Below are 49,139 nucleotides of genomic sequence, written 5' to 3'. Positions count from 1 at the left end.
CCATTTTCCTCGAAAAGACGGGCATTCTCGGTTTAAACCGCCGCCCGCGTCTCGATCATCATCGGTGGATCAAGGCTAAGACAGCACGCGTGCTTGGGAGCATCCCTGGATGGTTGCTCCCAAGCACGGGCCTGGCCATGGCCGCCATAGCCGTCTTCGGTTACTCAGCGGTGGACTTGTCCTGGATTCGGGACGCCAGGGACATGGGCGGAAGTCCCCTCTACAGCAATGATTTCCTCCAGATCCTTGGGCGAAACGTCGGCGCCGCCCTGGTGCTCTATTCGGGGGTCGCGACCCTTGGGCTCACTACGCTCGTCGGAGCCGGAGTCCTGGCGCTATATGTCGGAGCGACAGTATCCCTCGGGGTGCATTCCGTCGGCGGTGCCGGCCTGGTTGCCGACGTGATTTGGTATGTCCCGTTCGAGTTCTTCGGCCTGGTGATGGCGGCGACCGCCGGATTCCAGCCCACGGCGGGCCTGGCTCGCAGGCTGTTGATGAAGAACGAGCCCGCAACGGTGAGGTCGTTCATCGACGACATGGCCCGTTCCCTCGGCACTTTGCTCATTGCCCTCACCCTGATAATCCTCGGTGCTGCCATTGAGGCAATCGTGATTCAGCTAAAGACCTGAGGAGGAATTCATGACCAGCACGGAAGACGGCCGAGAGTCCGAAACCGTCATCAGCGTCGCGACGGTCGGAAAGTTGCGGCCCGAGCCATCCGCAGCCAGGGAATGGGTCTCCACGTCCCGCGCTCTGTGGATCGCAGCCTACATTCTGCTCATGGCTTTGGTAGCCCTGCGGCTTCCCCTGACCAGAAAGTATCTCAGCGCGAACGTTCCGGCGGACGTGCGGTCAGAAATCGGAGACGATCGCCTGCTGAACCTCTCCATGACGGTCGGCACGGTTTTGTTCTTCCTTGTCTACGCGGTGATCATCGCTTTGTACTTCTCCCTTGCCGCGTTCTTGGACAAACGGGTGATCCCGGGAAAATCGGTACTCGCCGGCCGCTTCAATATCGGGGCCTTCTTTGTGATCGCCATTCTCGCCACGATCCCCGTGAATCTATTCAGCGTGGTGTTCAGCGTCATCCAACCACGGGATGTCCCTGGATACTGGGCCTATTTCCCCTCGATGGCCGTTCTCGCCCTGGCGATCTTCTACCGACATTGGCGCGGGTTTTCCACAGGCAGGAAGATCCTCATTGCGCTTTCAGCCGTAGGCCTGTCAACAATAGTTGCCATCGGCTGACCTCCCCCAACCACCACCCACGAACAGAAAATCTCAATGACTACTCAGCTCTACAGCCTTCTTCTACGAATCGTGGGCCTCATGGTCGCTGCATTCTCCGGCATTTCCCTCGGCCTCATTTGGGCCTCTCCTTCGCCGGTAGGCCTCAACAATATTGATCCGCACGCCCTGAAGACCACGACGGTCACCCTCCTTCTCGTCCTCGGCGTGGCCGCACCCCTGATTGCGGCCTTCAGCCCGGCCCGGAAATGGCTACCGCTCAAAGCAGCCGTCTTCGCCGTCGCCGGTTTTGCCAACGCGGCGGCCCTCAGTCCGGTAATAGTTGTCCCGTTCCAGGGAACGACGTCGGTTGTCGCCGTCGTCTGTGCGCTCGGACTCGCGGTCCTCACCATTGTTGCCTTCATGGACTCGGTCCAGAAGAAGAGTCCGCAGAGCAAGTTCTAGCCGCTGATGAACACCAAAGCCTCTCCTCCCGACGTCGAAGGACGGGTTTCGAACGCCAGGGTTACGGCCGCGTCGGTCCGGCGGTCCGATTACAGAGTCCTGAGGGACTTCCGGGCGTTCGAAATCGTCAATGCGATGCGTTTGCCGCTCACGCTGGATGGTTTCAGGGCCCTCGCGATCTTCGGATCCGTAGCCTTGATTGTGCTCGGAACATTGGTGTTCGCGTCCACGATGTCTGTTCTCCGCGACGGCCCGCTCCGCCATGACACGGCCGCTGTGCTCAATTGGGGATTCCTCGGGATCCTCTACACCGCTGTCGCGACGGTGCTCAGCGAGGTAGTTTCAAGCCGACGGCTGGCAGTCTCAGGCACCCCGCATTTGGAGCTCTTCCGGGCGATGGAACTTCCCCTCCGGCAGGTCGTCGTGAGATACGGCCTGGTCCCGACGATCCGCCGCACAGGCATGCTTTGGTATTCGGCTGCGATATTCCTCATGGTCTTTTTCGAGGAAACGTCGAGCTACCTCAACGTCGTGGTGGCTTCGGTCTCCGTCCTGACTTTCGCCTCCTGTGCGTGCGTCTATTCCGTTCTCTATTTCGCTTCAACGCCTGCTCGACGGATAGGCCTCCATTGGCTGTACTGCCTCTTGGCCCTCATCCTCGGTTTGTTGCTCGGGGCTACCACTGGAATTCTCCTGCCTCAGCTCTCCCGGCTCGACAGCCTCGCCGAGGACCCCTCGCGCTTCCTTCCGGCGTTGTGCTTGCTAGCGGCCGCCGCGTCCGGGATATTGATCCTCCTCAGCATCCGCGCGTGGCACCGCCTCAGCTACCGGAAGATTTCCTTCAGCACCCAGCGCGGCGGCGGTCAACGGCCAGTGACGAACTTTGGTCTTTTCGTTGTCACCGATCTGTTGAGCAGCAAACAGGGCTCAGTGATCACCACCATCGTCCTCGCCTGGATCGCCGTCGTTGGCATCCTCCTGGGAGCCGGAGGCATCCTCCCCCTGCACTCGGCACTCGGCGCCCAGGAACTCCACAAATCCTTGGTTGGTATTGCCGTGCTCCTGAGCTTGGGGGTCACGGAACCGATGCTCCATCGGATCGGGCCCACCGCGAAGCTGTACCACTACCGCTTTGCGTGGGAGAACGGCTTTTCCGCCACTGCGATTGTTGTCCGGCTCGTCGGGATCGACGTTCTGACAGGGGCGACGATCGGTGGATTTGTTTTCCTTGGTGCGCTCCTCGCCTTTGACATTCCGGCCCCTGGCGCTGTCCTTGCAGGGGTGATCGTCGCAGCGTCCGGGGTCGTCGCAGAATCGCTCTCCCGGCCGCCAACCACCACTGACGGCACCAAATCCAATGATGTGATGGACGCCCTTTTCACACTCCTCCTGATCTCTCCTTGCTCGCTCATCCTTGTCGTCAGCCCTGAGTTCAGCACCGTGCTGTTGTTGGGCTATTCCATCCTTTTGACCCTGGGAGCCGCCCTATGCCTGCACCAACGTCTTTTGAGACTTCGATCGAAATTGATTCTGTAACCGCCGGCTACCGGCAAGGTTCGCCAGTCCTGAACGGACTCAGTCTCAGCATGAACGAGCCCGGCCTCTACCGGGTGGCTGGCAGCAATGGCAGCGGGAAGTCGACCCTCCTGGAGCTCATCAGCGGCTTCCTCCAACCTTGGGCCGGAAGCGTGCGACTTTGCGGTATCGACGCCGGCTCGCCCGACGCTCGCCACGTACGGAGCGTCTGCCGTACGACGCCGGCGCTCTACCCTTCCATGACCGTTCACGATCATCTGGCTCTTGCGGCCCGTAGCCGTCAGGTCAGCCCGGAGGCCGGGCTCGCCCGGCTGGCTAGATATGGATTGGAGGACTGGGCGGAGCAGCCCGTCTCCATGCTGTCGACGGGCAATATCCGGAAGCTCTGGCTGCTGATGTGCACGGTCGCCAATACCCCTGTGGTCGCCATCGATGAGCCTTTCAACGGCATGGACGTTCAGGGCATCGAGGCCCTCACCGGCGAGCTGGGCGAGTGGTCACAGCACAAAGTAGTTGTCCTCATCTCCCACACAGTTCCGGACCAACTGGCCGTTAGCCATTCCTTCGTCTTCAAGCAGGAGAGAGCGACGTTGTAGACCGAAGCCCCCGACGCCGGCTCACTCGGAGAGCCGCTTCTCGCGGAACGGAGACGAATCCCGGACAAGGTCGAAGAGGGCGGTGCGGGAAGGGCTTCCCGTCTTGCGCAGTGCGTTTGAGATGTGGCTTTCCACGGTCCTGATACTGATTCGCAGGTGCTCGGCGATCTCGGGGTTGGAGCGGTGACCGGCAAGGGCTGCTATCTCAATTTCCCGGACCGTCAGGGGCGAATAGCTGCCGGAACTAAACGCGATGGGCTCATCCGCCGAGGGAAATCGTGTCGCGAATATGGAGTACGCCCGGTCCATCGCGGCCGCACCGACGGTGTTGTCCACGAATGCATACCGCTTGAAGGCACCGCGGAGCAGCATCCGTACCTGGTAGAAATCGGCGTCGGGCTCGTAATGCTCGAGCAGCACGCCCAGCATTTGGTGGTCGTCCTCCACCACCGCAGCAGCTATTGCCACAAGCTGATCATGTGAAGTGGAGGCATATTCGTTCAAGGTCTGCCGAAGGAGTTCGAGAACCTTACGGCCAGGGAGCAGGCAAGTGAAGAACAGGGCGGAGTAGATCGCCTCCAGAACATAGCCACGTTCGAGCTGCCGTTGAATGAGTTTCGCGGCTTTCCCGTCGAATACAGCCGGGATGAGGGGCCGCGCGGCGACGAGCTCGTAGACTCCTCTCGCAATCCCTGGGAGTGGGCCTATGTCTTCAGCTTCGCGCCGCGCCTGGGTGGCAAGGGTCGTTGCGGGCAGGATCGCGGATGTCGCCGTCCTCAGTCCAGCGAGCCTGAGCATGGCGTCGTGGAGGGAATCCACCAGGAAGCCAGGCCGTCCCATGGCAAAGATGCTGCCCATGAGGTATTCGGCATCATCGAAATAGCCGCGGTAGATAAGGCCTTGGGCAGCCACATAGGTGTTGGAAACCATCCCGAATTGGTCCAGGTTGCGGCGGGCTTCTGTACGTTGCTCAAGCGCAAAGACAATTGACTCCTCAATCCGCCCCGAGCTGAACAAAGCCATTCCGCGGATGAACGGTTCGATTCGTGGAAGGCCCCTCAATCCGCCTGAGGTGTCGACGGCGTTGAGCGCGGCGGAAGGGTTGAATCGGTAAAGTTCCAGAATGCCTCGGACGCTGGATATGACGCCGCTTTCCGGGTGACGATCGTGTAGCCGCGCGAAGATTTCGTCGAGATTTTCCGGCATTCGGTCGTAGGACGCCACGAGGAAAAGTTCCGCCGCTTCGGCTTCGGCGGACCATTCAGGATGTTCCTTCCCGAAGCTCCTGAGGGCGCCGCCTGCACAATCCAGTCCTGTGCCTTTGTAGATCGCCCAAAGTACTTTGGTAAATGCCAGGAACAGGAGTTCGCCCGGTTCTCCCTCCGAGGTCAAGGTCTGGGCAAGCACGCGTTCAATTCTCGAAGCGTCAATAGGCGAACCCCAATAGACGCTCAGAAGTGCCACCGCATTCGATACCGATCTTTCGGCATCCCACAGCTCATAGCGCTGACGCTCCAGGACGGAGATTTGCTCATGAAAATGGCGCGCCGTGGCTGCGTCGTCGGAACTCTGTTCAAGGCGCAGCGCGGCCAGAACCCTCATCAGCGAATCAGCCGAGTTGATGTCAACGTCGGATTCCTGTGGCAAACCGCTGAGGGCTCGTATGATTCTATTCTTCAGGACCCGCCTGCTTGTGAGCACCCTTTGACCACGGAAATAGTCAGCTAGGACCGGTGGAGTGATCGAAGCGCAGACGTCGTTGTGGTGGTCCTCCATGACGGAAATGAGGCCGCGCTGTTCAAGCCTGTCCAGAACGTCGGAACGGACTACCTGTTGCAGCACATCGATAGGCGCCGTCCCGGCTATGGCCATGGCCTGAAGTCCCGTGAGTTCGTCGGATTCAAGTCCTTCGAGGAGGGTTTCCACCGTGCCATGGAGGTGCTCATTCCACAGGGTGTCGCCTGTCATGTGCCATTGACCCTGGCGGAGGACAATCAAGTCGCTGAGGGAAGCAGTTTCCGCGATGCGAACCACAAGCCGGGGGTTCCCTGCCGATTTCGTCAGGATGCGGGCAGTGGTGTCAGCGTCCGCAGGAGCTCCCAGAGTGTCGGCGATGAGCTCATTCACCTGCTCGTAGCGAAGCGGATCCAGATGAACCCTGGCTTCGGGGCCGGGGCTGAGGACTGCGGGCTGCGCCATCGAGTAGAGGGAAGACTCGCTCATGGTGACGATCATGGGCCGTTTGGTACGACGCCGGACCGAATCCAGAACCGCTACGGTCTCCGTGTCGACGAACTCGAGATCATCGACGACAAGCACGCGCTCCCCTGGCCTGGAGAGTCGGCCTGCCAGGGTGTCAGCCACACCCAGGACTCCCAATTGGCCTATTCGAATATCCAGGCTCAGGCTATGTATTCCACCAAATGGTATTCCGCGATGTGAGCGGAGTCCCGAAATGGAGTAAACCGTGGCTCCGGTCTTTTCCAGATCGGCGATGGCCTTTTGTGCGACACTCGTGCGGCCGCTGCCAGGCGCACCCACAATTCGAACCATCATCCCGCGAGCAACGTAGTCCAGCGTTCGCCGAACTTCTTGATCGAACACTCGCGATCCAACTTTCTCTGATGCGCTGATCCAGCACTCTCCGGCCCTAGGTGGTGCAAGGTCCAGACGATTCAACTGTTTCCTGCCCAAGCCGGGCGTTGGCAGGCGGACTTCCCAAGCACTCCCACGGAATCCCCCTAGGTGCGCTGACGAACCTCGTTCCAAGGGCAACCGTAGAGTCCGAAACTGGCATCTCAGTGGTGTTTTGGCGAAACTCAGTGTGCGCGGGAAGGCGTCTACGTGTGCCGACGTGGGGTTTTGCTTCGCATCTACGTGTGCGCCAGTGAAAACTCAGTGTTCCCACGGCGTCCAAGGAGGTGGGGTTTGGCAGTGGTTGATTCTCCATGGCTCTCCTGGTGATGGTCTCTGGTTTTGACGCTACGGGGGTTTCGTGGCCGCCTCTAGATTGAACTTGGCACATGTGGATATTTATTCGAATCTTCCTTTTCCAGATCGAACACGGTTTCGAACAAGAGCTAGGCGACCTACTTTTGGGGCCCTGTCAAGAGGCCTTCTCACCCATGTGGACAACTTCTTCTTTTCTCGCATTTCGGATGCTAGAATCTGCTCACATTTGAATCAAAATTAAATTCATGGGGGAATAAATGAATATTCGAACGCCGAAAAACAGTCGAGCCATAAAGCCCGCATTGTACGAATTTCCGACGCATCGGAAAACAACCTTCCGGCTCTTCGCAGTCATCACATCAGCGGCCGCCGCGCTCTCACTCTCAGCTTGCGGCGGGGCTAGCCCAACAGCCTCCCAAACGGGCGCCACGCAATCAGCCTCAGCGTCAGCATCCGTCTCGGCGACGCCGACGCCCACTCCAACTCCCACGCCAACACCGACCGCGCCGAAATCTGCGTCCTGCGTGACCGAAAGCGCTACGGAGAGCTACCCACCCAAGGAATTCATTTGCACCAAGTCCGACGCGGGAGTCCTGCTCTGGATGGAAAGCTCGGAGTCCAAGCGAGTGACGGATGCGCGTGCGGCAGCAGTCGCTGCAGCGGCGAAGGCGGCGGCAGACAAGGCGGCGGCAGACAAGGCTGCAGCTGACCAGGCTGCGGCCCAGGCGAAGGCAGACGCCGATGCTGCCGCAGCGAAGGCACAACAAGACCAGGCCCAAGCCCGGCAGGTACCGCAAGCGCCGCCGTCGTCCGTTTACTACGCGAACTGTACGGCCGCCCGGGCCGCCGGCGCTGCACCTATTTATCGAGGCCAGCCAGGTTACCGGCCCGCGCTGGACAGGGATAACGACGGCATCGCCTGCGAGAAATAGGCGCCGTCTGGCACTGCAAAGAGTTGAGCGACACGGAAAATCCGTGTCGACGCCGGTATTCAGGTGTCGACAGGGATTTAGCGCATCCCCGGGTAATTTGCGCGTCGCGAGGCAGTCGCGCAACCCGCGAATAGGCGTAAAAAAGCAGGGCCGGTCAATGACCGGCCCTGCTTTTTGAAATCCGAAGCTTAGAGAGCCTGGATGTTTACTGCCTGGGGACCCTTGGGGCCCTGCTCGACGTCGAAGGAAACCTTCTGGTTCTCTTCGAGGGAGCGGTAGCCACCCGAGTTAATTGCGGAGTAGTGAGCGAAAACGTCCTGGCTGCCATCTTCCGGGGAGATGAAGCCGAAGCCCTTTTCGGAGTTGAACCACTTGACGATACCTGTAGCCATTTTTTCAGTTTCCTTACTGAAGGTGGAGGTTGTCCCGACTGTCGGGCCTCCGGTGTGGGGTGTTCTCCACCGTTACTTCAGAAGGTCGCGGTTGATGGACCGCGGGAACTGCCTGAACTACCAAATGCCAAACACAACAACAGCAACTAGCATACAGGGGTTTGCGCGGATGGCTAGTATTTGTCAAAAACCTTCATGGGCGCCGTCCAAGGATCGCATCGGCCACACCCGGACCGACCCCAATAATGTCCGGGACCTCGCTTAGCCTAGAGTCACGGAATGTAGCCGCTGAAGTGCACCCTTGCATGAACGCGGCTGGCCTGGCTGAACCCAGAGGATCATATGGATTACTACGCAATAAATTCACTGCGTGAAAACCATGCAGGATGGGCCTTGCTTCGCGCCCAGAACGCTCCGCTGGCTGTGCACTTCTTCATGGCCGCGTTTACCGGTCCCAACCAACGAAACATTGGCCGGCAGCAACTCATCGACGTCCTGGAGGATGTGCTGTTCGGCGTCCGCGAGTCCTTCGGTGAGGGCAAATTTCCCCGTCCGGCATCGGAATACCTGGACGATTGGGCCGATCCGGAGCGGGCCTGGCTGCGAAAGTACTATGTTCCCGGCGAGGACGAACCCCACTACGATCTCACCGCGGCCGCGGAAGACGTGGTGCGGTGGGTCGAGAACCTGCGCGGGAGGGATTTCGTTGCCACTCAGTCGCGCCTGACCAGCATTTTCGCCGTACTCAAGACGCTCGTCCAGCAATCCGAGACAGACCCGGAAGTGCGCCTAGCCGAGCTCCAGCGCCAGCGCGACGGGATCGACGCCGAAATGCAGCGCCTGCGCGAGGGCAACATCAAGGTCATGAGCGCTCCGGAAGCACTGGACCACTTCCAACAGTTGACCACTTTGGCCAAGGACTTGCTCTCCGATTTCCGTGAAGTCGAACAAAACTTCCGGCGGCTGGACCGCCAGGTGCGCGAGCAGATCGCCACGTGGGACGGCAGCCAAGGCGAGCTCCTCGACTCCATTTTTGCCAACCAGCAGGATATCGGCAGCTCCCTGCAGGGGCGCACCTTCCAGGGGTTCTGGGACTACCTCATGTCGCCACAACTCCGGACGGAGCTACGGGACCTTCTGCAGCGCGCCACGCAGATCGAAGCACTGTCGCGCATGGACAACCTCCATGCCGTAGCAAACCTCCACCAGGACTGGCTGCCCGCCGTCGAGCAGACACAGGCCACTGTCCGCCAACTGTCCCAGCAAATGCGCAGGCTCCTGGACGACAAGGTCTTCCTGGAGAACAAGCGGATCATGCAATTGATCCGAAGCGTAGAGTTGAGCGCCCTCACCACCCGCGCCCAACCGCCGTCGGGCATTTTCATGGAGATCGACGCGCCGTCGGTGGATGTCGCGCTGCCGTTTGAGCGTCCCCTCTACGAGCCGGGCAGCAGGGTCCTGGTGATGGACGACGTCGTCACCGCCGACGACGCCGATGTTGACGCCGGCGCCCTGTTCAGTCAGTTCTATGTGGACAAGGAGCACCTCAAGTCCCACATCGATGCGGTGCTGGAGGACGCGGACCAGGCCACGTTGGCTGACATCACCGCCGCCTATCCCCTGTCGCAGGGCCTGGCGGAGCTGGTTGCCTATTACCAATTGGCTGCCGAGTCGGAATGGGCGAACATCAACCCCGAGGCGAGCCAGCAACTATCCTGGTCCCTGCCGGACGGCAGCACCCGCGAAGCGACAATCGATCAGATCATCTTTGTGAGGCCTGCGTGAACACCATCATGGAACCGGACACCCGCACCCCGGAGGAACTGCCCGGCGTCGTCACCAGGCTCTTCAAAGGCGTGGTGTATTCCGAAACCGACGAGAAGATCTGGCAATCGCTGATAGGGCTCGCGTCCCAGATCCGCGACTATGTTTCGGTCCTCGGACTGGACCTGATCCTGGACGAATCCGAAGGCTACGCTTTTCTCAAGTCGCGGGAGGACCCGGATGTCACGCTCCCCCGGCTTATCCCCCGACGCCAGCTAACCTTCGATGTCAGCCTCCTCCTGGCCCTCCTGCGTGCCCGGATGCTCGAGTTCGACACGAACAGCAGCGAGACCCGCCTCATCATGACTGAGCAGGAAATCGCCGACATGGTTTCGGTGTTCCTGCCCGAATCCAGCAATGAAGCCCGGATCCTCGACAAGCTGGGCGCCAACATCAAGAAGGTCGTGGAGCTCGGATTCCTGCGGAAGCTGCGCGGAGAAACCGGCACATACGAGGTGGCGCGCATCCTCAAGGCGTACGTGGATGCCCAGTGGCTGGAAGAGTTCGACGCGCGGCTGGCGGACTACCGCCGCTCACTCACCGGGCAAAAACCCGCATCTTCAACGGAAACGGAAGACGCATGACCACCGAGCTGCAGGACGGCCTTTTCAGCTTGGATGAGCTCCCGGCGGGGCAAAAGGACGACGACGGCGCCCTCCCCGGCTTCCGGCTGCACCGCCTGGAACTGCTCAACTGGGGAACATTCCACGGCGGGGTCCGCACGTTCCGTTTGGATGGCGCCAATAGCCTCCTGACCGGGGACATCGGTTCGGGGAAGTCCACGGTGGTTGATGCCATCACCACGCTCCTGCTCCCAGCCAACCGGATCGACTACAACAAAGCCGCGGGCGCCCAGAAGCGCGAACGCACCCTCATGTCCTACGTGCGCGGCTTCCATAAGAGCACGCGCAGCACCGGCGGCGAGTACTCCAAACCCGTGGCACTCCGGGCGCCGGGAGCCCTGACGGTAGTCCTCGGGGTCTTCCACAATGCCGTCCTCAATAAGTCCGTCACGCTGGCCATCACGCTCTGGACCATGCAAGAAGCAGGCCAGCCCAGCCGCTTCTACTCATTGGCCGAAACTGAGCAGTCCATCGCGGAGGACTTCGCCAACTTCGGACAAGATCCGGCCAAGCTGAAAAAGAAGCTCCGTGCCGCGGGCGCGGCCGTCCATGACACCTTCGACCCCTACGCCGCGGCCTTCAAACGCCATTTCGGCATCAGCGGCAACCAAGCCATGGATCTGTTCCACCGCACGGTCTCCATGAAACAGGTGGAGAACATCACCCACTTCGTGCGGACCAACATGCTCGAGGACGATGACGTGAAGTCGCGCATCGACAACCTCATCCACCACTTCGACGACCTCAAGAAGGCCCACGAGGCCGTGCTGAAGGCGAAGGACCAGATCGGCTTGCTGAAACCGATCCGGGATGGTGCCGCCGTTCATGAGCAGCTGAGTGGTGAAGACGCCCTGGCCCGAAAGCAGCGCGATCAGTTGCATCCGTGGTTCACGGATCAGCAGCTGACGCTGAGCCTGGAGCACCAGCGGGAGCTGGAAAACGCCGGCGTCAAATTACTGGAGGACAGCACCCAGCTCACCGCGGACATTTCGCGGCTGCGTCATGAACTCTCAGTGGTCCAGGAAGACATCCGCACCAACGGCGGAGGTCGGCTCGCCGCGATCGACGCCGACATCGCACGGCTTGAGGAAGAGTCCCGTTCCCAACGCAAGCGCTTCGAGCAATACTCCGCCGCCGCCGTCGAACTGGGTTTGAGAATGCCGGAAGACCGCGTGCTCTTCGACGCGAACCGGGCGCGTTTGGGCGAGGTTGAACTGGAGCTTGTTGCTGAGTCCAGTGCGCTGCAGGAACGTCGCACCGGATTGACTTTGGAGAGGTCCGAACTCAGCAGCCGCAAGACGGACATCGACGCCGAACTGGCCAGCCTGCAATCCCGCCAGACCCTCCTGCCGCTCGCCCAACTGGAGCTCCGCCGTCGTCTGTGTGAGGGAATCGGCGTCGCGGAAGCCGCGCTGCCCTATGCTGGCGAACTGCTGCGGGTGCGCGACGGCGAGTCGGAATGGGAGGGCGCAGCGGAAAGAACACTGCGTGGTTTCGCTTTGTCCTTGCTGGTCTCGGCCGAGCACTACCCGGCGGTGAGCAGTTGGGTGGATTCCAATAACCTCCGGGCCAGGTTGGTCTACCTGAGGGTCGGAGATTCGAACGCGGCCCGGCCTGCCGAAGCAGGGACACTGGCGGCGAAAATCGCCATCAAGCAAGGCACTCCCTTCCGCACTTTCCTTCTGGACGAACTCAGCACCCGGTTCGACTATGTCTGCTGCGAGACCATGGAGGACTTCCGCCGCTACCCCAAAGCCCTGACGGTCAACGGCCAGCTCAAGGGCGGCCGGGGCAGGCACGAGAAGGACGATCGCCGGGATCTCGCAGACCGGCGCAATTACGTCCTCGGCTGGGACAACCATGACAAGATCACACGTTTCCTCGCCGAGCGGGACGAGCTCGTGGGCAAGGTCAGCGTGGTCGAAACCCAGCTGGGCAAAGTGGACGTGTCTCTCGGCTCTCTCGGGCGCCGGAACCAGCAGCTCGGAACGATCCGCTCTGTTGCCGATTTCGCTGAGATCAGTTGGCAGCTGACCGCGCGGCGCATCGAGGATCTCAAGACGGAAAAGAACGAACTCCAGTCAGCCAGCAGCGTGCTCCAGCAGTTGACGGCCAAAGAAACCGAAGTGACTGGGAAGCTCGGACGCCTCGAAGAGAAATCGAACAAAGTCCAACAGCGCCTCGGCGCCAATGAGAAGGATGCGAAAGACATCGCTGCGGCGATCGAGGAATGCCGCCTCGCGCTGCTCGAACATCCGTTGACAGACGACGACGGCGTGCTGACCGCCGTCGCGCGGCTCGCGGCCGAGGTGCTCGGGGAGAAAACACTCACGTACAAGAACACGGGCACCGCCGAGAGTTCCGTCCGATCGGGACTGACCGCATCGATCGATAACCTCACGAAACGCATCGCGACGGCGGCGGCATCCACTGTGCGCTTGATGACGGAATTCCGCGGCAAGTACCGCAACGAGACCACCGACATCGACGCCTCGCTGGAAGCGGCCGGGGAGTTCAACCGGCTGCTTGAGCAGCTGGAGAAGGACGATCTGCCGCGTTTCGAGGCGCGATTCAAAGAGTCGCTGACCCAGAACACCATCCATGAAGTGGTGGCATTCAACGCTTTCCTGGACAGCCGGCGCCAGGACATCGTGAACCGGATCGGTGAAATCAACCTGTCCTTGGCGGGGATCGAATACAACCCGGGCAGGCATATCCAGTTGGAGCACCAGAGCTCAACGGACTTGGATGTGCGCCAGTTCGGGATCGACCTGCGGGCCTGCTCGGAGGGGACCATCGGCGACGAAGACCAGTACTCGGAGCAGAAGTACCTGCAGGTGGAGAGGCTGATTGAACGCTTCCGTGGACGGGAGGGTTACACGGCTCTCGACGAACGTTGGACAGCAAAAGTAACGGACGTGCGGAACTGGTTCACTTTCTCGGCCTCGGAAAAGTGGACGGAGACCGGTGAGGAATTCGAGCATTTCACCGATTCAGGCGGAAAGTCGGGCGGCCAGAAGGAAAAACTGGCTTACACGATCCTCGCGGCGGCGTTGGCTTTCCAGTTCGGGCTCGCCTCCGGAAAAGGCTTGGGGAAGGGCGCGGCGAAGGGACGCAGCTTCCGTTTTGTGGTGATTGACGAAGCGTTTGGCCGCGGCTCGGACGAGTCCGCGCGCTACGGCCTGGAACTCTTCCAGCGCATGAAACTGCAGCTACTGATCGTCACGCCGCTACAAAAGATCCACGTGATCGAGCCTTTTGTAGCACACGTGGGCTTCGTAGCGAACACCAACGGCAACGACTCCCAGCTCCGCAACATGACCATTAAGGAATACCGCGAGGAACGGGATCGCCGTGCCGGCTAAGGGTGTCGGTTTGTCCCGGAACTGGACCACGCTGGCGGGGCTGCGTTCGCTGTCCGCTAGCGCGTGGGAGCGCGGGCAACTGCTGCGCGAGGCGATGGAACCAACGGAAGCATACCCCCGCCGTCGTGCGCTGAAGCGCCCCTCGGCCGCCGAGTTGCGGGACGACTATGCGGCCGCGCGGAAGTGGGCAGCTGAGCTGTTCGCCGCGGCCGGTCCTTATTCCCTGGAGACGGTGGACGTCGGGCGCACCACGATCGGTTCCAACCACCTCCCTGCCGCGGCAGTATTCGCGAGGGTGGAGGACGAGATTGCGTTCGTGGGCAGGAACCGGGAGCTCGGGCAGTTCCGTTCGCGGGCCGCTGCTTTAGCGGCACTCGATCCCGCGTTGCGGGCGTGGGCACTGAAACGCCCACTACAACTGTTGGCTCTGGGCGATGCTGCCCTGACCGCTGCTCGGGTGGCGCTGTGGCTGAGGGAGAATCCCGGGCCGGGGATCTATTTGAGGCAATTGAGCCTCCCCGGGGTCCACACTAAGTTCATCGAGACTCATCGGCGGGTCATTGATGAAATGCTGGCCGTGCTGCAGCACAGGCCGCCGGAGGACGATCTGCTTGAGCGTGGAGCCGCGGCTTCGGACGGTGCTGTTTCGGACGACGACGGCTTGCTGCTGAGCCCAATAGCACGCACGCCGGCAGCCCGTTTCGCCGAGCGTCATGGTTTCCTGCATCCGCCCGAACTAGTGCGCTTCCGGCTGCTGGATCCCGAAATTCCACTGTTGGGCGATGCCCGCGACGTTATGGTCACGGCAGAGGCATTCAGTACGCTCCGGCTTCCCGTCACCTCTGTGCTCGTCACGGAGAATCTGGTGAACTTCCTTGCCCTTCCGGATCGGCCACGGTCCTTGGCGTTGTTTGGCGCCGGCTATGGCTTTTCGTCGCTGAGGGATGCGGAGTGGATACGGGACTGTGAGGTCCTGTACTGGGGAGACCTGGACACGCACGGCTTCCGGATCCTGGATCAGCTCCGCTCTGTTCACCCACACGTGTCCAGCATCCTCATGGACGAGGCGACGCTGCTCGCCCATCGGGAGGCGTGGGGTGTTGAGGAATCGCCGTCACGGGCCCACTTGGCGAGGCTCACGGCAGAGGAAGCGGAGGTCTACGAGTCGCTAGGAAACAACCGCTACGGAAACGGCGTGCGCCTGGAGCAGGAACTGATCCGTTGGGACTGGGCTCTGGAACGGCTTGCCGCCGGGCCAATCTAAACCGAACCTTACATTCCGAGCGGTGCTACGATTGCTACGATTGCTACGGAGGCAAAGATGACCACGATCCCGCACCGCGAACTCCGCAACAACAGCAGCAAGATTCTGGAGCGCGTCAAAAACGGCGAAATCATCGATGTGACAAACAATGGGGAAATTGCGGCCACGCTCATTCCGCCCTCCGCGTCGCCGTTCGAACGGTTGCTGCAGTCAGGCGGTGTCCGCCCTGCTGCTGAGAGTCCCGTGGATTTCAGGCTTGTGCAGCGCATCAAGAGTGAGATGAGCACTTCGGACATGCTGGCCGATCTGCGTGGCGATCGGTGATCACTTATGTGGACACCTCGGCGGTCCTCAAGCTTCTGGTCGACGAACCGGAATCCCCTGCCGTCGCCGAGTATCTTTCGACCGCGGCCTCAAGCGGAAACCGCCTCGTCGCGTCAATGCTGCTCTACACCGAGCTTCATTGCGCGGCACGTCAGCGGGGACTGGGCGCAGAACCAGTCAATACTGTGCTGAGCGGCATCAATTTGGTGGACATCGCCCGTTCCGATCTGATGTATGCCGCCGCGCTCCCCGGCCGGCTGCGGAGCGCTGATGCGATCCATCTGGCAACCGCGATCAGGCTCCAAACTGATCTGTTCGTGGCATACGACGGCGAGCTTCTCACCGCTGCCCTTGACGCCGGCGTCACTGTCCTCTCCCCCGGGAAATAGCCTTCCGCGCCTCCATTGGCGCCCCACCCTGCATAGGGATCAGGCGGTGACAGTCGGCCAGCAAAAGGGGTCCGCTGCTCTGAAGCAACGGGCCCCTTTTCGTCTGCCCCCATAAGTGCTGATCGCGAAGTCTCGATCGACGGCAAATTTACTGTCGGCGACTGCGAATTCGAACGAGGATAATTATCGCGACGACTGCCGCTATCAAGAACGAGATTGAGCCAGCTTTGAAGAAGGACCTCTCGATCTCGGTTATGCTCGTAAGTTCAAAGTACTCGTCGTCAGGAATAAGACCGTACTTTGCGTCGTGTTGTGAGTAGCGCACAAGATAACTAGTAAGGCTGGCGGCCGCGATAACCGCGCCTAGAATTGCGATCGCTATTGCGAATTTGAAAGCCGTTTTCATCCTTGATCCCATCAAGCGATCCTCCGACCCATAGTTGCCAAGTTTTCATGCTTCTCCCTCTCATCGATTTGTGATGACGGGCTTAGAATCAGCGGCCGAACCAACACTTCCATCTGTTGCCCACCAGGCTCGTAATCCCCACCATCCGTGCATGGAAGACTAGCGCCGGAACTGGCGTGCGAGTGGTGAAAAGACACAAATTGAGTACTCGAAGAGCCCAATTTGAGTGTCAATTGGGGTCAATCTGTGAACTCACTCGGCGGGGCGTGTGAGTGTTCGCGTGAAGATCGCGGCGGCCAGGAAGTACCGAGGTTCGTCCGAAATCTCGGCCGCTACAAACTTGCAAGACAATTGTCTTCTCTCACCAAAACATCAGGTTCCCGCATATAGACTCGCTCCAACGGTGCCCTGCCATGGGCGGCTCGGCCACCCTGAGGGGATGCGTCTCTATGAATGAAGTGAATATGCCGGCACAACCGTCGGTTTTGGACATCAGCGACTTGCGCGTCGCCTATGGCGCCCGGACCGTCGTCGAGGGCGTCAGTTTTCAGATTGATCGCGGTGAGATATTCGGCCTGCTGGGTCCGAACGGTGCAGGTAAGACGAGCACACTCAGTGCCATCGAGGGGTTGGTCAAGCCGAAATCCGGGCGGCTGTTGGTGGACGGAATCGATGTTCAGAAAGAGCCGTTGGACGCGAAAGCGCGCCTCGGGGTGCAACTGCAGTCCTCCAGTTTCCAGGCCGAGCTGACCATTCAGCAGATCGCAAGGATCTACGGCGGGCTTTACGGAGTGAAACTCTCGCGTGAGCAGATCGGTAAGAGCATGCGGGCCATCGGACTCGAAGAAGAACTGGGCAAACGGTTCAAACAGTTGTCGGGCGGGCAACAGCAACGGCTCGCGCTGTTCATTGCCACCATCCACAACCCCCTTCTTTTGCTCCTGGACGAGCCAACCGCCGGGCTGGACCCGCAATCGCGCCGTGGACTATGGCGTCGCATCGAGGAACTCCGTGGTGAAGGCAACAGCATTCTTCTCACCACCCACTCGATGGAAGAAGCACAGGCGGTGTGTGACCGGGTGGCAATCATCGATCATGGGGTACTTCTCACGGTCGGAGAACCATCGGAGCTGATCGACAAGCACAGGGAGGATCCGCGCGTGCTTTCAGTAGCCCACGGTGCGCCCACCTTGGAAGACGTCTTCATCGGACTGACAGGAAGTGAGATCCGTGACTAACGCCGCGGTCGATACCGCCCGCCCGCCGCTCGGCTTGGCGATGACTTCACTGCTTCGCGCGGACTCCATTGTGATCCTCAACAGCAAGACCTCGCTTGTCTTGAGCACCCTGCTGCCGATCGTGATCCTTGTGGCCACAACCTTTGGCAAAGCCCAATCACGGCTCGGCGGATCCAGCCTCATCATCGGTTTGGCCTTGACCCTTGGTCTGCTCACTTCGTGCTTGCTCGGTTTCACACTGGCCCTGGCACACGACCGCCACATCGGCGTGCTGCAAAGGTTGCGGGTCACGCCGGCGCCGAACTGGATGATCATGACCAGCCGCCTCATCGTGCAGGTGGCCACGAATCTGATCGCTTCCGTCATCGTGGTGATCGTCGGTGCAATCGTTCACGGCCTGACCCTGAATGTCGGCCAGTACCTCTTGGTCATCGCCGTCGCTTTACTCGGGGCCGCAGTCTTCCTGGCCATAGGGCAGGCACTCGTCGGCTTAATCCAGTCCACCAACGCCATCAGTGCGATCGGCCGGCTGCTCATGATCGTCCTGTTACTCCTCGGCATCTTCGGCGGAACCGGCATCCTCGGCGACACGATCAAGGCAATCTCGGACTGGTCTCCAGTCGGAGCCCTCATGACACTCTTTTCGGATGTTCTGAACCAGTCGGCCTGGAGCGGCCAGGACACCGGCTCGCTTCTGGCGTGCGTCGCTTACATCGTGGTGTTCGCCTTCATCGGAATCCGCTGGTTCCGATGGGACTCGCGGTAGCGCCCACTAGCCCCGGCGCCCGGCTCACACTGATGCTGCCTCCCACGCGAACCCGTCCGGGTCGGTGAACGGGCCGGCGTCGCTGCCGATCGCGAGCCGGTGCGATCCGGTGCCGTCGGGTGAGACGCCGGCGTCCTTGGCGAGCGCGCGGCGCGCGTAGAGCCCCAGCTTGACGGGACTCGACGACATGGCGAACTCGACGTACTTGCCGAAGCTCTTCCCAACGGAGAGGCCCCGGTCGGCGTAGAAGCGCTTGCTCGCGGCAACGTCCGCGACCGCCATAAGTAGCACGACGCTGTCGACCTCCCGGGTGGCCGGACCAGCTTCCTTCTTCGCCGACGTCGCGACCTTCCAGATAGCACCATCGGGAGCCTGCACGACCCCGCCGTACCCCCACAATGACTTCTCGACCGGCTTCAGCGTCGTGGCACCGGCTTCCACAGCGGAGTCGATCAGGCTGCTGACGGTCGACGGCTGCGACACGACGAGCGACAGCGTGAACCCACGGAAGCCGTCGGTCGGCGCGTCCGAGGCCCGTACGCGCACCCGCGGGCCCAATCCGAAAGCGGCGTCGTAGAAGGCGGTGGCGGCCACGGGGTCAGGAACTTCGAGGGTGACTGAATCGATGGAAGTCATGGCATGTCCTTCAGTGAGATGGGTTGGTTCGTGCTTTCGACTCTATTCCGAGGCCCCGCTGACCGCTTCTCCGATCCTGACCGATGTGTTCGCGCCCGTGCGCAACTCATCACTCCTGCTTTCCTCGCCCAAGATTTCGATGATGGATATGCGCTTTCTCGTCTCTACGAATGTCAGTACTCGCCTGCACGGTTCGTTCCGGCCACGCCTAACGCTGGGTATTGTTACCGGTAGCGGAACCCTCAACCAGTACTCACCACGGAAATCTGCGGGACCGGTCCCGCGTAGGAGGAGGAGGAATCATGGGTAACTTCGAAGGCAAGACCGCGCTCGTCACCGGCGGAGGCTCCGGGCTCGGGGAAGCGATCAGCAAGGACCTCGCGAAGAACGGTGTCAACATTGTTGTCGTCGACCTCAACCTGGACGGTGCCACGCGTGTCGTCGACGAGATCAAGGCCGCGGGCGGCACCGCGGTTCCGTTTCAGGCCAACACCGCGGTCGCCGAGGACAGTAAGAAGGCCGTCGACTTCGCAGTCGCGACTTATGGCGCCCTCAACTATGCCGTGAACAATGCAGGCATCGGCGGCGCAAACGCTCCGGTCGGAGACGTCGACATCCAGGACTGGGACCGGGTCATCGCCATCAACTTGAGCGGAGTCCTCTACGGAATGCGCTACCAGGTCCCGGCCATCCTCGCCGCCGGCGCATCCGAAGGTGCCATCGTGAACATGGCGTCGATCCATGGCGCCGTCGCCGCTCCCGGCAACGCCGCTTACACCGCGGCCAAGCACGGCGTCGTAGGCCTGACCAAGAATGCTGCGGCTGAATATGGGGCTCAGGGGCTCCGCATCAACGCGATCGGCCCCGGCTATATCGAGACGCCCCTGCTGGCCGCTGCGCCGAAGGAAGTCCTCAACGGGCTCGAGGCGAAGCATCCGCTCGGCCGCCTGGGACAGCCGGAGGAGATCGCCAACGTCACCACGTTCCTCCTCTCCGACAAGGCCAGTTTCATGACCGGATCGTACGTACTCGTCGACGGCGGCTACACCGCCGTATAAGCCTCGCCGCTGGGGACCGATGGCGTGTGGGTACTACGCACCACCCAACGATGAAATTTGGGTATCAGATGCCCGGCCGATGGCGAGCTGCTGCCGGCCCGGCCCGTCGAAGGCCGTTGTCAGGTTCAGACCGGCTGGCCGGACCATTGTCGCGCTCTGGTTGTTGCGTCGCGGCGGAGAATATTTGCATGAGGATTGAAATGCTGTACATCAGCGAGTGCCCCAACTCGGATGAAGCAGCCTTACGCCGATCCTCCACTCGGGCATTGCACGGTCCCCTTCCAGGCATGTTCGCTCGGGCGTAAAGTCGGGGTATGTCCCGAGATGCGCTGGGCTCGCACTCGCAGCTCTCTGGTGATCTTCGTTCCAGGGTTGCGGAGACCGGCACTTTGGAACGGGAGTTCCGTCGTGCCATCCTTGCTCGCGGTGCCGGCGGTCCCGCGGTGCCGGAACCGTACGATGCACTCGTCAAAGAGGTTGATGAGGAGTCGTTCCGGGTGACTGACGCGCAGGTCCAGGCGGTACTTCAGGAGACCGGATCCGAGAGGGAGACGTTCGAAGTCATTCTTACCGCGGCGATCGGCGCCGGCCTGCGGCGATGGGATGCCGCAGAGAAAGTAATCAGCGAGGCCGCGGGTGCGGCTACCTGAAGTAGAGCGGGGAGACACCCTCCGCCACCGGATGCTGATCGCCGCCATCTCAAGGGTGACGGGGATGCGGCTGCCGGACGCAGCCCGGGTCGCGTTCTACCGGCAGGACTTCGCGGGCCCATCAATCGGCGCGTGGACGCAGAAGACGATGCGGGGGCCCAGCGGATGGTCCGTGCCCGAACGAGAGCTCATGGCGGCAATGGTCGCAACCTGGAACAGTTGTCCGTTCTGCATCGGCGCCCACAGCGCCGTCGCTGTCCGCGGCATGGACAAAGACATCCTCGGGGCCGCCCTAGCGGACTACCGCACCGCTCGCATCCCAGACAAGCTCAAAGCCGCGCTGGTATTCATCGAGAAGATGACCCGCACCCCCGATGACCTCACCAAGGACGACGCACGAGCGGCGCTCGAGGCTGGTCTCACCAGGAACGAACTCGAAGATGCCGCCGCGGTTGCGAGTCTCTTCGCGATCGTCACTCGCTACGCCAACGCACTCGACTTCGACATCCCCACACCGGACAACTTCGACAAAGCAGCGGGAATGCTCCTCCGCCGCGGATATGCGTAGTTGCCACAGACGGCGTCCGGAAGCCGGTCGTAGACCGGCCACTTCGGGCCTCAGGGAACACTCTTCCGAGAAGCCTTAGATGGCTGCGACGTGGTCAGAACGGCAGAGCGGTGGTCGAGTATTCTGATGTCAGTGATACTTCATTTTTCTCTGTGACCCAGCGTCTTTCAGCGATTCCAGTTCGCTCCTTAGAGGAGCGGTGATTCCCTGCGCCCGCCAGGGGAATTCCATATGGATTTCCCCTGCTCCCGGCCCAATACCGAACTCACCACTGGAAGATCACATGCAAACAACATCAACGAACTCCGCCGAGCCCTCTTCGCCTGCCCTCGATCGGCAATCCCTGCGCCCTGACTGCGGAAAATGCTTTGCCCTCTGCTGCACAGCCTTCGGATTCGCACGTTCTGCGGATTTTGCCCTCGATAAACCGCCAGGCTCTCCATGCCAAAACCTTGCACCTGATTTCTCCTGCACAATCCATGACAGCCTGCGCCCGAGGGGCTTTCGTGGGTGCACGGTCTTTGACTGCTTCGGGGCCGGCCAAAACCTATCCCAGGGTTTGTTCGCCGGAAAGAGCTGGCTCGAGAACCCTGAGACAAAAGACGAGATGTTTTCCGCATTCAAAGCCGCCCGGCAGCTTCATGAGATGCTCTGGTACCTGGCCGAGGCACAAACCCGAACTTTCGATCCCGATACCTCGCGTCGTGCGGTTCAACTCAGGAACAGAATCGAACATGCAGTCTGCGGAGAGCTGCCGGAGCTGCTTTCGCTGGATATTCAAGATCTTCACTCCCAGGTGAGGTCAACGCTCATGGATGTCAGCGCGGAAGTACGGGCCTCCTACTTTGCGGCCGGTGATGACCATCTGGAATCCGCGCTGAAGCCGGGAGCGGATCTGATGGGCAAGAGTCTCAGGTCCCGCCAGTTGTGCGGGGCAGACCTCCGAGGGGCCTATCTCATTGGGGCGGATCTGCGGGGCAGTGACTTTTCGGGGGTGGATCTGCTCGGCGCGGATTTCAGGGATGCACGGCTTGAACGCGCTGATCTGTCCAAGGCTTTGTATCTGACCCAACCGCAGCTCAACGCCGCGAGGGGCAGCCGTGCAACTCTTTTGCCCTCGGATCTCAAAATGCCCTCGCACTGGCACAACGGATGACCACCCACCGCGTGGTGATAGCGGTTAGTTCGTACAGTCCAGACTGGCGGTCGGCCGGCCGCAATCGGATCGGTCAACCAACATCGGCGTGTGAGGATAGAGCAATGCAGACGACGATCCGGGTTGTCAGGCACACCCATCTTCCTCCTAGGACGATTGAGAGCGTTAGGTCCCTCTTCGACGCTGAATATTACGAGAAGTTCGGCCCGTGGGACCCTGACTGTCCCTACGGGTATTCCCCTGCCGATGTTCATGTCATCGCCACCAATGGTCTGGGCATCGTTGGCCACGTCGGATTCCAGAGGAGGCTGATCGACGTCGGCACGGTTGAGGTCCCGGTGGGCGGCACCGGAGGGGTACTTGTAGCGCCTCAAGCGCGAGGAGCAGGACTCGGCGCCCTGCTGATGAGCCGCGTCCGGGAGGCTATGCACACGGCTGGCGTGGATTTCGGCTACCTCGGCTGCCGTGAAGACGTGGCACCGTTCTATACGTCTTGCGGGTGGCACCGGATCAGGGCGCGAGAACGGTGTTTTTCAAGACTGGACGGAACCACTATCATCGAATCCGTGGATGCCCCGATCCTGATCTGCGCCGCCACTAAGACCGCCGAGTCGTGGCCCGCCGGACCGATCGATCTTCGGGGAACCCCTTGGTAGAACACCTAGGAATCGGCGTCCAGTTCCCGTCAGGACTTTCCGGGCTGCCGTTGGCCCAGCAACACGGATGCTGCGAACCCGGCGCCGAGGACAAGGACACACCCGAACCATCCGAGCACCAGATAAACCAGGATCATTGTGTCCGTGGCCTCGTAAGGGGCGAGCGACTGCCCGGCGACCACGACCTTTCCGGCCGCTGAGCGGGCAATGACTGCCATCCGCAGCCCGGGCTCCGGCTGCCACGTCACGGCATCCTCGCCTGAGCTCCGTGCCGTATCGAGCACACCGGATGGCACTGCCGGCAACACTCCGTGGAGAGTAGCCGTTCCGGTCTCTGGCTTGTCATCGGTGCCGTACACGATGACAAATACCCCGCTATCGGGGGTCAACTCGACCTGCGGGACCGCCGGAACGAACGTACCGAGAAGCTGCGCCTGGGCCGCAGCCGCCGCCGCGGGCGCCACATTCGCGGACCTGCGGCCGGATTGCTGGAATGCGATGTAAAGGCTGCCGAATACGATTGTCACCACAGCTACTGCTGCCAGCCGATCAATTCCCTTCTCACACTTGATTGAATATCAACGAATGGCTTCATTGGTGAGTCCCTATTCCGAAGCTTTACTCGTCAAAAATGGTCACTTCCGAGGAAGGATTGGTGTTCCGGACTTGAACGCCGAATATGTGCGGGAGCAGCTACTGGAACAGCGACCCGTTCCTAACTGAGTTACCGGGTGGAGCTACTAGAATCACAATTAAGCTCGGCGAATACTTTCTGAAAGGGTTTGCGTGAAAATAATTTCAAGGCTGCGCGATAATCGAATCAATGCAATTAATGTGCTAGCCGAAATGAGCCTCTCCGAGTATTCTGACCTCGTGGCTAATAATCTCGGAAAGAATGAGTTTCAACGCCGTCGAGTAAGCTCATCGAAGACAGTCTACTCCCTCCTCAAAGACGACATGCGAAGAGGCTGCGTAATACCTCCTCTGGTACTGGCATTGACTGAGGCAGGGCAAGGCGTTACCGGTCTCGACGATATCGAGCTCGAAGCTCTGATCATAAATAATGCGTCCAGATTGGTAATCCTCGACGGACTCCAGAGAACCCATACAATCATTGATTTGCTTCAGGAGGTCGCCCGAGTACCGGACAACGGTGGCGAGTTCCCCGAAGAGGATACTCCCGTTAGGGTTGAAATATATTTGGGTCTCAATCGTTTAGGAATACTCTATCGAATGTTGACTCTAAACACGGGGCAGACGCCTATGTCTCTGCGACAGCAGATAGAAATGCTCTATTTGGATTATCAAGACCTTGATCCCGGTATTCAGCTTGTTAAGGAGGCGGATAATCGAATGGCCACAAAATTGCACGAATACAACTTCAAAGATGTGGTAGAGGGCTTTAATGCTTATCTGAATCGAGATGAGCTGCCCATCGACCGTGCCGGACTGCTTGAGAATATCCGTAGCTTGGAGAAGCTTTCCAAAGAGAATCAAGATTCTGACATATTTCGCAAGTACGTTACCACGTTAGATCGGTTTACCTCTCACGCCGTTAGCTTAGCGGGCGAGGCCCAACTTTCACCTGAGCAACTTGAGGACGTTAGCCCGTTTGGTAGGAACACTGCCCAGATTTTCAAGAAGCCGCAGGCAATGTCTGGACTCGGTTCAGCGCTAGGAAAACTGATTGACCGAGGAGTACTGGAAAGTCTCGATCATGCGACGAGGGTCATTCCAAAAATTCACCTAGACGATGGTGAGGACTTCCTTTTAGAAATCAACCGTTCTCTGACTTGGTTGAAAAATAACACAAGCAAGATTGGCAACGCGCAGCGCACATTCTTTACGTATTATTTTCGAGAAATTCTAAACCAAGATACTGACAGTTATCTGGATATGCGGGCGGCCGCGGAAAGCGCCCTTCGTAAGTATCAAGATCAGAACGTCTAATTATTGTGGCAGATCAGGGGAATAGTAAACTTCGTCCTTGGAGTGTCACTTTTGATGATAATGGTTTCTTTTTAGCAGATTTAGACGGGCGATCCGAGATAAGAGTTGAAACACCATTACCTCTCGATAATAGTTTTGAGGGGCGACCCTTCGAGGTCCACACGCTAGCTCTAAGGGGACTGGCCGAAAATTCAATTCTTGAAGTCCACTTATCTGGCTCAAGAATCGGTCTCATGGTCCCGGCAAACGCTTTAGTTTCAATTGAGCATGATTTTGCCTCGAAGAGTTTTTTTCATCAATGTGCATATTTGATTGTTAAGTTCGTCCTCGAAGAATCGATGATGGGAAGATCAAGGATAGTTGAGGCAATAGAGTCGAGGTCAACCCTCTTGTTAACGGATCTTTTCGATGAAAATGTCTGTTTTCTTCTGATCTCCTCTACCGAGATTGAGAACGTGCCGAACTTTAGCCTGAACCGAATACTTCCAAGCTTGGTTGCTTACGGGTTTGTCCCGGCCGAAACCTGTAGCCCGGCAGGGCTCGCGTGGAGGAGCGCGTTGCCTCAGGGCCAGAAGAAGCTCCACCTCTCATTGACTTCTGGCGATGTCGATAATCATGATATTGTCTCAAGACTCTGCGTTCTAGCAGCCATATCCGCGCCGTCGACGCTGATGCAATTTTTCTACTTCTATCAAATTATCGAACACCTCTTAGAGGGTGTATTGCGCCACAGGCTACCCATTTTCGCTAGGACGCTGATTGCAAATCTAGAGCAAGGAAGTGGGAATCTGCACGACGAGTTCCTGACCGTGCACGAGCAGATGCGTGAAAAGTTCAGGCTGAAGCTACTGGTTACTCAGTACTCTGACTGCACGACGAGTCTCGACGACCTGAGTCTTGCGTCGACGGAGTTCCTGAGATCTCTGCATCTGAAGGAGCAGTTGGGAATTGGAGCGGTCTATGCTGTGAGGAACTTCTTATTTCATCAGGCTCGGAACTTGCCCGCACAAGGCGACAGAACGCTGGACGAAGTCGTTGAGGCGTTTGCACAGTTCATCCCAGCTTTACTCGAGACTTACAACTTTCCAACTCTTGATTCGAGCGGATCGGAGCTTGGACAGTAGCCCCTAGGGATTCCAGGATAGTGATGCATCACAAGAGAACCTGGGACTGCGAGGCATGGGCCCTGCCGCTTGGCGACGTCTAGAAATCTGCACCGAACGCCTAGACCTACAGATGTCGGGGCGAACTTTTCTCCGTTGTCCTTCTCTGCCCTCGGCCTCGGTTGCATGGGCATGAGTGGGTTCTCCGGCGAGGGGGACGACCGCGAATCCCTTGCCACCATCAACGACTTCCTCGACGCCGGCGGCAGCCTCCTGGACACCGCCGATATGTCTAGGCCGTTCACCAACGAAAAGCTCGTGGGCAAGGCCATCGCGGCCGCCTGGGCGGGTATCAGCGGCAAGCCTGAATACCTAGGCTCCGCCTGCCCGCTCAGTCACCTATCCAGCCACTGATTCCTTACCCAGCACCACGTTCACCGGCTCCTCGCCAGCCTTCAGCAAGGAAATCTGCTTCGTGATCAGGCGGACCATCCGGGGGAACATCGCCGAGCTTGCCCCGCCCACATGAGGCGTGATCAATACACCAGGCACCGTCCACAAAGGATGGTCGGCCGGCAAAGGCTCCGGGTCAGTCACGTCCAAAGCAGCACGTAACCGACCCGAGGACGTCTCCCGCAGCAAGGCGTCCGTGTCCACCACCGGACCCCGCGCCACGTTTACCAACAAAGCGCCGTCCGGCATGGCCGCCAGAAACCGAGCGTCCACCAGTCCATGGGTGTGCTCGGACAGAGGTACGCTCACCACCACGATCTCGTTTAGTGGCAACTGTTCATACAGCGAGTCGATGCCGTAGATACGACCGTGTTCATCGTCCCGTTCTCGGCTTGCCATCCGCATCACCAGCGCTTCGAACGGCAGCAGCCTGGCTTCAATGGCCTTGCCTACTCCCCCGTAGCCAAGCAGGAGAACGCGCCGGTCCGCCAAGCTGGCGCGCTGGCTGTAGCCCCATGTTCCGGACGCCTGATTTCTAACAAACTCGGGAATCCCGCGCTGGCTGGCGATCATCATCCCCACGGCGAGTTCCGCCGTCGAGGTCTCATGGACTCCTGCCGCGTTGGCGAAAACGCAACCCGACGGCAAGACGTCAGCGACGCCGTCGTACCCTATCGATTGGCTCTGCACCAGCCGGACCGTCACGCGGTCCAGCGCCACGAGGGCATCCGGCCGGCCCATGTAGGGCGGCACCAGCAGGTCGAAGTGGTCCGCAGGCGCGGGCCCGATAAGGTCCCACACCACGAACTCGACGTCGGCGAAAGGTTCCATCGCATCCAGGAGTTTCTGATCGGGCAAGCACACCCGCAACCGGGCCGTCACCGCGCCACCACCAGATTGAATTTCGCAGCACGCAGCGCGGTTTCGCTCATTTCCCTGTTCCTGTTCCCTTTTGCCGGTCGATTTAGCCGGACGGCATGTCGTGTTCCAACACCCAATCTACTTTCCGCCGCAGTTCTGTGGCTCGTTCCAATCCGTGGCGGCGGAGATAATTGGATGGTGGATATGGGGAAATCTGGAAACGGGTTCGACTTTGATCCAGACGACAGGCCCGGCTCGTACCACAGGGCCGAGATCCCCAAACGCCAGTGGGTGGTGGCAGTGTCCGTCGCTATTCCGGCAATGGCGGCTGTGGCGTCCGTGCGCTCAATTCTTACCCTGCCACAAGAGGTTTTCTGGATCACAGCTTCGTCGGTTTTCCTGATGGCCTCACTTGCCGCCATCGTGTTTTGTTGGATGATCGGGATTGAGTCCATCGAATCAGCCAAGTACTTCGCTGAGCGCTTCGGCGGTTAGGACGCTTCGCCTGTGCGTCCATGTCTGGGACAAGGGGTGGGAACCCGACCTATAGTGTGGCATGACCGGGAAGCAACCGAGGATCAAGCGTCTGCTGGCGATCGGCCTTGGCTATGCCGTTAGCGCGGCTTTTGCTGCGATCATTCTGCTGTCGCTCGGCTGGGAAAAACCCAGCTCACTTCCCATATTCTTTATCACTTTGGTGGCCACGTGGATGGTTGGGTTACTGGGAGCCCGCGTGATTGACCGACTCAGGTTCAAGCTATGGCGACGGCGCGGGTGGACCGAGTTTTGGGTTCGTTCGCCAGAACCGTTACCCGGCGGCGTGGCCGATGGCTGGGTGCGGGGCCTGCTCTCCGTCCGCGCACCGCTTGTTGACTTCGTGGCAGATGAGTCTCGAGAAGGATCATGGGTGAGTCCTGCTACTTTCCTCGTGAACGGCCGGATCCCGTCGGACCGCAGGCACTTGAAGCTGTCGGATTTCGTGGCAGTCAACTTCGGCCCGGGTTTCCGAGTGGTGTCGCCCCTGACCACACGCGGACCCATCGATGTGGCCGGGTACCCCGAAGCGCTCGACAAACTCGATGCAGAACTGTTCGGCCAATCCGGAGTTAGCAGTCCGTAGCTTGCCCGCTCTCCCGTCGCCACGTTGTCCCTCCTCCACAGACGTGCCTATAGTGGCCCTACCCGCACCCCTCTCTGAGCATCGTCCTGCCATCCAGCACGTTCTGCCAGCTACAGGAGAGAACCCCATGGAAAACCGCACGCTTGGTTCATTGACCGTTTCTGCCCTCGGCCTCGGCTGCATGGGCATGAGTGAGTTCTACGGCGAAGGGGACGACCGCGAGTCCCTCGCCACCATCAACGCCTTCCTCGACGCCGGCGGCAGCCTGTTGGACACCGCCGACATGTACGGGCCCTTCACCAACGAAAAGCTCGTGGGCAAGGCCATCGCCGGCCGGCGTGACGACGTCGTTGTGGCCACGAAGTTCGGAAACGAACGGCGCGAGGACGGATCCTTCCTGCGCGTCAACGGCAAGCCCGAATACGTTCGCTCCGCCTGTGACGCCAGCCTGCAACGCCTCGGCGTCGACTACATCGACTTGTACTACCAGCACCGGGTGGACAAGACCGTCCCCATCGAAGACACCGTCGGCGCCATGGCCGAACTGGTCCAGGCCGGAAAGGTCCGGCATCTGGGACTGTCCGAAGCCGCACCGGACACCATCCGTCGGGCCCACGCCGTGCATCCGATCACGGCGCTGCAGACCGAGTACTCCCTCTGGGAACGGGAACCCGAAACGAAGGTCTTGCCCGTCCTGGCCGAGCTGGGCATTGGGTTCGTTCCGTACAGCCCCCTCGGCCGCGGCTTCCTGACCGGGCAGATCCGCAACGAGGACGACTTCGCGGAGAACGACTTCCGCCGCCACTCCCCTAGGTTCCAAGGCGAGAACTTCAAGCGCAACCTGGAACTCGTGGACCGGGTGAAAGAGCTCGCTGACCAGAAGCAATGCACCCCGGGGCAGCTGGCACTCGCTTGGCTGCTGGCGCAGGGCGAGCACATCGTCCCGATCCCCGGCACCAAAAAGCGCGAACGCCTGGCAGAGAACCTGGGGGCCACCGCCGTCGTACTCTCCGAAGAGGACCTGAAGCGCTTGGACGAGCTGGCCCCGGCAGGGTCGACCGCCGGAGCCCGCTACCCCAATATGGCCAGCATCGACACCTAAGGCCAGACGCCCACCTATCGGCTCTTCCGATCCCCCACTCAATTTAGAGAGCGCGACCACTCAATTGCGCCAGAAAGCACACTCAATTTAGAAGGCCCGGCCACCTTTCGTTGAAATCGCGTTCTAGACTGCTCACACGCCGGGTCGTTCAATTCCGGGCCGCCAGGTGCTCAATCTGATCAGCCTCCAGCCATAAGCCGGAGACCCGATCAGGGCTGATGGGGAGGTCTGCAAGATGACAGGTCGTGCTGTTGTATTTGCCGCAGTGGCAACGGGCTTACTTGTGTTCGTCGTTCCGTACGTTGTCTTTGCACTGTTCGGTGTTGCTCCCAACGGGGCCGAGACGTTGATCGTCGTCATTCTGCTCTGGATCACTGTCTGGACGGTCAGCAGAACAAGATTCAAGCGCAATACCCAACCGAGATGAAGATCGCCTGTCACCACAAACAAACAATCGGCCTGCGTGGATTACCACGCAGGCCGATCGTTTGGGGGGGGCTAGCTATAGAGGGAAGAGATTAGCCGTCGTTGCCGGCAGGGGTGCTAGTGGCGGTGTAGCCCTCCAGCTTGAGAGCGGCCTGGGCGTACTTCTGGGTGAACGTGTCGGCGATGTTGACCTTGGAGGTGTCAACGCCGATGGTCTTCTCCTCGTCGAAGATCGTCTTGGGGCCGCCCGCAGGCATGATGCCGTCCGGGAGGAACTGACCCTTGTCCTGGTTCAGCGCGGCGACGTACTGATCCTTGGAGATGGTGCTGTTCTGGACGAAGGACTGGGGCAGCTTGTCGGCGATGTCCTGAGCGGAGTGGGTGCTGATCCAGTGCATCGTGTCCACAAGGGCGTTGACGACCTTCTGGGCTGCGTCCTCGTGGGTCTTGACCCAGTCCGACTGGGCGAGAAGGCCGGCCGACGGCAGGGTGCCGCCAAGCGCTGCCTTGGCTCCGTCAGTCGTGGCGAGGTCGATCGCAGGAACGGCGAGGTTCTTGCTCTCAAGGGCGCCCACGGTCGGCTGGGTGGTCATGACGCAGTCAGCGGACCCGCGCTGGATGGCCGCGATTGCGGTTGCTCCGGCGCCGACGGCGATCGTGTGGTAATCGCTCTTCGCGAGGCCGGCCTTCGCAGCGATGAACTGGGTGAGCTCATCGGTTCCCGAGCCGAGGTCGGTGACGCCGACAGTCTTGCCCTTGAGGTCTGCGCCCGTTTTCACGTTTGCCTTGGGGCTGCACATGACGCGTTCTCCCGGTGCACTGGAGAGCTGCACGAGGTTGATGACGTTCTTGCCCTTGGACTGGAAATCAACGGTGTGGACATACCAGGCACCGGCCATGTCCACCTGGCCGGAGGCCATCGCGTCCTCGGCGCCGACGCCGCCCTGCTGCTCGGTGGAGAGCTCCACCTTAACTCCGTACTTCTCGTAGTATCCGAGCTGCTGTGCGAGCTGGTACGGCAGGTAGATCTGCTTGTCGATGCCGCCGACCATCATCTTGACGGTGGGCATATCGGCCGCTGCGGTAGAACCGCCGGCAGAAGCGGGGGTGCTGCTGCTGGCGCTGGTGCCACAGGCCGCGAGGCTGAGCGCGACGGCGCCGGCTGCGGCGACAGCATACATTTTGTGCTTCATCATTGGGGCACGCTTCCTTTTGTTATTCGTTGGATTTGTTGCAAATTGGTGGGTGATGGCCGGAAAGCTTTAGATGGCCTGGGCTTCGGAACGGCTCGGTGGCCGCCATTTCAGCAGCTTGTGCTCGAGGAGGGTGATGAGGGCTTCGGCGCCGAGGGTGATCGCGGCAATGATCACCATGCAGGCGAAGACAGTGTTGGGATCGAAGGTCCCCTGAGCCTGGCTGATGATCAGGCCGATGCCCTGTTGGGCACCGAGCACCTCGGCCACAAGGGCACCGATGATCGCGAAGCCGAACGCGGTGTGCAAGCTAGCGATGATCCAGGTCATCGCCGACGGGATGGTCACGTGGATCGCGACCTGAAGCGGTGACGCACCCAGCACCCGCACGTTTCCGACCAGGTTCTGGTCCACCTCACGGACGCCCTGGAAGGCGTTGAAGAAGACGACGAAGAAGACCAGCACGGCGGCGAGAAGCACCTTCGGGAAGACTCCCAGGCCGAACGCCACGATGAAGATGGAACCGAGCACGATTCGGGGAATCGAGTTCACGATCCGGATGTACGGACCGACGACTGCTGACAGGTACTTGTTCGAGCCCAAGAGGAGCCCCAGCACGACGCCGACGAACGTTCCGAGCAGGAAGCCCATGAACGCTTCCTGCACCGTGACCCAGAGGTTCTCCCAGATGGTGCCGAATGCCGTGCCCTCAGTGAAGAGGTGAATCAGGCTGTTCCAGATTTCCGTTGGCTGGCCGAAGAAGAATTTGTCCACCCAGCCCTCCGTCGTGAACCACTGCCATCCCCCGATCACGGCCACGGCGAGGATGGCCCGGCCGATCCAGATCCATGCGGTGCGGCGGTTCATGGTGCGCCGGGCGGCCACCTTGAGCTCGGCCGCTTGCTGTTGCGCGAAAGCACCGTTATGGGTTGCCGTTGTCATGCTGCTGCACCTGCCGATTTCTTGTAGGCCCGGGTGACCTCGTCTTTCAGGGATTCCCAGATCCGGCCCTGGAGCTCCAGGAAGCGCTCCTCGTGGCGGATCTGCTGGACATCACCGCGCGGCCTGGGCAGATCGATGTCGAAGACATCCTTGATAGTGCCGGGGCTGCTGGTCATGATGACTACCTTGTCGGCGAGCGCTACTGCCTCGTCGAGGTCGTGCGTGATGAAAAGGACAGAAGGGCGCAGTTCCTCCCAGAGCTGCAGCAGCTCGTTCTGCATGATGGCCTTGGTCTGCACGTCCAGCGCACCGAACGGCTCATCCATCAACAGGATCCGCGGGTTGTTGATCAGCGCCGCCGCCATGGCGACGCGCTTGCGCATGCCGCCGGACAACTGGTGCGGATAGCGGTCCTCGAAACCTGCCAGGCCAACTCGGCGCAGCCAGTCCCGGGCGAGCACAGTGGCCTCACGCTTGGGCATGCCGAGCAGGACGGGGCCGATCAGCACGTTGGCGAGGACGGTCTTCCACGGGAAGAGCGCGTCCGCCTGGAACATGTAGCTGACGCCCTTGGTGATGCCGTCGACGATCTGATCGTGGACGCTCACCGAGCCGGCGCTGGGCCGCTCCAGGCCGGAGACCTGAGCCAGCGTGGTGGACTTGCCGCAGCCCGTCGGTCCGACGATCGCGCAGAACTCGCCGGGTTCGACCCGAAGGTTCACGTCCTGAATGGCAGTGAATGTCTCGCCCTTGGGCGTGAGGTAACGCTTGGTCAAACCGACAATGTCGATACCCGCCGCAGCCTTTGCTCCCTCGGGGGCCGCGGGCGGCCGGTTGGGATGGTTAGCATCCATGTGCTAAGACCTCTCTGTCTTTCCGTTCGTGTAACCGCTGATCTCGAGACACTGCATTGGGGTGTGTCCTGGAATCGAGACGGTCGGTTGGAATCCCTTCATTGGGAGTCCTTCGATTTCGTGATGTGGATCACGGCAACTGTGTAAAGCTTAGAAAGTGATCATTCGCGCCAGAAGTCTTCAGTAAGTTGTGCGCCTTAGCCGCAAAAGTGCACGTTTTGTGCGTTTTCTGCCATCGCCGCCAGGTGCGGCTACGTTGTGGTCACGGAAGGAGCGCAGACGTTGATTAAGACATTGGTGGTTGACGACGATTTCCGGGTCGCCGGAATCCACGCTGCCCGCGTGGCCAGGGTTGACGGCTTCGAATGCGTCGGTGAGGTGTATAGCGCCGCAGCCGCACGGGAGGCAATCGAGCGCCTCAACCCGGACCTGCTCTTGCTGGATGTACATCTTCCGGACGAGGACGGGATCTCGATGCTGCGGTCCCTGCATGCGGCAGGAACCCAAGTTGATTGCATCATCATTACCGCTGCCCAGGACCTAGCCACCGTCAAGTCGGCAATGACCAGCGGCGCGGTCTATTACTTGGTCAAGCCCTTCGGCTTTGACCGGCTTCGCACACAGTTGGAGGCGTACCAGAAGTGGCGGCAGGAGCTGGATTCCGCTTCAACTGCCGACCAGGCAACTATTGACAGCCTCTACAACGCGCGCTCGGCCGGGGTCAGGCCCGCCGCCCCGGCGCCGCGCCTGCAGCCCACCATGCAGAAAGCGCTCGACGCCGTCCGCGCCGCCGGGGTTCCCATCAGCGCTGCTGAGATCGCCGAGCAGCTCGGTGTCAGCCGCCCGACGGCGCAGCGTTACCTCAGCGTTCTCGAGCGCAAGGGCCTTCTCATCTTGGACCTCACGTACGGCAGCACCGGCCGCCCGCTCAACTCATACACCGTGAGTTGAGCGGGGAGCGGCGGGCTACTTCTTGACTACTCGGCTGCGGGCTCACCCTGCTTCACGAGGGCAGCCTCGAGGTTGATCTTAACTTTGTCGCTCACCAGGAAACCGCCGGCCTCCAAAGCTGCGTTCCACGTCAGTCCGAAGTCCTTTCGGCTGATCTCGGTTTCAGCGGAGAACCCGGCGCGAGTGGCGCCGAAAGGATCAACCGCGACGCCGGTGAACTCAACTTCCAGCTCCACCGGCTTGGTGATCCCCCGGATGGTGAGGTCGCCCGTGAGGGTGTAGTCCTCGCCGTCGCCCTCTACGCTTGTGGCCCGGAAGGTCATCTCGGGGAAGGTCTCGACGTCGAAAAAGTCGGCGCCGCGGACGTGGCCGTCACGGTTGGCATCGCCGGAGTCGAAGCTCGCGGTCTTGACGGTTGCGTGAAGGGACGCGTCGGCCAAGGACTCACGGACGCGGGCCTCGGCGCTCGCATCCGTGAAGCGGCCCCGGACCTTGCTGATGCCGGCGTGCCGGACACTGAAGCCAATCTCGCTGTGGGACATGTCGAGCAGCCAGACGCCGGAAGTCAAACCGTTGGGAAGAGTCATGGTGGATCTCCTGATTCGCAAGAATTGAGCTTGGATCGGTCACTTCCACCCTTGTTGAGGGTGTCCGTGAAGTCAAGGATTCCGGAGTGGCCCACCGACTTACATCCCGACTCCGGGCACCATCCCGGGCGCAAACGCGATGGCGACAGCGATCAGGGCCAGCGCTACCGCGACTGACCGATTAGCGAGCCGCCTCCACGGGAGCATCTTCTCCAAGGCGATGAACGCACCGACCACCGCCATCCAGCCGACGCTCATCACGCCGAGCGCGAAGAGAGCCACCATCAGCGCCCAGCAGCAGGCAACGCACCACGCACCGTGCTCGAGTCCCAGACGCAGCGCACCAAAGGTCCCGTAGCGGATGCGGCGCAGGATGAAGTCCATCGGCGTCCTGCACTTCATCAAGGAGACGTTCTTGGCCGGCGTGAGCTGGTAGACGGCCGCCACAAAAATCACTCCCGCTGCCAGGTAGCGACCGCCCGGATCGGATGAAAACAAACCGGGGATGAGGGACGCGACTATTGCGTAGAGCGCGTACGCAGCGAGGCCGAAGATCGTCCAGGAGATCAGGTAGCCGGCAACGAACACTGCTGTGGAACCCGGCGGAGCATAGTGTCCGGTTTCGCGGCGGTGATGGGTGATCCGGGCGTAAGCAACCACCATGGGCGCAACCGACGGAAACATCATCGCCGCAAGCATCACGACCCACGTGGTGAGGAAGAAACCGAGCGGTCCCGGATCTGTCCAACGGCCCATGTCCATCCCGGACGTTTGCGCGGCCGAAACGATCCAGCTCAGGGCGGCGAGGACGAGTAGAACCGCGACCAGACCGGCCTCGCGCAGGTCCATCCTGAAAGCTGTGGCGCGCGTGGCTCTCATGACATTTCCCAAGACATTGAGGACTCTCCTCGCTAGCACAATCGACTAGCGGAGCTCCCCCCAAAGGCAGCGCCGAAATCACTTGGAACGAGACCACGAACCTCGATACGGCCGACGATATTCCGGCCTCATAGGGGTGTCAATGGTTCCCCGTGGCCGGGACCACGTCCCCCGTTTCGAGGCGGACCGGGCAGCCGAGCCGCGCTTCGTAGGCGGCAGCCAGGGCACTGTTGTCTGCGCCCTCTGAAACCGTGACCACCACATGAGATCCGTCATTGGACATCCCGACGACCCGGACTCTTGCTTCTTCCTTCAAAAGGGTTCCCGCCCGGTCCATGACAGTTCCTGGAACGCACGCTGCGGAACGGAGCGAGATGTCAACACCCGGGAGTTGGCCGCGCACGCGTGAGATGCGGTCGCTCTCGGGACCATGCCAAGTGATGACGAGCTTCCCTTGTTCAAGGGCGACTGACCCGAAGTTGGGGTCGCCGCTTAACGCCTCGGTGATGAGGCTTGCCGCTGACGACAGAGTCCCGTCTTGCGGTGCCGCTTCGGTAATCGGGACCGGATCCGTAACTCGTATTGAGCCGGCATGACGTTGGACACCCCCGTCGCAGGCAGTCAACGCGGCTCCGGAGATCAGCATCGCTGAAACTATGCCTGTATTGCTTCTCCAACGCATAACAACCCCCTTAGCTACAGCGCCCTAACGAATGATCGAACAAGGAGGTCGTCGGCGCTGTAGTTCCCTGCCCACGATGCGAAGCTCTCGTTGATCGCCAGCATGTACAACTTGACGCGGAAGGTGCCTTCGTAAGTGCCGTTAAGTCCCAATGAAATAAGAGGATAGAAGTCCTCGTGCTCCTCAAAGCTGGCAAAGATTCCTTCTAGCAAGGCCTTGCGGTCTGGACTAAGGAACCACTCCGACGGGGCATCAGGCTTCACCTCCGCGTATCTTGGGTCCGCTTCCTCCCATGAGTCGAGCCACCGCGCAGGGGTATCGAGCACAGCTTCAGCCTCGATCCTCATCCCGCTTAGAACGCCGCGAATGGTATGCCAGGAACCGTCCAGGTTGCCAAGCCGCGATTCACCAGTTTCAAGGCCCGTGACCCTGATTCTGGTTGTTGTTGTGTCCATTTGAGCTTGCTCGTGCAGACCGATATGCGGTTCATCAGGGTGCATTCTCGGCCGTACATAGGCATGTCCATCGGCTCCCGTGAACAGGCGACCGCGCGCTTCGACCAAGCCTCCGTCTTGGACAGAAATCAATTGCTGGCCGCTGTTTGATGATCTGTTGGTCAGCTTGATACCGGCGGCGATCCCGATCAACACCCCTTTCGGAACGAACCGGGACCACCTTCCATTGGTGTGACGAACGAAATCCGCGAGACAGAGTCCGGCGAGGAACAAGTTGATCTGGCCCCATACCAAGTGCTGGGCGACGACCGTGGTGCAACAGCCCAGCAAAAGAAGTGCGAGCCATATCGTCCGGCGCCTGGGCAAAGACTGCGGCAGGCAAACACCAATGATGAACGCCAAGGTTGCCACGCAGCCGGTGGTCCACAGTACGAAGGACGTCTGGGAAGGAAACAAGCTCGTGACCGACAGGAGCACGGCTGCGAACGGCGTGTAGACGAAAGGCAGACCCTCGGACGGCAGAAGTTCCCCAAAAATGTTGCGGGCATAAATGTCTTCCCCGGGCCACGACGCAACCGAAGCGTACCGATAAACCAAGAAATCCACCGGAGGGTAGACGCCGAGATTGAGCAGATACAGGCTGGCAAAGACGATCCCCAACACCACGACGATTGTCGCTATTGGCCACATCCGAACAACGATGCTCACGGTTTCGGCTAATTCGAAGTAGCGCCCTTGTGGAAGCGCCCGTACCGGCGAAGGAACACGTATATGCCTACGAACGTCACCAGGCCAAGAACGGGCCCGGCCCAGAAGACAACGGGCGTACCGTGGATGAGAGCCGCGGCGCCCCCGAAAACTGCAGCGACGACTCCAGCTCCAGGATTGGCCGTAGCCAGTTTCCCCTGGATTTCGCGGCCCAGCTGGCGGTAGTGAATGGCTTGCAGGACAGCAAAGAGGATGAAGGCCGCGACCATGATCAAAGACCAAGGCGGGTCAGTCATCGACACTACGCTGACAGTTACCCCGAACAAGGCTGACAGCGCGAGCCAGTAATTGCGTACGGTCGAATCAGTCCCGGGGTTCATCGGCATCCCCTGTTGAAGTCAATAACGGACCCGGCGATCGCCATGGCTGCCGAGCATCCCAATGCGGCCATGGGGCCGAAGAAACCCATCGCGCCGCAGAAAGCCGCATTTGTGCCCCACCAGGCCCATAGGGCAGCCCACGCGGACGGGCACTGGGGAAACATCGGTTTCTTCCCCATTGACCCCTTACCGCCACCGATCATGCTCCGCTCAGCCTTAATAAGCTTGGCAACCTTAGTTTTGTTCGGACCATCCGCCAACTCAAGGGTCAGGTACCCGGAGTCCGTGAGCGAAACCAGCGATTCCAGGATGTCCGTAGGCATGGACGCCGCAAGGAACTGCTGCTGCAATCCACTATCGAAGCGGCTGTCTGAAGACAAATACTCCCTGAGCTCCTTCGATTCCTGAATCAGGTCCAGCCGGTTCGCGAAACCGGCAGGGTCCGCCAGACGGGCTTGCTCCAGCCGTTTCATCGCCTCTGCCCTCTGCGCCTTCGTCGGCTCCAGCAAAACGGCACCTTCACCGCTACCCACCACTGTCCGGTTCTCGGCAGCATTAGCAGCAGCCGGAGCTACCGAACCGAAAACAACAGCAACCACCGCAACGAGTGCAGTCAGCAGACGCAAAACCCTCGTCCAACGTAATACGTGAACCATCAAAATCCCCGGACCCAAAAACTGGCCGACCCTGGGGTCCCAATCATGTTGACATTCTCAGTGGTGGCGGCGCCAACTGCACCGACCCTCTTCAAGGTTCTTGACTTCGAATTCACACCGTCCTCCTGCGAGTGATGTCGGGTGGGGCGCCCGGCGAAGCAGATGCTTCACAACGAAAGTATGGAGGCCAGATAAAGTAGTCAAGACAATTTTAATAACAGGTCAGAAGACTTTAATTTTAAGATCAAAACCAGAATTGATTGATGCATCCGTGCAGGCTTCGAAACTACTCAATTCCGACTGTGGCACCACTCAATTTGAGGTCTTTGCATACTCAATTTCGAGTATTCACCACTCAATAGAAGCAAAACACTTGACACTGGTAGATAGGGAGTGCGTTGCGGCCGAGGGTCTGGAGCCGGGCGTCCAGTTATCCGCCACTTGTTTGGGAGTTTCGAGCGTGCTCATAAAGGGCCTGTCGCGTGGTGGTTCCGGTCTTGCCAAGGGCTCTGGAGATGTGGTTTTCCACGGTCCGGGTGCTGATCCCAAGGAGGACTGCGATTTCGGGGGTGCGTTGGCTGCCTGCCAGGATGGCGATTTCTTTTTCCCGGGCGGTCAGGCCCGGGGGTTGCCCTCCGGTGTCGAGGGTCAGTTGTTCTCCTTGCGATGGGAAGCGGTTTTCGAAGACTGAGGTGATCCGTTGAAGGGTCTTGGCCAAGCCATGGTGTCGTTTGTGGAGATAACGCCTTGATGTGCTTTTCAGGAGCCTGGTGATCGCGGGAAGGTCGGAGTCGACCTCGTATTGGTCCAGGAGAATCTTCAGCAGTTGGTGGTCGCGGTCACGAACGGCACCGGCGATGGCGAGGAACCGGGCATGGGAGGTGACGCCGTTCTCCTGCAGGAGCCGTTGCGTGGTCTCCAGGATCTTGTGTCCGGGGTAGAGGGACAGCATGAACAATGAGGCATACACGGCCTCGGTGATGTAGCCGCGGTCCATTTGCTGTTCCAGAAGGTCCGCTGCCTTTTCATCAAACTCGGCTGGATCGGCGTATTTCCGGGTAACGAGCTCGTAGACTGCTTTACCGGTTCCAGGCAGGGGCCCGACGTCAGCGACGTCTTTGCGTGCCTGAATCCCCAGCGAGGGGACGTTCTTACCGGAGCTGGCCAATACGCGAAGGCCGGCGATTCTGAGCAAAGCGTCATGGAGGAAGCTCACCAGGAACCCGGGGCGTCCGAGAGCGAAGACACTGGCCATCACCCGCTCAGCTTCCTTGCTGAGTCCTTGTTCCGCCATTGCCAAAACCGCGACGTAACTGTTCGCGACGAAGGCGAACTGATCAAGGCGGTGCCGCGCCGCGGCGCGTTGGCTAAGGGAGAAGATCAGCGCTTCCTCGCTTTGGCCGGCAATATGGAGAGCGAGTCCACGGACGAACGGTTCCATGCTTGAGGCGATTTCGAAGCCATCTGCTGAGTCAAGGGCAAGAAGGGCCGCCTGGGCATCGAAGCGATAGAGCTCCAAAATGCCTCTGATGACTGGCAGAACGCCGCTCTCGGGATGGTGACTGCGTAGCCTGTCCAGGGTTTCGTCGAGGTTTGAGGGCATTCGGTCAAAGGACGCCTGGAGGTAGAGTGCGAACGCTTGGGCTTCTGCTTTCCAATCGGGGTGGGCTTGGCCGATCGCCTGGAGTATGCCCGTCGCTACCGCTAATTGCCCGCCATTGACGATGACCCACAGCGCCCGGGTCATGGCGAAGAAGAAGTGATCGCCAGAATCAGCTCCTACCGCCTCAGTTTCGCTGAAGACGTGTTCGATGCGTGAGGGATCGATCGGACCGCCCCAGTAGAATTTGAGGAACGCTGCTGCGTTGGACATTGTCTTTTCGGACTCCCAGACGCTGAATTGTGATTCCTCCAGTTCCCGTAGCTGTTCTTGGAAATGCTGCGTCGCAGCCGTGCCGCCGCCGGCTTCACTCCGCAGGTCTCTGATCAATTCAGCCAGAAGCTCAGGCGAGGAGCTCTTTAGCGGCCGGTCATGGGAATCGATCTCCCGGTTACTCCGATCCGCCAGCACCCTCCGGGAGGATCGCACGTGAGGGTCACGGAAATGGTCGACAACAATGTGGGGACTGACGCTTACCCATATGGCTCCGCCGCTGTCTTCGGCGAGCGCAACCAGCCCCCGCATTTCGAGCCTGTCCAGGATATCTGCCTCAACTACTGGCTTCAGGGACCCCAGCGGCCGGGCTCCCACCACGGACAGGGTATGCAAAGCCGTCCGCTCATCAGCGCTTAGTCCGTGAAGGAGTTCCTGGACGGTGCTCTGGAGATATTCGTTCCAGAGTGTGTGCCCACCCATTCTCCACTGTCCACCATGGAAGATAAGTTGCTTGCTCAGCTCCGCGCTTTGGGCGATCCTGACCACGAGTCGCGGGTTGCCTCCAGATTTCATGAGAACGGCGGTGGTCAAATCTACGTCCGGCGGCGACCCGAGCGTCTGGGCCAGCAGCTTGTTGACTTGATCGTAGTGAAGAGGACTGAGTCGAATCGTTGCCTCCGGCCATCGGGCAGGCGTGAACACGGAGGCCCCTGAGTCCAGTGGGGCATCGTCCATCGTCACCACCAGCGGCCGTTGGGTCCTCCTCTGAACAATGTCAATGACTGCAGCTGATTCCTTGTCGAGCTCATCGATATCGTCAACAACTATTGCCCGGCGGCCTCGCTGCGCCAACTGTTCGGCGAGCACGTTCGCGACGCCTAGCGGCCCATTCTCTTGTCCGCGCCCTTCCAGTCCGAGTGCGCCAATCCCTGCGAACGGAGTCTCATTCAGGAGCCGCGAACCCGAGAGGCTGTAGACCGTGAACCCGGCATTTTCGAGGCCAGCGGCGATCGACTGCAGGACCGTTGATTTTCCACTTCCGGGGCCGCCGGCGATCCGAACACTGACGCCGCGATCCACGTAGGCAAGCGCCCGTCGGGCTTCCTCTTCGAACACTTCCGAACTCCTAACGCAGGCACCCCAGCTTTGAAGTGTGAGCCTAGTGGCCTACCAAATCTGAGGAGAGCGCCCCAGAGCGCTAGCCTGACGATCTATCCAACGCTACGGGCGAAAATGATCACTGAGTGTGCATTGCACTGAAATTGAGTGGGCATTGCACCGAAAATGAGTGTGCGTTGACCTAAAAATGAGTGATGAAGGTGCGTCGGAGTAGGTACAGGGGTTTGTCGGCCTGCAGCGGGTTTCGGAGCCTCGCGATTGGGACCTAACCCATCACCCCCGGCTTCCGCCAAGCCAGCGCCAACCCAAACACCACCACGCTCAACCCCAGCATCACCAACACCATGAGCCCCCAGTTTGCCTGGTTGACCCCGGGCCCGTACAGCACACCAATGAGCACCGTCGCCGTGATGGCTCCGAGGTATCTGCACGTCTGGAAAATCCCGGCGGCCACTCCCCTGTCCTCGGGCCGCGCGGACACGTACAAACCTTGGTTGGACGCCGTGCTGACAACACCATACGGAACACCCATCAGCGCCGTGAGCACCAGCACCAGCGGGGGCCAGAAGGACAGCGTCAGCAGCCCGAGCGCGCCGGAAGCCAGAGCCAAAAGCAAGACCCCGACGATCATCACGGACCGCACCCCGAACCGCTCAATGAACCGCACCGTCACCGGCGTCATGACAACCGACATGGCAGCCAGGGGAAGCATCAGCAGGCCGACCACGCCGGCGTCGTACTTTCCCGCCTGCTGCAACAACTGCGGAAGCCCGAAGAAAGCAAAATAATAGACCGCGCTGAACACCGCGAAACCCAAGTACAACAGCAGCAGCGGCCGGTTCCGGCCGAGCAGCCGCAGGTCCAGGAACGGCGGACTGAACCGCAATTCGCGCCATGCGAACAGCCCCGCCAGGACAACAGCGACGGCGATGAACCACCAGCGGTAGGCCGGCACCACGTTGAGCAGCGCCATCATCGCCAACGTGAGCGAGGCGAGGAACGCCAGGATGCCCGGAATGTCTGAATCGCGCAGGAGGACGGAGAGCTTGCCGCTTTCGCGTCCGACGTCGGGCGGCGCCACCCGCCGCACCACAATCAGTGCCAGAAGCGAGATCGGCACGTTGATCGCGAACAACGCCTGCCAGCCGACCAGGCTCACCAAAAGGCCGCCGACGACGGGTCCCACCGCAGCGGCCGACGTGTTCGCCATCTGGATGCGCCCCAAGGGTCGGGTGGAGCTGATGTTCGCCTGCCGGCTGAGCGTCGAGACCATGACGACGGCGCACGGGTACGCCGTCGCGGTCCCCACCGCCATGAGCGCACGGGCCACGCAGACCAGTGCGAAGTTCGGCGAAAACGGCGCCAGCGCGCAGGCAATGGCAACCACTGCCATGCCGAAGGTGAATAACCTCCTCGGACCGAAACGATCCGCGAGCCGGCCCATGAGTGGCTGGCCGGCGGCCGAGGCGAGGTAGAAGGACGTGATCACCCAGGTGACCGTGGCGACGTCGAGCGCAAAGTCCTGGCGCAGAACCACTAGCGCGACCGCGATCATCGACGAGTTCAGCGGATTCAGCGCCGTCCCGAGACTCAGTGCAGCGATCGCTAGGCCGGGGCGGGGTTTGTTGGTCACGTCCCTAAGTCTGGTCCATCGTTGCCTTGGGTCACGAAACGACGCGTCACGAACCTCGGCGGGAACCCGTCAGCTCTGCGGTATCGACCAATCCGGCTTCCGCTTGCCGCTGGCATCTTCAGTCAGCGTCGGGGCCGGGGGCTTCGGCGGGGCCACGACCGGTGCTGGTTTGGGCGGGGCAGGGGGTGCGGGTGGAATGCACGAGTAGTTGTAGTCGAGGTCTGTGGTGAATTGGGTGAGTGCAACCACACCGCCGGCTGTCAGCGGCGGGGCAGAGCAGAGTTCCACCGCGGTCTCCGGTGACGTTGCTCCGGCAAGCCAGCTCTTAAGTCCGTTCAGATTGCTGTCGGGATGAAGCCGACCGGCGATTATCCCAAACTGGTACGAGGTTGAGTAGATGCCCACCGCCGCGCCAATGCTTTGCAAGTAGGCGGCCATGCCTTCAATATCCGCGGCGTTGGCGACTTTGTCCCAGGACCAGGCGTTCCCGGTTTCCACGTCCAGCCACCACATGTGCTTGGCGGGATCGCTGACGCCCCGCTGGTTAGCGTCCTGAAAGGCCATGGTGTAGCCGTAGATGTAGGCGCACGCTGCCGAAGCGCTCCCATCGCAGGTCCCGTACGGGTTGGGAACCGTCGCGTTTGCGACTCCATTGGACGACGGCCACCACGCGGGCCCGAACTCCGCGGGATTGCCAGTGTTGACGTACAAGGCAACGGCCGGCTGGCTCGTCCCGCCCACCGAGCTGGCGGCCCACTGAAGCTGCTCGGCCAAACAGGGATTCGCACTCTCCGGCCACCCGCCGTTGACACCGACAATCGCGAACGACTGGCCCGCAGGAAGTCCGCCACCGCATTGCGGCCAGGAGATGTCGTTGCCTAACGCGACCCCTGGAGATTCCATGGGTGCGGCGTTGGCGGCGGAAAACGGTGTGGCGATCCCCGCAAGCAAGAGGCAAGCGACGGCCATGAGTTTTGCAGTTTTCATGATGTGCGTCCTTGGCGGGGTTCAAGGCCCCGCCGGGTTGGTACGGCCGCGCATCGCTTCTCAAAAGCAATGGCAGTGAGCCTTCTTCAGCTCACTTTGGATGCTACGGAGCCGTTTCCGGGCAGCCTTGAGTGATGCCTACTCGACTTAGTTAACGAATTTGCGAGTGTTGCCGGCGTTGCACCCGGAGGACGCACGACCGCGGGCAGCGTGGCGAGGGCACGACGGCGGGCGTCGGGGGCCTACTGCGGCGGGGCGGCCGGGCACGACGGGCGGCCGCGGGGCGCGCATGGCGGTCCCGACCGCCGCAAACGCTCGCTCACCTTTGGGCCGCAAATGCGAAACGCTCCTGCACATCCGGCGTCGCGCCGTCGTAATAGTGAGCGAGCGATCGTGAAAAACCCGCCATAAGTGAGCGAGGGTCGCCCAAAAACGCGCCACAAGTGAGCGAGGGTCGGAGAACAGCCTGGAATCTTGCCCCTGAACCCGTCAGGAAGCGATAAGTCCGTCGGCGACTACCGCGAGCATCGATGCTGCGGCGTCGGCGGGAAGCTCGCTGTTATCTACCACTGCGGCCACACCGCCGACGAGCCGGCTGATCTGAATGGCCTCAACCCCAGGTCGCAGGGCCGAGTCCAACGCTTCGATCATGCGTTGATTAGCACCGAGGTAGGTCCGGCACTTTGCCGCAAACGGGGAACCGGGGTCGCCCAGCGCGGCGGTGATCCGGGCCGCTGCACCCTTATGTTCGGTCAGCATCGCCGCATAGTCGGTCAGCCAACTCAGCAACCGCTCCCGGGCTGGGCCGTCGAGGGTAAGGGCTCGGTCGACGGCGGTGTTGACCTTGTCTGCCCATGCCTCGAGGACGGCGTCGTACAGTGACTCTTTGGTCGCGAAGTGCCTGTAGAGCGTACCGGGTCCCACTTCGGCCGCCTTGGCGACTTCGTCCATTGAAACTGCCTCGAAGCCTTTGACACGGAAGAGCGCACGCGCAACTTCCACGATCCGATCGCGGTTGCGTTGAGCGTCAGCGCGCACAGAAACCAGCCCTTCTAAGTACGTCCAAAACAAGAACTATTGCAAAACGGAGAGTGTCTCCGTATAGTTCTAAGCGGAGCTACTCTCCTCTTAGTGTACGTCAGCCCCCTCGGCTAGAACAGGACACCTCCCATGACACCCACAATCGCCACACGCGCACCCGCCGGGATCGCGACATCCGGCCGCCGCGCCGGCAGCATTGGCCTCTGGCTGGTCATGCTGGCCCAACTCATGCTTGTCCTCGACGCGACTGTCGTGAACGTCGCGCTCCCCCACATCGCCACCGACCTCCACTTCGACCGGGCCGAGCTCAGCTGGGTCTTGAACGGCTACGCCGTCGCCTTCGGCGGCCTCCTGCTGCTCGGCGGACGGATCGGAGACGTCGTCGGCCGTCGTCGCACCTTCCTGGTGGGCGTCGCAGCCTTCACGCTCTTCTCACTGCTTGGCGGCCTGGCCACCTCGCCCCTCCTCCTCGTCATCGCACGCGCACTCCAGGGCCTCGGCGCGGCATTCGCCGCCCCGAGCGTACTCGCGCTCATCACCACCAGCGCGAAGGACGACGGCGCGCGGAACCGCGCGCTCGCACTGTTCTCCGCCATTGCGTCAATGGGTGGCGCGCTCGGGCTCATCCTCGGCGGACTGCTCACCGACACCACCAGCTGGCGGTGGACCCTCTTCATCAACGTGCCGATCGGCGTCGTGGTCCTCATTGCAGTGCCGCGCCTCGTCGCGGAAACTCCCCGGCGGCCCGGGCGATTCGACATCCTCGGAGCGGTGACCGCGACGGGCGGCGCCGTCGCCATCGTTTGGGGTCTCATCCAAGCGGGCGACGTCGGTTGGTCCAGCCCGCGCACTATCGGCGGCTTGGTTGTCGGGGCAGTGCTGATCGCAGTTCTCGCCGTCACCGAGCGGAGAGTGGCACACCCCTTGCTCCGTCCGCAACTGCTGCGCAGCCCGAGCCGTGTGGCGGCGCTGGCAGCGATGGCGGCCACCTACGGCGGGATGCTGGCGATGTTCTTCCTCATGGTCCAGTACCTCGAAGACGATCTGCACCTCTCGCCGATGGTGACCGGGTTGGCGTTCCTGCCGATGCCGCTGAGCATCTTCGCGATGTCGCGGATCGTCCCGCGGCTACTCGAGCGCTTCGGGGCCGTCCGGCTGGTCGTCTTCGGCACCGCCCTTCGCGTCGTCGCCTTCTTGCCGCTGACGCAACTGAATACGAACACCCCGTTCGCCCTCGTTTTGCTTGCACTTCTGGGCACTGGAATCTCCGCCGGCATAACGTTCATGCCGCTCACGACGCTCGCGCTTCGCAACGTCGAACCCGAGCACGCAGGGTCCGCATCCGGACTTTTCCAGACAATGCAGCAGCTTGGCGGCGCCGTCGGCCTGGCCATCGTGGCTTCGATCTACGCGGCCTTCGCTATACCTGGCGATTTCCTGACCGGCGGACGGGCCGGGTTCTGGTCGGCGACCATCCTCTCCGCCCTCGCGCTGGCGGCCGTCCTGGGGTTGGTCTTCAAACCTCGGAAGGTTGCATCTCAGAAGGTGGCATCTCAGAACGTTGCTTGAGGTTCCGCTTACCGGCCGCCTAGGCCCTTGGCGTAGGCGGCCTGCCCCGCGTGCTGAAGGCAATCGGCAATCGTGCTGACCAACCGCACGCCGAGAGTGACCGGCGGGTCCCAGCGGGTGTCGACGATGCGATCAAGGTCCTCGTCACCAAGGGTTTCCAGGAACGCCATCGTCTGCCGGTGGACGGCGTCGTAGTATTCGAGCAACAGCTCCGGCGGGGCCTGAACCGCGTCGACCTTATCGCTCGAGTGGCCGTAGCCGGTGTCGCGTTCAGGCAGCGGCAGGTTGAATCGCCCGGCGAACTCCTTCGAAGTCCACACCTGTTCGACGCCGGCGGCGGAGGCGAGCTGCAGGTCCTCCACTCGGCTGAGGTGCCAGATCAACCACGCAATCGAGTTTCCGCTCCCGGCCGGCCGATGGACTAGAGACTCGTCGTCGACCCCTTTAAGAGTCGCGGCCACTATGTCACGGATCCGAGCAAAGGCGTCCAGCAGCAGTTCGTTGGATCTCATCGCTTCCCTTCACTGTGTTCTTCGCTGAGACCTTTCACGGAGGCTCACCGAACTGGCTACGCCTACCACCCAATCAGAGCCCGAACCGCCTGGGCAACCTGGCTAGGGCCTCGTCGTCCCGTCGCCACCACATGTGTATCGAGTCGAGCTTCGGTCAGGATTTCATCGAGCTCCACGCTGCGATCCAGGTGCCAGGCCAGCTCCGGGCTGTTCGGTTCGTGTCGGTTCCTGAGTCGCTCTTGAATAGTCTCGATTGGCGCTTCCAGTCGGATCACCGTGAGCTTCCCTCCGCCGAGGGCTGCACGATATCGGTCCACCTCCGCGGCTTGCTCAAGCACTCCTGCCAGAATGAGCCTCCGTACGCCAACCTCACGATAATTTCCCGCGACAGCCTGAAGATTCCTCAGTTCAAGCTCGTGGTTGAACCGGTCCGTTGAAGGCGCAGGCCAGCTCCGCCGCAACGCATCGAGGTCGATCACGGCGTTGCTGATTCCGTCGTCGGCGAGGAGCCAGTGCAAGGCTTCGCCTGTAGTCGTCTTGCCGGCACCAACCGTGCCGTTCAGGAAAACACTCTCAAGATCCATAGCCATCTAAGGAGTCTAGGCGGCCACTATGTCACGGATCCGAGCAAAGGCGTCCAGCAGCAGTTCGTTGGATCTCATCCCGTCCCTTCACTGTGTTCTTCGCTGAGCCCTCACGAAGTCCCAGGCCTCACGTGCCAGGGCCAGCCACGACTCCTCATCGTCGGCAGTGACGGTGAGGCATTCCCTCATCGCACGACCCTTTCCGGCGTCAAACGGCGCACCAACACCGGTTCCGATCAGCATCTCGACCCGCTGGTGCGGCAACTTCACAACAAGTCTGCCTCCGGAAAACGTCGCAAAAATCGAGCCGTGGACCTTCAGCGCGTTCGAACCGAATCCGCGCTGCCCCGGTTCTCCCGGCACGCTGACGCCCGGGCTGTCCCTGAATTCATCGACCAGCGTGTTGAAACGCTCCTCAGGCAGCATGGGAATATCTTCCCGCCCCGGATGTTGGGGAACAACCGGTAACCGTCAACCAAGTCGGCGGGGTCAAACATATGGCGGATAGGCAGGCATAAACTACAAGCAGAACCTCTTCCATCGCCGGGGAGCTCCAATGGACACTGAATTCGCTGATGTCATCGGTCATGATGTCACCTCGATCACTTGCCTGTGCGGAAACACCGTCAGCAAAGAGGGATTGATCCAGGCCAATTCACAAGGCGTCCCTGTTTACGCCGGAGCAAACACGCCTGTCCCCGCCGGACTGGCCGCGTGGCCCGACGATGAGGACCTCTACACTCTGTGTCCGTCATGCGGCCGCGTTTACCACGACACAGTCATAGAAGAGACAGAGACCGCGCCCGTGGCCTTTCAGGTCGACGTCGCCGCTGGCCCGATCGCTGAGGCGATCCGGGTTCATTGGGACCTCAGCACCTAATATTTGAGACGTGTTTTCCTTGTTTCGCTTTTCGCGACGCCGATTGGCAGCGCGAGGGCCTTAAATGTCAGACCCCCGTGACAGGGTTTATTCATGGAAGGCATCGGTCAAGTCGTGGCACGTCGGGCAGCCCAGCCCGACGGCGGGATTGCGTCGCCGGGACGTCTTTCCCGCCGCCTGAAGCCCGTCGCCGCCCGGCATGCCGGGCTTCAAAACCCCGCCGCCGTGCCGGCGCCCGCAAATGACCTTGATCAGGCAGTGGCGGCGATGGATGCGCTGCGCTCAACCGCTGCCTCCGACGCCCGCTCGCTCGGTTTCACCGATGCCGCTGATTTCGCCGGCAAGATCGAGGAGATCTCCCGGACGGTGGAATTTTTGCAGATCGTCGCGGCCGAGGCCGTGGAACGGACGCGCAGCGAAGCACAAGCCTCCCGGCAATCATCCGCGGGGCCGGGGTGGAGGACCGGCTGGACCGAGTCCATGGCAGTGGCAGCAGATACGGCAACCGCGACCGGCACGACCACCGTGCCCGGCATGGACGTCCCGGACCTCCCGGCACCGGCTCCCGCGCCCGGCCTTAGGGAAGCAGCCGCCGCGGTTGACGACGGTTACC

Annotated in this window: 49 protein-coding genes and 1 pseudogene; 29 read left to right on the top strand and 21 right to left on the bottom strand. The window is 60.8% G+C overall.

The annotated features are described in order from the left end of the window. The 5 genes from NFJ07_RS22620 to NFJ07_RS22600 form a co-directional block, all read left to right on the top strand. Nucleotides 1-629: hypothetical protein (locus NFJ07_RS22620; RefSeq protein ID WP_269997997.1), on the top strand; the 629-nt coding region annotated here is incomplete at its 5' end. A 10-nt stretch (nt 630-639) separates the two neighbouring features. Beyond that, nucleotides 640-1,248, top strand: a complete 609-nt coding sequence (locus tag NFJ07_RS22615) for a hypothetical protein (RefSeq protein ID WP_269997996.1) — start codon at nt 640-642, stop codon at nt 1,246-1,248. A 36-nt stretch (nt 1,249-1,284) separates the two neighbouring features. Further along, nucleotides 1,285-1,692, top strand: a complete 408-nt coding sequence (locus NFJ07_RS22610) for a hypothetical protein (protein WP_269997994.1) — start codon at nt 1,285-1,287, stop codon at nt 1,690-1,692. A 6-nt stretch (nt 1,693-1,698) separates the two neighbouring features. Next, nucleotides 1,699-3,228: a hypothetical protein gene (locus NFJ07_RS22605; RefSeq protein WP_269997992.1), complete on the top strand. Its 1,530-nt coding sequence runs from the start codon at nt 1,699-1,701 to the stop codon at nt 3,226-3,228. Beyond that, nucleotides 3,180-3,824 (top strand): ABC transporter ATP-binding protein, encoded by a 645-nt coding sequence (locus NFJ07_RS22600; RefSeq protein WP_269997990.1) that lies wholly within the window; start codon nt 3,180-3,182, stop codon nt 3,822-3,824. The genes NFJ07_RS22605 and NFJ07_RS22600 overlap by 49 nt, the downstream gene beginning before the upstream one ends. A 21-nt stretch (nt 3,825-3,845) precedes the next feature. Here the strand turns inward: NFJ07_RS22600 and NFJ07_RS22595 are convergent, their stop codons facing one another. Then, a complete protein-coding gene (locus NFJ07_RS22595; RefSeq protein ID WP_269997989.1) occupies nt 3,846-6,188 on the bottom strand; it encodes a helix-turn-helix transcriptional regulator in 2,343 nt (780 codons plus the stop codon). A 1,112-nt stretch (nt 6,189-7,300) separates the two neighbouring features. On the opposite strand from NFJ07_RS22595, the gene NFJ07_RS22590 reads away from it, so the two are divergent. Beyond that, nucleotides 7,301-7,708: an excalibur calcium-binding domain-containing protein gene (locus NFJ07_RS22590; protein WP_269997987.1), complete on the top strand. Its 408-nt coding sequence runs from the start codon at nt 7,301-7,303 to the stop codon at nt 7,706-7,708. A 188-nt stretch (nt 7,709-7,896) separates the two neighbouring features. Here the strand turns inward: NFJ07_RS22590 and cspE are convergent, their stop codons facing one another. Then, entirely contained in the window at nt 7,897-8,100 is a 204-nt protein-coding gene (gene cspE / locus NFJ07_RS22585; protein ID WP_028266315.1) for a transcription antiterminator/RNA stability regulator CspE, read from the bottom strand. 342 nt (nt 8,101-8,442) lie between these two features. Here cspE and NFJ07_RS22580 point away from each other — a divergent pair, with 342 nt between their 5' ends. From NFJ07_RS22580 to NFJ07_RS22545, 8 genes are all read left to right on the top strand, one after another. Continuing rightward, nucleotides 8,443-9,885 (top strand): DUF3375 domain-containing protein, encoded by a 1,443-nt coding sequence (locus NFJ07_RS22580; protein ID WP_269997983.1) that lies wholly within the window; start codon nt 8,443-8,445, stop codon nt 9,883-9,885. Beyond that, nucleotides 9,882-10,508, top strand: a complete 627-nt coding sequence (locus tag NFJ07_RS22575; protein ID WP_269997981.1) for a DUF4194 domain-containing protein — start codon at nt 9,882-9,884, stop codon at nt 10,506-10,508. The genes NFJ07_RS22580 and NFJ07_RS22575 overlap by 4 nt, the downstream gene beginning before the upstream one ends. Beyond that, nucleotides 10,505-13,912: an ATP-binding protein gene (locus tag NFJ07_RS22570; protein WP_269997979.1), complete on the top strand. Its 3,408-nt coding sequence runs from the start codon at nt 10,505-10,507 to the stop codon at nt 13,910-13,912. The genes NFJ07_RS22575 and NFJ07_RS22570 overlap by 4 nt, the downstream gene beginning before the upstream one ends. A 10-nt stretch (nt 13,913-13,922) precedes the next feature. Further along, entirely contained in the window at nt 13,923-15,176 is a 1,254-nt protein-coding gene (locus tag NFJ07_RS22565) for a Wadjet anti-phage system protein JetD domain-containing protein (RefSeq protein ID WP_269997977.1), read from the top strand. Nucleotides 15,177-15,233: 57 nt separating this feature from the next. Next, nucleotides 15,234-15,500, top strand: a complete 267-nt coding sequence (locus NFJ07_RS22560; RefSeq protein ID WP_269997976.1) for a type II toxin-antitoxin system Phd/YefM family antitoxin — start codon at nt 15,234-15,236, stop codon at nt 15,498-15,500. Beyond that, a complete protein-coding gene (locus NFJ07_RS22555) occupies nt 15,497-15,889 on the top strand; it encodes a type II toxin-antitoxin system VapC family toxin (RefSeq protein ID WP_269997975.1) in 393 nt (130 codons plus the stop codon). Before NFJ07_RS22560 ends, NFJ07_RS22555 begins: the two co-directional genes overlap by 4 nt. Nucleotides 15,890-16,708: 819 nt before the next feature. Next, nucleotides 16,709-17,533, top strand: a complete 825-nt coding sequence (locus NFJ07_RS22550; RefSeq protein WP_269997973.1) for an ABC transporter ATP-binding protein — start codon at nt 16,709-16,711, stop codon at nt 17,531-17,533. Continuing rightward, nucleotides 17,526-18,299 (top strand): ABC transporter permease, encoded by a 774-nt coding sequence (locus tag NFJ07_RS22545; RefSeq protein WP_269997972.1) that lies wholly within the window; start codon nt 17,526-17,528, stop codon nt 18,297-18,299. The genes NFJ07_RS22550 and NFJ07_RS22545 overlap by 8 nt, the downstream gene beginning before the upstream one ends. 24 nt (nt 18,300-18,323) lie before the next feature. On the opposite strand, the gene NFJ07_RS22540 is transcribed toward NFJ07_RS22545, so the two are convergent. Continuing rightward, nucleotides 18,324-18,935 carry a glyoxalase gene (locus NFJ07_RS22540; protein ID WP_269997971.1) on the bottom strand — a complete coding sequence of 204 codons (612 nt, stop codon included), beginning with the start codon at nt 18,933-18,935 and terminating at the stop codon, nt 18,324-18,326. Between the two features lie 302 nt (nt 18,936-19,237). Here NFJ07_RS22540 and NFJ07_RS22535 point away from each other — a divergent pair, with 302 nt between their 5' ends. The 5 genes from NFJ07_RS22535 (at nt 19,238) to NFJ07_RS22515 (ending at nt 23,023) form a co-directional block, all read left to right on the top strand. Next, nucleotides 19,238-19,993: an SDR family NAD(P)-dependent oxidoreductase gene (locus NFJ07_RS22535; RefSeq protein ID WP_269997969.1), complete on the top strand. Its 756-nt coding sequence runs from the start codon at nt 19,238-19,240 to the stop codon at nt 19,991-19,993. Nucleotides 19,994-20,307: 314 nt separating this feature from the next. After that, complete coding sequence (locus NFJ07_RS22530) at nt 20,308-20,643, top strand: hypothetical protein (RefSeq protein WP_269997967.1); 336 nt, start codon at nt 20,308-20,310, stop codon at nt 20,641-20,643. After that, the gene (locus tag NFJ07_RS22525; RefSeq protein WP_269997965.1) at nt 20,630-21,211 is read left to right on the top strand and encodes a carboxymuconolactone decarboxylase family protein; all 582 of its coding nucleotides are present in this window, start codon (nt 20,630-20,632) and stop codon (nt 21,209-21,211) included. The genes NFJ07_RS22530 and NFJ07_RS22525 overlap by 14 nt, the downstream gene beginning before the upstream one ends. 283 nt (nt 21,212-21,494) lie before the next feature. Continuing rightward, entirely contained in the window at nt 21,495-22,367 is an 873-nt protein-coding gene (locus NFJ07_RS22520) for a pentapeptide repeat-containing protein (protein WP_269997963.1), read from the top strand. Nucleotides 22,368-22,471: 104 nt separating this feature from the next. Further along, entirely contained in the window at nt 22,472-23,023 is a 552-nt protein-coding gene (locus NFJ07_RS22515; RefSeq protein WP_269997962.1) for a GNAT family N-acetyltransferase, read from the top strand. Nucleotides 23,024-23,052: 29 nt separating this feature from the next. Here the strand turns inward: NFJ07_RS22515 and NFJ07_RS22510 are convergent, their stop codons facing one another. Next, nucleotides 23,053-23,550 (bottom strand): hypothetical protein, encoded by a 498-nt coding sequence (locus tag NFJ07_RS22510; RefSeq protein WP_269997961.1) that lies wholly within the window; start codon nt 23,548-23,550, stop codon nt 23,053-23,055. A 346-nt stretch (nt 23,551-23,896) separates the two neighbouring features. On the opposite strand from NFJ07_RS22510, the gene NFJ07_RS22505 reads away from it, so the two are divergent. From NFJ07_RS22505 to NFJ07_RS22495, 3 genes are all read left to right on the top strand, one after another. After that, nucleotides 23,897-24,973: a hypothetical protein gene (locus NFJ07_RS22505; protein WP_269997960.1), complete on the top strand. Its 1,077-nt coding sequence runs from the start codon at nt 23,897-23,899 to the stop codon at nt 24,971-24,973. A 5-nt stretch (nt 24,974-24,978) separates the two neighbouring features. After that, nucleotides 24,979-26,097, top strand: coding sequence for a hypothetical protein (locus tag NFJ07_RS22500; RefSeq protein ID WP_269997959.1), 1,119 nt, complete (start codon nt 24,979-24,981; stop codon nt 26,095-26,097). Nucleotides 26,098-26,232: 135 nt separating this feature from the next. Further along, on the top strand, nt 26,233-26,490 hold the full coding sequence (locus NFJ07_RS22495) for an aldo/keto reductase (RefSeq protein ID WP_269997957.1): 258 nt from the start codon (nt 26,233-26,235) through the stop codon (nt 26,488-26,490). On the opposite strand, the gene NFJ07_RS22490 is transcribed toward NFJ07_RS22495, so the two are convergent. Next, nucleotides 26,476-27,411: a 2-hydroxyacid dehydrogenase gene (locus NFJ07_RS22490; protein WP_269997955.1), complete on the bottom strand. Its 936-nt coding sequence runs from the start codon at nt 27,409-27,411 to the stop codon at nt 26,476-26,478. The genes NFJ07_RS22495 and NFJ07_RS22490 overlap by 15 nt on opposite strands. A gap of 183 nt (nt 27,412-27,594) precedes the next feature. On the opposite strand from NFJ07_RS22490, the gene NFJ07_RS22485 reads away from it, so the two are divergent. The 3 genes from NFJ07_RS22485 to NFJ07_RS22475 all read left to right on the top strand — a co-directional run bounded on the left by NFJ07_RS22485 (nt 27,595) and on the right by NFJ07_RS22475 (nt 29,612). Next, a complete protein-coding gene (locus tag NFJ07_RS22485) occupies nt 27,595-27,885 on the top strand; it encodes a hypothetical protein (protein WP_269997953.1) in 291 nt (96 codons plus the stop codon). A 412-nt stretch (nt 27,886-28,297) separates the two neighbouring features. Continuing rightward, a complete protein-coding gene (locus NFJ07_RS22480; protein ID WP_269997951.1) occupies nt 28,298-28,510 on the top strand; it encodes a hypothetical protein in 213 nt (70 codons plus the stop codon). A gap of 127 nt (nt 28,511-28,637) precedes the next feature. Further along, entirely contained in the window at nt 28,638-29,612 is a 975-nt protein-coding gene (locus NFJ07_RS22475) for an aldo/keto reductase (RefSeq protein WP_269997949.1), read from the top strand. Between the two features lie 518 nt (nt 29,613-30,130). Here NFJ07_RS22475 and NFJ07_RS22470 read toward each other — a convergent pair. From NFJ07_RS22470 to NFJ07_RS22460, 3 genes are all read right to left on the bottom strand, one after another. Continuing rightward, entirely contained in the window at nt 30,131-31,234 is a 1,104-nt protein-coding gene (locus NFJ07_RS22470; RefSeq protein WP_269997948.1) for an ABC transporter substrate-binding protein, read from the bottom strand. Nucleotides 31,235-31,300: 66 nt separating this feature from the next. After that, entirely contained in the window at nt 31,301-32,173 is an 873-nt protein-coding gene (locus NFJ07_RS22465) for an ABC transporter permease (protein WP_269997947.1), read from the bottom strand. Continuing rightward, complete coding sequence (locus NFJ07_RS22460; protein ID WP_269997945.1) at nt 32,170-33,027, bottom strand: ABC transporter ATP-binding protein; 858 nt, start codon at nt 33,025-33,027, stop codon at nt 32,170-32,172. Before NFJ07_RS22460 ends, NFJ07_RS22465 begins: the two co-directional genes overlap by 4 nt. A gap of 282 nt (nt 33,028-33,309) precedes the next feature. Here NFJ07_RS22460 and NFJ07_RS22455 point away from each other — a divergent pair, with 282 nt between their 5' ends. Next, complete coding sequence (locus tag NFJ07_RS22455) at nt 33,310-33,978, top strand: response regulator (RefSeq protein WP_269997943.1); 669 nt, start codon at nt 33,310-33,312, stop codon at nt 33,976-33,978. Nucleotides 33,979-34,004: 26 nt separating this feature from the next. Here NFJ07_RS22455 and NFJ07_RS22450 read toward each other — a convergent pair whose 3' ends face one another. The 10 genes from NFJ07_RS22450 to NFJ07_RS22405 all read right to left on the bottom strand — a co-directional run bounded on the left by NFJ07_RS22450 (nt 34,005) and on the right by NFJ07_RS22405 (nt 44,978). Beyond that, nucleotides 34,005-34,565, bottom strand: a complete 561-nt coding sequence (locus NFJ07_RS22450; protein WP_269997941.1) for a YceI family protein — start codon at nt 34,563-34,565, stop codon at nt 34,005-34,007. 99 nt (nt 34,566-34,664) lie between these two features. Continuing rightward, nucleotides 34,665-35,444, bottom strand: a complete 780-nt coding sequence (locus tag NFJ07_RS22445) for a DUF2182 domain-containing protein (RefSeq protein ID WP_269997939.1) — start codon at nt 35,442-35,444, stop codon at nt 34,665-34,667. A gap of 139 nt (nt 35,445-35,583) precedes the next feature. Then, on the bottom strand, nt 35,584-36,090 hold the full coding sequence (locus NFJ07_RS22440) for a hypothetical protein (protein ID WP_269997937.1): 507 nt from the start codon (nt 36,088-36,090) through the stop codon (nt 35,584-35,586). A gap of 50 nt (nt 36,091-36,140) precedes the next feature. Next, nucleotides 36,141-37,289, bottom strand: coding sequence for a glycosyltransferase family 87 protein (locus NFJ07_RS22435; RefSeq protein WP_269997935.1), 1,149 nt, complete (start codon nt 37,287-37,289; stop codon nt 36,141-36,143). An 8-nt stretch (nt 37,290-37,297) separates the two neighbouring features. After that, complete coding sequence (locus NFJ07_RS22430; RefSeq protein ID WP_269997934.1) at nt 37,298-37,585, bottom strand: hypothetical protein; 288 nt, start codon at nt 37,583-37,585, stop codon at nt 37,298-37,300. 80 nt (nt 37,586-37,665) lie between these two features. Next, entirely contained in the window at nt 37,666-38,295 is a 630-nt protein-coding gene (locus NFJ07_RS22425; protein WP_269997932.1) for a hypothetical protein, read from the bottom strand. A 460-nt stretch (nt 38,296-38,755) separates the two neighbouring features. Next, the gene (locus NFJ07_RS22420) at nt 38,756-41,317 is read right to left on the bottom strand and encodes a LuxR C-terminal-related transcriptional regulator (RefSeq protein ID WP_269997930.1); all 2,562 of its coding nucleotides are present in this window, start codon (nt 41,315-41,317) and stop codon (nt 38,756-38,758) included. A gap of 268 nt (nt 41,318-41,585) precedes the next feature. Beyond that, nucleotides 41,586-42,953: an MFS transporter gene (locus tag NFJ07_RS22415; protein ID WP_269997928.1), complete on the bottom strand. Its 1,368-nt coding sequence runs from the start codon at nt 42,951-42,953 to the stop codon at nt 41,586-41,588. 69 nt (nt 42,954-43,022) lie between these two features. Further along, nucleotides 43,023-43,940: a hypothetical protein gene (locus NFJ07_RS22410; RefSeq protein ID WP_269997926.1), complete on the bottom strand. Its 918-nt coding sequence runs from the start codon at nt 43,938-43,940 to the stop codon at nt 43,023-43,025. A 489-nt stretch (nt 43,941-44,429) separates the two neighbouring features. Further along, complete coding sequence (locus NFJ07_RS22405; RefSeq protein ID WP_269997925.1) at nt 44,430-44,978, bottom strand: TetR/AcrR family transcriptional regulator; 549 nt, start codon at nt 44,976-44,978, stop codon at nt 44,430-44,432. 132 nt (nt 44,979-45,110) lie between these two features. On the opposite strand from NFJ07_RS22405, the gene NFJ07_RS22400 reads away from it, so the two are divergent. Further along, the gene (locus tag NFJ07_RS22400; RefSeq protein ID WP_269997923.1) at nt 45,111-46,550 is read left to right on the top strand and encodes an MFS transporter; all 1,440 of its coding nucleotides are present in this window, start codon (nt 45,111-45,113) and stop codon (nt 46,548-46,550) included. An 8-nt stretch (nt 46,551-46,558) separates the two neighbouring features. On the opposite strand, the gene NFJ07_RS22395 is transcribed toward NFJ07_RS22400, so the two are convergent. The 3 genes from NFJ07_RS22395 to NFJ07_RS22385 form a co-directional block, all read right to left on the bottom strand. Further along, nucleotides 46,559-47,062: a mycothiol transferase gene (locus tag NFJ07_RS22395; protein WP_269997921.1), complete on the bottom strand. Its 504-nt coding sequence runs from the start codon at nt 47,060-47,062 to the stop codon at nt 46,559-46,561. A 62-nt stretch (nt 47,063-47,124) separates the two neighbouring features. Further along, the gene (locus tag NFJ07_RS22390) at nt 47,125-47,652 is read right to left on the bottom strand and encodes an AAA family ATPase (protein ID WP_269997920.1); all 528 of its coding nucleotides are present in this window, start codon (nt 47,650-47,652) and stop codon (nt 47,125-47,127) included. Nucleotides 47,653-47,733: 81 nt separating this feature from the next. Continuing rightward, nucleotides 47,734-48,072, bottom strand: a complete 339-nt coding sequence (locus NFJ07_RS22385) for a hypothetical protein (RefSeq protein WP_269997919.1) — start codon at nt 48,070-48,072, stop codon at nt 47,734-47,736. A 130-nt stretch (nt 48,073-48,202) separates the two neighbouring features. On the opposite strand from NFJ07_RS22385, the gene NFJ07_RS22380 reads away from it, so the two are divergent. Further along, the gene (locus NFJ07_RS22380) at nt 48,203-48,526 is read left to right on the top strand and encodes a hypothetical protein (protein ID WP_269997918.1); all 324 of its coding nucleotides are present in this window, start codon (nt 48,203-48,205) and stop codon (nt 48,524-48,526) included. A 93-nt stretch (nt 48,527-48,619) separates the two neighbouring features. Then, a pseudogene (locus tag NFJ07_RS22375) lies at nt 48,620-49,139 on the top strand (HNH endonuclease signature motif containing protein); the annotation flags it as partial.

Source organism: Arthrobacter sp. B2a2-09, from assembly GCF_027587375.1.
Classification (GTDB): Bacteria; Actinomycetota; Actinomycetes; order Actinomycetales; family Micrococcaceae; genus Arthrobacter.
This window is presented reverse-complemented; position numbering and strand designations above follow the sequence as displayed.

Coding starts and splice junctions, on each gene's coding strand:
- NFJ07_RS22615 (WP_269997996.1), top strand. CDS start 640: ATGACCAGCACGGAAGACGGCCGAGAGTCCGAAACCGTCATCAGCGTC.
- NFJ07_RS22610 (WP_269997994.1), top strand. CDS start 1,285: ATGACTACTCAGCTCTACAGCCTTCTTCTACGAATCGTGGGCCTCATG.
- NFJ07_RS22605 (WP_269997992.1), top strand. CDS start 1,699: ATGAACACCAAAGCCTCTCCTCCCGACGTCGAAGGACGGGTTTCGAAC.
- NFJ07_RS22600 (WP_269997990.1), top strand. CDS start 3,180: ATGCCTGCACCAACGTCTTTTGAGACTTCGATCGAAATTGATTCTGTA.
- cspE (WP_028266315.1), bottom strand. CDS start 8,100: ATGGCTACAGGTATCGTCAAGTGGTTCAACTCCGAAAAGGGCTTCGGC.
- NFJ07_RS22580 (WP_269997983.1), top strand. CDS start 8,443: ATGGATTACTACGCAATAAATTCACTGCGTGAAAACCATGCAGGATGG.
- NFJ07_RS22570 (WP_269997979.1), top strand. CDS start 10,505: ATGACCACCGAGCTGCAGGACGGCCTTTTCAGCTTGGATGAGCTCCCG.
- NFJ07_RS22560 (WP_269997976.1), top strand. CDS start 15,234: ATGACCACGATCCCGCACCGCGAACTCCGCAACAACAGCAGCAAGATT.
- NFJ07_RS22550 (WP_269997973.1), top strand. CDS start 16,709: ATGGGCGGCTCGGCCACCCTGAGGGGATGCGTCTCTATGAATGAAGTG.
- NFJ07_RS22540 (WP_269997971.1), bottom strand. CDS start 18,935: ATGACTTCCATCGATTCAGTCACCCTCGAAGTTCCTGACCCCGTGGCC.
- NFJ07_RS22535 (WP_269997969.1), top strand. CDS start 19,238: ATGGGTAACTTCGAAGGCAAGACCGCGCTCGTCACCGGCGGAGGCTCC.
- NFJ07_RS22530 (WP_269997967.1), top strand. CDS start 20,308: ATGTCCCGAGATGCGCTGGGCTCGCACTCGCAGCTCTCTGGTGATCTT.
- NFJ07_RS22520 (WP_269997963.1), top strand. CDS start 21,495: ATGCAAACAACATCAACGAACTCCGCCGAGCCCTCTTCGCCTGCCCTC.
- NFJ07_RS22515 (WP_269997962.1), top strand. CDS start 22,472: ATGCAGACGACGATCCGGGTTGTCAGGCACACCCATCTTCCTCCTAGG.
- NFJ07_RS22485 (WP_269997953.1), top strand. CDS start 27,595: ATGGGGAAATCTGGAAACGGGTTCGACTTTGATCCAGACGACAGGCCC.
- NFJ07_RS22475 (WP_269997949.1), top strand. CDS start 28,638: ATGGAAAACCGCACGCTTGGTTCATTGACCGTTTCTGCCCTCGGCCTC.
- NFJ07_RS22470 (WP_269997948.1), bottom strand. CDS start 31,234: ATGATGAAGCACAAAATGTATGCTGTCGCCGCAGCCGGCGCCGTCGCG.
- NFJ07_RS22465 (WP_269997947.1), bottom strand. CDS start 32,173: ATGACAACGGCAACCCATAACGGTGCTTTCGCGCAACAGCAAGCGGCC.
- NFJ07_RS22460 (WP_269997945.1), bottom strand. CDS start 33,027: ATGGATGCTAACCATCCCAACCGGCCGCCCGCGGCCCCCGAGGGAGCA.
- NFJ07_RS22450 (WP_269997941.1), bottom strand. CDS start 34,565: ATGACTCTTCCCAACGGTTTGACTTCCGGCGTCTGGCTGCTCGACATG.
- NFJ07_RS22445 (WP_269997939.1), bottom strand. CDS start 35,444: ATGAGAGCCACGCGCGCCACAGCTTTCAGGATGGACCTGCGCGAGGCC.
- NFJ07_RS22440 (WP_269997937.1), bottom strand. CDS start 36,090: ATGCTGATCTCCGGAGCCGCGTTGACTGCCTGCGACGGGGGTGTCCAA.
- NFJ07_RS22430 (WP_269997934.1), bottom strand. CDS start 37,585: ATGACTGACCCGCCTTGGTCTTTGATCATGGTCGCGGCCTTCATCCTC.
- NFJ07_RS22410 (WP_269997926.1), bottom strand. CDS start 43,940: ATGAAAACTGCAAAACTCATGGCCGTCGCTTGCCTCTTGCTTGCGGGG.
- NFJ07_RS22400 (WP_269997923.1), top strand. CDS start 45,111: ATGACACCCACAATCGCCACACGCGCACCCGCCGGGATCGCGACATCC.
- NFJ07_RS22395 (WP_269997921.1), bottom strand. CDS start 47,062: ATGAGATCCAACGAACTGCTGCTGGACGCCTTTGCTCGGATCCGTGAC.
- NFJ07_RS22390 (WP_269997920.1), bottom strand. CDS start 47,652: ATGGCTATGGATCTTGAGAGTGTTTTCCTGAACGGCACGGTTGGTGCC.
- NFJ07_RS22385 (WP_269997919.1), bottom strand. CDS start 48,072: ATGCTGCCTGAGGAGCGTTTCAACACGCTGGTCGATGAATTCAGGGAC.
- NFJ07_RS22380 (WP_269997918.1), top strand. CDS start 48,203: ATGGACACTGAATTCGCTGATGTCATCGGTCATGATGTCACCTCGATC.